This is a genomic window from Dactylosporangium sp. NPDC050688 (assembly GCF_040654515.1).
Classification (GTDB): Bacteria; Actinomycetota; Actinomycetes; order Mycobacteriales; family Micromonosporaceae; genus Dactylosporangium.
In genome coordinates, this window is the sequence record NZ_JBFAIC010000017.1 from 115344 (window position 1) to 160745 (window position 45402).

General features: G+C 71.7%; 40 protein-coding genes (1 of these 40 cut by a window edge). 17 read left to right on the forward strand and 23 right to left on the reverse strand.

Annotated elements, in window-relative coordinates; translation table 11 throughout:
• Positions 1-972 carry the 5' portion of an aminofutalosine synthase MqnE gene (mqnE, locus tag AB0H83_RS18950; RefSeq protein ID WP_360095045.1) on the reverse strand. The gene continues 198 nt to the left of window position 1, outside the view, so 972 of the gene's 1170 nt are visible here — the first part of the coding sequence; its start codon is at positions 970-972; its stop codon lies off the left edge, out of view.
• A gap of 304 nt (positions 973-1276) precedes the next feature.
• On the opposite strand from mqnE, the gene AB0H83_RS18955 reads away from it, so the two are divergent.
• From AB0H83_RS18955 to AB0H83_RS18970, 4 genes are all read left to right on the forward strand, one after another.
• Complete coding sequence (locus AB0H83_RS18955) at positions 1277-2776, forward strand: C40 family peptidase (RefSeq protein WP_360095048.1); 1500 nt, start codon at positions 1277-1279, stop codon at positions 2774-2776.
• 281 nt (positions 2777-3057) lie between these two features.
• Positions 3058-7338, forward strand: coding sequence for a hypothetical protein (locus tag AB0H83_RS18960; RefSeq protein ID WP_360095051.1), 4281 nt, complete (start codon positions 3058-3060; stop codon positions 7336-7338).
• A gap of 152 nt (positions 7339-7490) precedes the next feature.
• Positions 7491-8768 (forward strand): DEAD/DEAH box helicase, encoded by a 1278-nt coding sequence (locus AB0H83_RS18965; protein ID WP_360095183.1) that lies wholly within the window; start codon positions 7491-7493, stop codon positions 8766-8768.
• An 85-nt stretch (positions 8769-8853) separates the two neighbouring features.
• Positions 8854-9459: a putative glycolipid-binding domain-containing protein gene (locus tag AB0H83_RS18970; RefSeq protein ID WP_360095054.1), complete on the forward strand. Its 606-nt coding sequence runs from the start codon at positions 8854-8856 to the stop codon at positions 9457-9459.
• Here the strand turns inward: AB0H83_RS18970 and AB0H83_RS18975 are convergent.
• Positions 9456-9902, reverse strand: a complete 447-nt coding sequence (locus tag AB0H83_RS18975) for an Lrp/AsnC family transcriptional regulator (protein ID WP_360095057.1) — start codon at positions 9900-9902, stop codon at positions 9456-9458. The two genes, AB0H83_RS18970 and AB0H83_RS18975, sit on opposite strands and share 4 nt — an antisense overlap.
• Before the next feature lie 187 nt (positions 9903-10089).
• On the opposite strand from AB0H83_RS18975, the gene AB0H83_RS18980 reads away from it, so the two are divergent.
• Positions 10090-10317, forward strand: coding sequence for a BldC family transcriptional regulator (locus tag AB0H83_RS18980; protein WP_360095060.1), 228 nt, complete (start codon positions 10090-10092; stop codon positions 10315-10317).
• On the opposite strand, the gene AB0H83_RS18985 is transcribed toward AB0H83_RS18980, so the two are convergent.
• A complete protein-coding gene (locus AB0H83_RS18985; protein ID WP_360095186.1) occupies positions 10280-10906 on the reverse strand; it encodes a UbiX family flavin prenyltransferase in 627 nt (208 codons plus the stop codon). The genes AB0H83_RS18980 and AB0H83_RS18985 overlap by 38 nt on opposite strands.
• A gap of 71 nt (positions 10907-10977) precedes the next feature.
• On the opposite strand from AB0H83_RS18985, the gene AB0H83_RS18990 reads away from it, so the two are divergent.
• Entirely contained in the window at positions 10978-12438 is a 1461-nt protein-coding gene (locus tag AB0H83_RS18990) for a menaquinone biosynthesis decarboxylase (protein ID WP_360095063.1), read from the forward strand.
• The gene (gene mqnP, locus AB0H83_RS18995) at positions 12435-13337 is read left to right on the forward strand and encodes a menaquinone biosynthesis prenyltransferase MqnP (protein WP_360095066.1); all 903 of its coding nucleotides are present in this window, start codon (positions 12435-12437) and stop codon (positions 13335-13337) included. Before AB0H83_RS18990 ends, mqnP begins: the two co-directional genes overlap by 4 nt.
• Before the next feature lie 809 nt (positions 13338-14146).
• Here the strand turns inward: mqnP and AB0H83_RS19000 are convergent.
• The 7 genes from AB0H83_RS19000 to hemL form a co-directional block, all read right to left on the reverse strand.
• Positions 14147-14272, reverse strand: a complete 126-nt coding sequence (locus AB0H83_RS19000) for a hypothetical protein (protein ID WP_360095069.1) — start codon at positions 14270-14272, stop codon at positions 14147-14149.
• 278 nt (positions 14273-14550) lie between these two features.
• Positions 14551-15564, reverse strand: a complete 1014-nt coding sequence (gene ccsB, locus AB0H83_RS19005) for a c-type cytochrome biogenesis protein CcsB (protein ID WP_360095072.1) — start codon at positions 15562-15564, stop codon at positions 14551-14553.
• On the reverse strand, positions 15564-17117 hold the full coding sequence (locus tag AB0H83_RS19010; protein ID WP_360095075.1) for a cytochrome c biogenesis protein ResB: 1554 nt from the start codon (positions 17115-17117) through the stop codon (positions 15564-15566). The genes ccsB and AB0H83_RS19010 overlap by 1 nt, the downstream gene beginning before the upstream one ends.
• Positions 17117-17869 carry a cytochrome c biogenesis protein CcdA gene (locus tag AB0H83_RS19015; RefSeq protein ID WP_360095078.1) on the reverse strand — a complete coding sequence of 251 codons (753 nt, stop codon included), beginning with the start codon at positions 17867-17869 and terminating at the stop codon, positions 17117-17119. The genes AB0H83_RS19010 and AB0H83_RS19015 overlap by 1 nt, the downstream gene beginning before the upstream one ends.
• 3 nt (positions 17870-17872) lie before the next feature.
• Positions 17873-18406 (reverse strand): TlpA disulfide reductase family protein, encoded by a 534-nt coding sequence (locus AB0H83_RS19020; protein ID WP_360095081.1) that lies wholly within the window; start codon positions 18404-18406, stop codon positions 17873-17875.
• Positions 18407-18408: 2 nt separating this feature from the next.
• Positions 18409-19056: a histidine phosphatase family protein gene (locus AB0H83_RS19025; RefSeq protein WP_360095084.1), complete on the reverse strand. Its 648-nt coding sequence runs from the start codon at positions 19054-19056 to the stop codon at positions 18409-18411.
• A complete protein-coding gene (gene hemL / locus AB0H83_RS19030) occupies positions 19053-20393 on the reverse strand; it encodes a glutamate-1-semialdehyde 2,1-aminomutase (protein ID WP_360095087.1) in 1341 nt (446 codons plus the stop codon). The genes AB0H83_RS19025 and hemL overlap by 4 nt, the downstream gene beginning before the upstream one ends.
• A 101-nt stretch (positions 20394-20494) precedes the next feature.
• On the opposite strand from hemL, the gene AB0H83_RS19035 reads away from it, so the two are divergent.
• Positions 20495-20827 carry an STAS domain-containing protein gene (locus tag AB0H83_RS19035; RefSeq protein WP_360095090.1) on the forward strand — a complete coding sequence of 111 codons (333 nt, stop codon included), beginning with the start codon at positions 20495-20497 and terminating at the stop codon, positions 20825-20827.
• 195 nt (positions 20828-21022) lie between these two features.
• On the opposite strand, the gene AB0H83_RS19040 is transcribed toward AB0H83_RS19035, so the two are convergent.
• Together AB0H83_RS19040 and AB0H83_RS19045 are read right to left on the reverse strand one after the other, a co-directional pair.
• A complete protein-coding gene (locus tag AB0H83_RS19040; RefSeq protein ID WP_360095093.1) occupies positions 21023-21601 on the reverse strand; it encodes a response regulator in 579 nt (192 codons plus the stop codon).
• 34 nt (positions 21602-21635) lie between these two features.
• Complete coding sequence (locus tag AB0H83_RS19045; protein WP_360095096.1) at positions 21636-26003, reverse strand: HAMP domain-containing protein; 4368 nt, start codon at positions 26001-26003, stop codon at positions 21636-21638.
• Positions 26004-26094: 91 nt separating this feature from the next.
• On the opposite strand from AB0H83_RS19045, the gene AB0H83_RS19050 reads away from it, so the two are divergent.
• Entirely contained in the window at positions 26095-28056 is a 1962-nt protein-coding gene (locus AB0H83_RS19050) for an ATP-binding SpoIIE family protein phosphatase (protein ID WP_360095099.1), read from the forward strand.
• 8 nt (positions 28057-28064) lie between these two features.
• Here AB0H83_RS19050 and AB0H83_RS19055 read toward each other — a convergent pair whose 3' ends face one another.
• From AB0H83_RS19055 to AB0H83_RS19090, 8 genes are all read right to left on the reverse strand, one after another.
• Positions 28065-28541, reverse strand: coding sequence for a PH domain-containing protein (locus tag AB0H83_RS19055; protein WP_360095102.1), 477 nt, complete (start codon positions 28539-28541; stop codon positions 28065-28067).
• A gap of 14 nt (positions 28542-28555) precedes the next feature.
• Positions 28556-29194 carry a hypothetical protein gene (locus AB0H83_RS19060; RefSeq protein ID WP_360095105.1) on the reverse strand — a complete coding sequence of 213 codons (639 nt, stop codon included), beginning with the start codon at positions 29192-29194 and terminating at the stop codon, positions 28556-28558.
• Positions 29195-29290: 96 nt separating this feature from the next.
• Positions 29291-30505: an ABC transporter permease gene (locus AB0H83_RS19065; RefSeq protein ID WP_360095108.1), complete on the reverse strand. Its 1215-nt coding sequence runs from the start codon at positions 30503-30505 to the stop codon at positions 29291-29293.
• The gene (locus tag AB0H83_RS19070; protein WP_360095111.1) at positions 30502-31233 is read right to left on the reverse strand and encodes an ABC transporter ATP-binding protein; all 732 of its coding nucleotides are present in this window, start codon (positions 31231-31233) and stop codon (positions 30502-30504) included. The genes AB0H83_RS19065 and AB0H83_RS19070 overlap by 4 nt, the downstream gene beginning before the upstream one ends.
• A complete protein-coding gene (locus AB0H83_RS19075; RefSeq protein WP_360095114.1) occupies positions 31233-32459 on the reverse strand; it encodes an HlyD family efflux transporter periplasmic adaptor subunit in 1227 nt (408 codons plus the stop codon). Before AB0H83_RS19075 ends, AB0H83_RS19070 begins: the two co-directional genes overlap by 1 nt.
• Before the next feature lie 36 nt (positions 32460-32495).
• Positions 32496-34130: a HAMP domain-containing sensor histidine kinase gene (locus tag AB0H83_RS19080; RefSeq protein WP_360095117.1), complete on the reverse strand. Its 1635-nt coding sequence runs from the start codon at positions 34128-34130 to the stop codon at positions 32496-32498.
• The gene (locus AB0H83_RS19085; RefSeq protein ID WP_360095120.1) at positions 34120-34848 is read right to left on the reverse strand and encodes a response regulator transcription factor; all 729 of its coding nucleotides are present in this window, start codon (positions 34846-34848) and stop codon (positions 34120-34122) included. The genes AB0H83_RS19080 and AB0H83_RS19085 overlap by 11 nt, the downstream gene beginning before the upstream one ends.
• Positions 34849-34859: 11 nt before the next feature.
• Entirely contained in the window at positions 34860-35951 is a 1092-nt protein-coding gene (locus AB0H83_RS19090) for an HlyD family efflux transporter periplasmic adaptor subunit (protein WP_360095123.1), read from the reverse strand.
• A 133-nt stretch (positions 35952-36084) separates the two neighbouring features.
• Between AB0H83_RS19090 and AB0H83_RS19095 the strand changes: the two genes are divergently transcribed.
• From AB0H83_RS19095 to AB0H83_RS19115, 5 genes are all read left to right on the forward strand, one after another.
• On the forward strand, positions 36085-36672 hold the full coding sequence (locus AB0H83_RS19095) for a hypothetical protein (RefSeq protein WP_360095126.1): 588 nt from the start codon (positions 36085-36087) through the stop codon (positions 36670-36672).
• 146 nt (positions 36673-36818) lie between these two features.
• Positions 36819-37328, forward strand: a complete 510-nt coding sequence (locus tag AB0H83_RS19100) for a hypothetical protein (RefSeq protein ID WP_360095129.1) — start codon at positions 36819-36821, stop codon at positions 37326-37328.
• Between the two features lie 270 nt (positions 37329-37598).
• Positions 37599-38282 carry a response regulator transcription factor gene (locus AB0H83_RS19105; protein WP_360095132.1) on the forward strand — a complete coding sequence of 228 codons (684 nt, stop codon included), beginning with the start codon at positions 37599-37601 and terminating at the stop codon, positions 38280-38282.
• Complete coding sequence (locus tag AB0H83_RS19110; RefSeq protein WP_360095135.1) at positions 38275-39618, forward strand: ATP-binding protein; 1344 nt, start codon at positions 38275-38277, stop codon at positions 39616-39618. Before AB0H83_RS19105 ends, AB0H83_RS19110 begins: the two co-directional genes overlap by 8 nt.
• 66 nt (positions 39619-39684) lie before the next feature.
• Positions 39685-40167: a hypothetical protein gene (locus AB0H83_RS19115; RefSeq protein ID WP_360095138.1), complete on the forward strand. Its 483-nt coding sequence runs from the start codon at positions 39685-39687 to the stop codon at positions 40165-40167.
• Between the two features lies 1 nt (position 40168).
• On the opposite strand, the gene ddaH is transcribed toward AB0H83_RS19115, so the two are convergent.
• Complete coding sequence (ddaH, locus tag AB0H83_RS19120) at positions 40169-41002, reverse strand: dimethylargininase (RefSeq protein ID WP_360095141.1); 834 nt, start codon at positions 41000-41002, stop codon at positions 40169-40171.
• Between the two features lie 68 nt (positions 41003-41070).
• Between ddaH and AB0H83_RS19125 the strand changes: the two genes are divergently transcribed.
• Together AB0H83_RS19125 and AB0H83_RS19130 are read left to right on the forward strand one after the other, a co-directional pair.
• Positions 41071-41559, forward strand: a complete 489-nt coding sequence (locus AB0H83_RS19125) for an Lrp/AsnC family transcriptional regulator (RefSeq protein WP_360095144.1) — start codon at positions 41071-41073, stop codon at positions 41557-41559.
• Positions 41560-41564: 5 nt separating this feature from the next.
• A complete protein-coding gene (locus tag AB0H83_RS19130; protein ID WP_360095147.1) occupies positions 41565-43466 on the forward strand; it encodes a beta-propeller domain-containing protein in 1902 nt (633 codons plus the stop codon).
• Positions 43467-43496: 30 nt separating this feature from the next.
• Here AB0H83_RS19130 and AB0H83_RS19135 read toward each other — a convergent pair whose 3' ends face one another.
• Positions 43497-43664, reverse strand: a complete 168-nt coding sequence (locus tag AB0H83_RS19135; RefSeq protein ID WP_360095150.1) for a DUF397 domain-containing protein — start codon at positions 43662-43664, stop codon at positions 43497-43499.
• A gap of 42 nt (positions 43665-43706) precedes the next feature.
• Positions 43707-44564 (reverse strand): helix-turn-helix transcriptional regulator, encoded by an 858-nt coding sequence (locus tag AB0H83_RS19140; RefSeq protein WP_360095153.1) that lies wholly within the window; start codon positions 44562-44564, stop codon positions 43707-43709.
• A 277-nt stretch (positions 44565-44841) separates the two neighbouring features.
• Between AB0H83_RS19140 and AB0H83_RS19145 the strand changes: the two genes are divergently transcribed.
• Positions 44842-45282, forward strand: a complete 441-nt coding sequence (locus AB0H83_RS19145) for a DUF6232 family protein (RefSeq protein WP_360095156.1) — start codon at positions 44842-44844, stop codon at positions 45280-45282.
• Positions 45283-45402 lie beyond the last annotated feature (120 nt).

Genomic DNA, 45402 nt, shown 5'->3' on the forward strand with positions numbered 1-45402 from the left:
CACCGAGCCGTCGAGGTCGTCGACGCCGAAGTTGAGGGAGAGCTGGGCGACCGAGAGGCCGTGCATGACCCAGAAGCACTTCACGTGCGGCACGTTGTCGAACATCAGCCGGGACACGGCGAACGTCTTGAGCGACTCCGCGGGCGAGGCCATCTTCGTGCGGGCCTGCAGCCGGTTGCGGACCTTGCCGTCGGCCGAGTCGACGAAGTCGTGCTGGTAGCGCAGCGGGATGAAGACGGTGAAGCCGCCCGTCTCGTCCTGCAGCTCACGCAGCCGCATGACGTGGTCGACGCGGTGCCGGGGCTCCTCGATGTGGCCATACAGCATCGTCGAGGGCGTCCGCAGGCCCTTGCTGTGCGCGAGGCGGTGGATGCGGGACCAATCCTCCCAGTGGGTGGCGTGGTCGACGATGTGCTGGCGGACCTCCCAGTCGAAGATCTCCGCGCCGCCGCCGGTGAGCGACTCGAGGCCGGCGTCGATGAGCTCGTCGAAGATCTCGGCGGCGGGCAGGCCGCTGATCTTCTCGAACCACTGGATCTCGGTCGCGGTGAACGCCTTGAGCTTGACGCCGGGCAGGGCGCTCTTCAGCTCGCGCAGAACCTTCGGGTAGTACTTCCACGGCAGGGTCGGGTGCAGGCCGTTGACGATGTGCAGCTCGGTGAGCTGCTCGTCCTCCATCTCCTTGGCCTTGGCGACCGCCTCGTGGATGCGCATCGTGTACGCGTCCTTCTCGCCCGGCTTGCGCTGGAACGAGCAGTACGCGCAGCTCGCGGAGCAGACATTGGTCAGGTTGAGGTGCCGGTTGACGTTGAACATGACCCGGTCGCCGTTGAGCTCGGTGCGCTTGAGGTGGGCCAGCCGGCCGAGCCAGACCAGGTCGTCGCTCTCATAGAGCGCGACGCCGTCTTCCCTGCTCAGCCGCTCGCCGGCGACGACCTTGGCCTCGAGTTCACGCTTCACACCTGCATCCACGTCGCCAGCGTACGTCGGCTCCGGCCGGACCTCACCCGCCCCCGGGTTAGTGCGGCATTCATCTCTCCGGACGCAAGCTGACATTGATCAGCCCTCGACGCTGATTGCTTCCGTGAGGTAAACAAAAGTGGGCAGAAATACGGTCGGGCGGCAGACCGACTGATCGATCGAGCATGATCGACCATTGGCGGGGCTTACCGACTGGGACGGTGGCATGGACGGGCTGGTGTTGAGGGCGGCGAGTTATCCCGGCGACAGTTGGGTACCGCCTGCCGAGGCAGAGACATCCGCGCAGGTCGCAGCGATGATCCCGAAGCAGCGGGGCAGGCACCGGCGAGGGCCTGTGTTCGTCGCGGCCGTCGTGTGTACGTTGCTGTGCTCGCTGGTCCCGCGCCCGGCATACGCCGACCCGGGCGGCGCGATCCCCGACACCGGCTCGCGGCCGATCGCATCCGGCACCCTCGTCATGCCCGGGCAGGGCGGCACCGCCGCGCCGGCGGCCGTCGGCGGCAGCAGCGCCACGCTGCGGGGGCCGCTCGCGACGCAGCTCGCCACGCTCGAGATCGCCGTCAACACGCTGGGGCAGAAGCGGCTCCAGGCACAGATCAACCTCGAGACGGCGCAGGCCGCGGCCACCGACGCCCAGGACAAGCTGCGGCTGGCCACCGCCCGGGTCGCCGACCTGCGCAGCCGGGCCGACTCGGCCGCCGCGGAGGCGTACAAGCGCGCGACCGGCCTGGGCCCGCTCGACGGGTATGCGCACGACCTGCACCAGTTCGGGCTGCTCGCGCCGGGCCTCGGTCAGCAGCCCGGCAGCCAGCAGGACGCCCGCGAACTGCTGCTCGCCGAGCAGGAGGAGGCGGCCGCCAAGCAGCAGTACCAGCTGGCGCAGTCCACCTACCTCAGCGCACAGACCGCGTATGCCCCGATCGACGCCCAGTTCCAGGCGCAGAACGCGGCGTACGTGCAGCTCAAGGCCCAGAATGAGCAGGCCGTCCTGCAGATCGCGGCGCAGGAGGACGCGGCCGAGCAGAGCCGCGGCACGGTGTCCACCATCCCCGTCGACGGCATGGTCGCCAACCCGAAAGCCCTCCAGGCGCTCAACTTCGCCATGAGCAAGATCGGCAGCTGGTACGTCTGGGGCGACGAAGGCCCGAGCACCTTCGACTGCTCGGGCCTGGCGTACTGGTCCTACGGGCAGGTCGGGGTCCGCGTGCCGCGCGTCGCCAACGACATGTACCACGGCACCCCCGCCATCCGGGCGACCAAGACCAACCTCGGCGACCTGCTGCTCCCCGGCGACCTGGTCTTCTTCGGCAGCGACACCAGCGACTGGCGCTCGATCTACCACATGGGCATCTACATCGGCGGCGGCAAGATGGTGCACGCCCCGACCACCGGCGAGAGGGTGAAGATCGGGCAGGTGAAGTGGTCGCGCTTCTTCGGCGCGACGCGGATCTTCCCGGCCGTCCAGGCGCCGGGCGCCACCCCGTCTGCCACCTCGACGTCACCCTCGTCGACCACCACGGCGTCCCCGTCGTCGACCGCCTCGCCGACGACCTCGACCACCGCGTCGCCCTCACCGACGGCCACCAACTCGCCGTCCGAGTCGCACTCGCCGTCGCCGACGTCGACCACTACGTCGGCGCCGCCGTCGCCCGAGCCGACGGACGAGCAGCCCTCGCGCGCGCCGACCACCCCGGCGAAGTCCACCGCGGCGTCGCCGACGAAGTCGGCCGTCGAGCCCACGTCGGCGGGGGCCAGCACCGCCGCCCAGACCACGGCGTCCGCGGCGGGCAACTGACGGCTCGTACCCCGGACCGGCCCACGGAGGATCCGTGGGCCGGTCCCGTTTGCCGGGCTCACCCTTAGACCGGGTCGTTCGGTATCGGATGATCCCGGTCGGCGGGTGATTCTGGTCTACGGATGACCCTGTTCACGGGTGATCCAAAACCCGACGCAGTCCGGTCCAGCGTTTGGTGACTTGATGTGGCACCGTGGAGCCGTGACTGGCGGAAGGGGCACGCCGGGAGCGCGGTGACGCCCAGGCAGCAGTCGCACAGGGCATGGTCATGGAGGGCAGCAATGGACGAGCGGGAGACACGGGACGGCACGCGCGGCGAGGGGGTGCGGCCCGACTCCCCGTTCGGGTTCCCGCCCGGCGCGCAGCCGCAGGCGACCAGTCCGGAGCCCGAGCCAGACGCACTCGACGGCGACCTGCCGCCGCTGCCGCCGCCGCCACCGGTCGGCGCCGAGCTCCCTCCGGACACCCCCGAAGAGGTGGTGCCGGACGCGCCGTTCGAGCTCCCGCCCACCCCTGTCGACGGCGCGCTGTGGCCGGGCGGTGACCCGTTCGCCGGCGCCGACGAGGACGACGAGGACGACCCCGAGGTCGCGGCCATGGTCGCGGCGTTCAACTCGACCGACGCCGCAGTCGCACCGAGCGGTGTCTCCTCCGGCTTGAGCGAGGCGTCGGCTGGGTCGGGTTCGGCTTCGGCGGGGCTCAGCTCGGCTTCGGCGGGGCTCGGTTCGGTGTCGGCCGGGCTGGGCGAGGCGCCCGCCGGCGTGGACGCCGGTGTCGGCAGCGCCTCTGCCTCCTCCTCTTCTTCACCTTCTTCCCCCTCTTCGCCTTCTTCCTCCTCGGACCTCGGACTCGGCGCGCTCGCGGGCCTCAGCGGGGTGCGTGAGGCGCCCGCGCAGCGGACGGACGGCCCTGACGAGCCGCGGCGGCAGGCCGAGCCCGAGGCGGACGTCATCGCGGCCTCACTCGCCGCCGAGCCGCCGGCGTACCAGCTGCCGAGCTTCGACTCCGTCGCCGGGACGTACGGCCCGCCGCCCGGCGAGTCCACGCCGTACTCGGGGATGCACCCGGCGGAGCCGCTGTCCTCGGACGCCGCGGCGCCGCCGTTCGCGCCGGTGCCGGTCTCCGGATTCGGCGCGCCGGCCGCGTCGATCGAGGAGCCGGCTGCCGCGGGTGACTCGCCCGCGCCGGTGGCCGATCCTCCCGCGCCGCCCGCTGAAGAGGCGCTGCCTCCGCTGCCGAGCCGGGCCCGGGCGCCCCGGCAGCTGCCGGAGTCGTCATGGGACGCGTTCGCGCTGCCGTGGAGCGCCCCGGGATCGTCGTCTGCCGCGGCGTCTGCTCCGCCGGAGCCGCAGTCCCCGCCGCCGTTCGCGGTGCCGGCCTCAGCCGAGTCCCAGGCCCCGCCGCCGCCGTTCGCGGTGCCCGCCGAGTCCCAGGCCGCGCCGCCGCCGTTCGCGGTGCCCGCCCCGCCTGCGTCGCAGGCCCCGCCGCCGTTCGCGGTGCCGGCCGCGGCGGAGTCCTCGCCGGAGCCGGCGCCTGTGGTGTCGGAGCCGCAGGTGGTGCACCCGTTCGCGGTGCAGAGCCGGCCGGCCGCCGTCCCCGCCGCCGAGGCCGCCCCGGCCGAGCCCGTGCTCGCACCCATCGACCGGCCCGTCGTCGACGTGCCGGCGCAGCCCCTGATGGCGCCCGCCTCGTCGGCGCCGCCGGCCGTGCTGCCGGCCGCCGGGGCGTTCGCCGCCGCCGTGGTCGCCGCCCGGGCCAGCGCTTCCGTGCCCGGCACCCACTCGGTCACCGCCGAGGAGGCCGCCCAGGCCGCCCGCGCCGCCGCCACCCCGACGGTCTACCGCACCTCCATGGCCCTGCCGCACTCGATGGGCTTCCCTGCCGCGACCGCGGGCTCCTCCAGCGACGCCGGCATCGCGGGTACGCCCAGCGCCACCGACGACCCGTCCCCCGCCGCTCCGTCGGCTCCGTCGGCGCCCTTTGCGCCCGCTGCGCCCGTCGGGCCTGGCGGGTCGAGCGAGCCGACCGAGCCCAGTGAGCCGAACGAGCCGGGGCGGCCGGTCGAGCCGGGGCGGCCGGTCGAGCCGTTCCCGAGCCCGGAGCCGTCGCCGTTCCCCAGCCCGGAGCCGATGCCGTCGCCCGAGCCGAGCCCGTTCCCGCCGGCGCCGGAGCCGGAGCCCATCCCGACGCCGTACCCACCGGCGCCCCCCGCCCCGACGCCGCCCCCTCCCGTGCCCGACCCTGAGCCGTCGCCGCCGCCGTTCCCCGGGCCCGGCCCTCAGCCGCAGCCGCCGTCACCGTTCCAGGCGCCGGCGCCGTACACGACGCCGTCATCGCAACACCCGTGGGGCACCGGCGACACCGGCCAGCCCGCCGCGGCTGCCGGGCAGGGGCCCAGCTGGGCCCAGCCGCCCGCGCAGGGATGGGCCCAGCCGCCAGCGGCGCAGCAGCCACCGCAGCAGTGGTCGGCTCCCCCCGCGCAGCCTGGCGTGTACGGCACCCCCACCCACCAGCCACCTGCCGCCCCCGGCCAGCCGGCCCCGGGCCAGTACGGCACACCCGGCCAATACGGCACCGCCCAGCCCCCGGCGCCCCAGCCGGGCCAGTACGGCACCCCGGGCCAACCAGCCCCGGGCCAGTACGGCGTCCCCGGGCAGCCCGTTCCCGGCCAGTACGGCACGCCGCAAGGCCAGCAGCCTGGGCAGTACGGCGCGCCGCAGGGCCAGCAGCCGGGCCAGTACGGCACGCCGCAAGGCCAGCAGCCTGGGCAGTACGGCACGCCGCAGGGCCAGCAGCCGGGCCAGTACGGCGTCCCCGGGCAGCCCGTTCCCGGCCAGTACGGCACCCCGCCGGGGCAGCAGCCCGGCCACTACGGCGCGCCGCAAGGCCAGCAGCCGGGCCAGTACGGCACGCCGCCGGGGCAGTACGGGACGCCCGCTCAGCCGGGCACGTACGGGACTCCCGGGCAGCCGCAGCAGTACTCAGCGCCGGGTCAGCCGGGTTGGGCGGCGCCGCCGGCGCCCGGTACACCTGCCGCACCGGGTCAGCCGAGCTGGGCCACGCCGCCAGGGCAGCCGGCATCGGCGCCGCCTTCGCCGCAGGGCTGGGCCGCGCCGCCGAGTCCGCCGGTGTCCACGCCGCCGGCGCCGCAGCAGCAGGGGTGGGCCGCGCCGCCCGGGCAGGGATGGACGCCGCCGCCCGCGTTCGCGCCGCCGATCTCCGGTGGTCCGGCGTCGGCCCCGCCGTCGTCGGGCGGCCCTGCGTACGCGCCGCCGGTCTCGGGTGGCCCGGCCTCGGCCCAGCCGTCGTCGGGCGGACCCGCGTTCGCACCGCCCACGGGTGGTCCCGCGTTCGCCCCGCCCGTCAGCGGGCCGTCGTCCTCGACCCCGCCCCCGTTCGCGCCGCCGACCTCGGGGGCGCCGTCGCCCTCGGCAGCGCCGTCCTCGGCAGCGCCGTCGTCCTCGACCCCGCCCCCGTTCGCGCCGCCGACCTCGGGGGCGCCGTCGTCGTTCTCCCCGCCGTTCGCGCCGCCGGCATCGGGAGGGGCTCCGGGGGCGGGGCAGCCGGCGTACACGATGCCGTCGACGACACCGTCCGACTCCATGCCACCGGTGTCGGCGCCGCCGGCGTTCTCCATCCCCTCGGCGAACCCTTCCGCGTCGACGCCGCCGGTTTCGGCGCCGCCGAGCTGGGCTCCGTCCGGTCAGCAGCCTTCCTGGGCGCCGCCGGCCGAGCAGCAGGTTTCCGCTCCCGCGGCCCCGAGCTGGGCACCGCCGCCGGCCGGCGGTGACGCGGTGTCGGTACCGTTCACGCCGAGCTGGGCCGCCCCGTCGCCCGCCGAGCCTGCCGCTGGTGAGGCGGTGTCGCCACCGTTCGCGCCGAGCTGGGCGGCCGAGCCTGCCGCGCCCGCCGAGGCGCCCCCCGCGGCGCCGGGCTGGGCACCGCCGCCCGCTGAGGGGCAGCAGCCGTCGTACTCGGTGCCGAGCGCCCAACCCGACCTGCCGCCCGTGCAGCAGACGGGGTGGGGCGCGCCGGCCTGGGCACCGCCGCCGTCTTCAACGGGGCCGCAGCGCGACGACCGGGCGGCCAGTGACAGCGCGCCGGGGGCGGTCTACCCGTCGAGCGGCGCGCCGGCCAACCCGGCCCCGCCGGCGCATCAGCAGCCGCCCGCGAACCCCCCGCCCGAAGAGGAGGAAGAAGTCCAAGTGGTCAGCGACGCGGGTCCTCCGCCCGCATCGGAAAGCTACGGGAACTGGGCACGGAACCAGCGCAGCTCTGCAGGCACAGTCTATGGCGGACAACGCGTCACCCCGGTGGCGGCGGTCCCGGCCGACGGCGGCAGCAGCCCTCTGGAGAACTCCGGCTCGCTCACCGGGCACATCTTGAGCCAAGGTACGCAGGAAGCGGACGATGGCGACGACCAGCCGGAGAAGTCCAGCAACCTGAAGGTCATGATCATCATCGGGATCATCGTGGTGGTGCTCCTGGCCGGCGGTTACCTGGCCGTCACGTTCTCCAAGTCGTTCATCGAGGACATGTTCAGCGGCGTACCGCAGAAATAGTGAACCGCGACACCTCGGCGCGGGGTCAGTGAGCGAGATCGGATAAGCTGAAGGGTCTCCAATCGGAAGGTCCCAGCTCCTTGCTGCTCGCTGACCCCAGTTCGTACCCCTCCATCTTCGACGCAAAAGACGCGGTCGAAGCCGCAGAGGAAATCCAAGGGCCCGGTTTCGCCGGGCTCGGCCTGCCCAACAAGTTGGTGCGCACGCTTGCCAACCAGGGCATCACCGATCCGTTCCCGATCCAGTCCGCGACCATTCCCGATGTGCTCGCGGGCCGTGACGTCCTGGGCAGGGGGCGCACCGGCTCGGGCAAGACGCTCGCCTTCGGCCTGCCGATGCTGGCCCGGCTGGCGGCGAGCGGGCGCTCCCGTCCGCACGCGCCCAAGGCCCTGGTCCTCGTGCCGACGCGCGAACTCGCCATGCAGGTCAACGACGCGTTGACCCCGCTGGCCAAGGCCCTCGGCCTGTTCTGCAAGACCGCCGTCGGCGGTGTGCCGTATGACCGGCAGATCTGGTCGCTGGAGCGGGGGGTCGACGTGCTCGTCGCGACGCCCGGCCGCCTCGGTGACCTGATCAAGCGCGGCGTCTGCCGGCTCGACTCGGTGGAGATCACCGTGCTCGACGAGGCCGACCAGATGGCCGACATGGGCTTCCTGCCCGAGGTCACCGAGATCCTGACGCAGACGCCGGCCACCGGCCAGCGCCTGCTCTTCTCCGCGACCCTCGACAAGGACGTCGACACGCTGGTCAAGCGCTTCCTGGTCGACCCGGTGACGCACTCGATCGAGCCGGCGACGGCGTCGGTCGGGTCGATGGACCATCACGTGCTGCTGGTCCCGCCGAACGACAAGTTCGCCATCGCGGCGTCGATCGCCGCCCGCAAGGGCCGCACGATCCTCTTCGTGAAGACCCAGCAGGCCGTCGACGAGCTCGTCGAGCAGTTCGCGGCCGTCGGCGTGCGGGCCGGCGCCCTGCACGGCGGCAAGACGCAGCGGGTGCGCACGCGCACGCTCGCCGAGTTCAAAGAGGGCACGTGTGACGTGCTGGTGGCCACCGACGTCGCGGCGCGTGGCATTCACATCGATGACGTGTCGCTGGTCGTACACGTCGATCTGCCGCGGGATCAGAAGGACTACCTGCACCGGGCAGGCCGCACCGCGCGGGCCGGTGCGGCGGGCACGGTCGTGACGCTGGTGCTGCCGCGGCAGCGTCGGCGGGCGGCGGCACTGCTGGCGAAGGCCGGGGTCACCCCGACCGAGCTGCGGGTGCGGGCCGGCGACCCGGCGTTGGCCGAGGTCACGGGCGCGCGGCAGCCGAGTGGCGTGCCGGTGCGGATCCAGCGCAGCACCCCGCAGCACGGCGCGTCGCACTTCAGCGGCAGGCCCGGGCGGCGGCCGCAGCACGATCATGATCGTCGTCCACGGCGTTAGGTGACGACAGGGCGGTCCGCAGAATTGATGCGGACCGCCTTTCTGTCGCCCGGGTTTTGTCGTACCCGTCGGATAGCGTCTACGTATGACGGTGCTTCCACGGGCGTTCGCCTGGCAGCGGACCGACACGACAGGCGGCGAGTTCGTCACGCTCGACGACCGCCGGGGCCTCTATGCCAAAGGCACGGCGTTCGCCGCCGACAATGCGTTGTATTGCTGCAGATATGAGCTGCACACCGATGAAGGCTGGGCGAGCACGCGGCTGGAGGTCACGGCCGAGGGCGCGGGCTGGCGCCGGACCTTAAGGATGGAGCGGGCCGCGGGCCGCTGGCGGGTCACCACGGGTGAGCAGGGTGACCTGGAGCGGGTGCTGCCGACGGCGCCCTTCGCCGGCATCGAGGAGCCCGAACGGCTCCACCGGGTGCTCGACGTGGATCTCTACAACTCCCCGCTGACCAGCACGTTACCCGTGCGCCGGCTGGGCCTGCACCGCGCGGCGCCCGGCACGGTGTCGACGATCGAGGCGGCCTGGGTGCTGCTGCCAAGCTTGGCCGTGTTGCCCCTCCAGCAGGTGTACGAGGTGCTGCCCGGCCAACGGGTCCGCTACACCTCGGAGACCTTCACGGCCGAGCTGCAGCTGGATGCCGAGGGCTATGTCGTGGGGTATCCGGGGCTGGCGGAGCTGGCTTAGCAGGCCGACTGGGGGCGGCCCTCCCATTTCGTCGACAGCGCGATCGCGGTGCGGGTGCGTGCCACGCCTTTGACCCGGTTCAGCTCGATGATGAGGCGTTCAAGATCGCCAATGGTCTTCACGCGCGCCTTGCACAGGAACGATTCCTCACCCGCCATGAAGTAGCACGATTCGATCTCCGGATGCTCGCGCAGGGCTTCCAGGATGCCGTCGGTGTCGCCGCTGCTGTCCTGCACGATGCCGATGACCGCGGTCAGCGGCAGCCCGACGGCCTCGGGGTGGATCTCGGCCCGGTAGCCCTGGATGACGCCGGAGGATTCAAGCTTGCCGACGCGTTCGTGCACGGCCGGCGCCGACAGGCCGACCTTCCGGGCCAGCTCGGCGTATGGAAGGCGGGCGTTGTCTCGAAGCAGGTCGATGAGTTGTCGATCGATCGCATCCATCGCGTCCAGCCTAATGGTCGGCGTTTTAGCACAGCTAATTACCCAACACGTGCGATTTCCTCGTTTCCCGGACACGGCACGCTAGCGGTGCTGTAATGGGCGTACATCCCAGGATGACTCGTGCTTTCAGCTTGCCGCATGGGGGTGCGCGGGCCCGATCGAGCCACCCATGGGTTAAGGAGGGGCCGTGGAGACGGGAGATCGTCTGCTGACGCCCGGCGAGGTCGCTGCCTTGTTTCGTGTGGATCCGAAAACGGTGACACGCTGGGCGGCGGCCGGTCGGATCAGCAGCATCCGAACCCCGGGGGGACACCGGCGGTTCCGGGAATCCGAGGTGCGGGCGCTGCTCGAAGGAGACGAAGCGCTCGACGACACCTCTAACGGGAATGGCCGAGTTCACCCGACCAACGAGTGAACAAGGTATGCGACACGCCGGCAGCGTCGAGGACTTTGCCGGCGACGAAGTCGACGAGTTGGGCGGCCGTGGCCGCCGCTCCGGCCGAGTAGAAGCCGGGGCTGGCGGGGAGGACCACGGCGCCAGCATCGTGCAGGGCAATGAGATGCTCCAGGTGGCTGCGGGTCACCGGGGTCTCCCGCGGGACGACGACGACCGGTCGGCGCTCCTTGAGGTTGACCTCGGCCGCCCGCTGCAGCAGGTCCTTGGAGAGCCCGATCGCGATGCCGGCGCAGGCCGCCGTGCTCGCCGGCACGATGAGCATGCCTTTGACCTGGTACGACCCACTGCTCGGACCGGCGGCGAGATCACCGGCGGGCCAGTAGACCACGTCGTCCAGTGCTCGGCCGAGCCACGTGGCCAGGTCGTCCTTCCAGTGCGCGTCGCGGAAGCCGATGCCGGTCTCGTCGAGGATCGTGAGCCGGGCGGCGCGCGACACGATGAGGTCGACGGCCTCGCCCGCGTCGAACAGCGCCCGGATCACCGCGGCCGCATACGGCGTGCCGGACGCCCCGGACACCCCGACGACCCACGGCCTGCGCTGATCAATCACGCGGTCAACTCTGCCACAACTGGCCAGCCCGCTCGGAAAGTGTCGTACCGGGTTGGCAGGATGGGGGCATGGCACGCGGCTTTCCATACGCAGACCTCAACGAGTTCCTTGCCGCCCTGCAGCGGGCCGGCGAGTTGCATCGCGTGTCCGCGCCGGTGGATCCACATCTGGAGATCAGCGAGATCGTCACCCGCACCGTCCGGGCCGGCGGTCCGGCGCTGCTGTTCGACCGCCCGACCCGTGGCGACATGCCGGTCGCGATCAACCTGTTCGGCACCGAGCGCCGCATGGCGATGGCGCTCGGCGTCTCGCGCCTCGACGAGGTCGGCGAGCGCATCGGCGCCCTCGCGAAGCCCGAGCTGCCGGTCGGCTGGGCGGGCATCCGCGACGGCATCGGCAAGCTGCTCCAGCTCAAGTCCGTGCCGCCGAAGCACGTGAAGACCGCGCCGTGCCAGGAGGTGGTCTACAAGGGCGACCAGGTCGACCTCAACCGGCTGCCCGGCCTGCAGGTCTGGCCCGGCGACGGCGGGATCTACCACAACTTCGGCCTGACCCACACCAAGCACCCCGAGACCGGCAAGCGCAATCTCGGGCTCTATCGCCTGCAGCAGCACAGCCACAACACGCTCGGCATGCACTGGCAGATCCACAAGGACTCGACCGCGCACCACGCCGTGGCCGAGCGGCTCGGGCAGCGCCTGCCGGTGGCGATCGCCATCGGCGCCGACCCGGTCGTCTCCTATTCGGCGAGCGCCCCGCTGCCGTCCGACATCGATGAATACCTGTTCGCGGGCTTCCTGCGCGGCGAGCGGGTCGAGATGGTCGACTGCCTGACCGTGCCGCTGCAGGTGCCGGCCAGCGCCCAGATCGTGCTCGAGGGTTATCTGGAGCCCGGAGAGCGCCTGCCCGAGGGCCCGTTCGGTGACCACACCGGCTTCTACACGCCCGTCGAGGACTTCCCGGTGCTGCACGTGGAGTGCATGACCACCCGCAAGCAGCCGATCTACCACTCGATCATCACGTCGAAGCCGCCGCAGGAGGACCTCGGCCTCGGCAAGGCGACCGAGCGGATCTTCCTGCCCTTGCTGAAGATCATGATCCCCGACATCGTGGACTACGACCTGCCCGCCGCCGGCGTGTTCCACAACTGCGTGATCGTGTCGATCCGCAAACGCTACCCGAAGCACGCGCAGAAGGTCATGAGCGCCATCTGGGGCGCCCACCTGCTCTCACTGTCCAAGCTCATCGTGGTCGTCGACGACGACTGTGACGTCCACGACTACGCGGAGGTCGCCTTCCGCGCCTTCGGCAACGTCGACTACAAGCACGACCTGCTGCTCACCGAAGGTCCGGTCGACCACCTCGACCACTCCTCCTATCAACAGTTCTGGGGCGGCAAGGCCGGCCTCGACGCGACCCGCAAGGGTCCGGCGGAGGGCTACCATCGCGGCTGGCCGGAAGAGATGGTCATGTCGCCCGAGGTCGTGGCGCGGGTCGACAAACGCTGGAGAGAGTATGGGTTCAAGTGACGCTCGTTGAGGCACCCCCGAGCCGGGTCAAGGCATTCCTGCGGCTCGTCGCGATCGAGCACTCGGTGTTCGCGCTGCCGTTCGCCTACCTGTCAGCCCTGACCGCGATGACCATCAACGGCGGGCGCGTCAACTGGGCTGACCTGCTCCTGGTGACGGTCGCCATGGTCGGCGCCCGCACGTTCGCTATGGCCGCCAACCGGATCATCGACCGCCACATCGACGCCCGCAACCCGCGCACCTCCCAGCGCGAGCTCGTCACCGGCGCCGTGACCGTCCGCACCGCGTGGACCGGCGCGGCGGTCGCCCTGGTCGTGTTCCTGGGCGCGGCCGCCCTGCTCAACCCGCTGTGCCTGGCCCTCGCCCCGCTGGCCGTGGTGCCGCTGGTGCTCTATCCGTATGGCAAGCGCTTCACCAACTGGCCGCACGCGCTGCTCGGCCTGGCGCAGATGGTCGGCCCGGTCGGCGCGTGGCTCGCCGTGACCGGCGACCTGCGGGGCTCGGGCGCCGCCTGGGTCCTCGGCGCCGCCGTCGGCCTGTGGATCGGCGGCTTCGACCTCATCTACGCCTGCCAGGACGCCACCGTCGACCGCGAGATCGGCGTCCACTCCGTCCCGTCCCGCTACGGCATCCCCTTCGCCCTGCACCTGTCGACCGCCGCGCACGTCGTGACGTTCGCCCTGTTCGTCTGGTACGGCCAACTCGTCGACCTCGGCTGGCTGTGGTGGATCGGCCTGGCGGTCGCGGCGGTCGCCTTCGTGTACGAACACGCCATCGTCCGCCCCGACGACCTGTCCCGCGTGAACCGCGCCTTCTTCACGGCCAACGGGTTCGTGGGGATCGCACTGTTCGTGTTCGCCCTGCTCGACCTCATCATCCGGTCCGACCTGCGCCCCTGACGCCCGCGAGCCCCGGCGGGGCTGAGGGCTCGGCGGGGCTGAGGCTCGGCCGGGGCTGAGGGCTCGGCCGGGGCTGAGGGCTCGCTCGGCAACGGCGCACACGCATCGGGCGGACGCCGGCCGGGCGAGCACGCACCGGGCGAGCATCCGCCTGCGAATACGAGCCGCGCGGGCGGACGCCAACCGGGCACGGGCACGGCCGGGCCGAGGGCTCGGGCCAGGGCTGAGGGATGCTTCGGCAACGGCGCACACGCATCAGGCGGACACCGACCGGCCGAGCACGCACCGGCGAACACAGGCCGTGCGGGCAGAAACCAACCACGCGCAGGGGCAGGCGAACACGAGCCGCACGGGCAGACGCCAACCGGGCACGGGCACGGCCGGGCCGAGGGCTCGGGCCAGGGCTGAGGGATGCTTCGGCAACGGCGCACACGCATCAGGCGGACACCGACCGGCCGAGCACGCACCGGCGAACACAGGCCGTGCGGGCAGAAACCAACCACGCGCAGGGGCAGGCGAACACGAGCCGCACGGGCAGACGCCAACCAGGCACGGGCACGGCCGGGCCGAGGGCTAGGGCCAGGGCTGACGGATGCTTCGGCAACGGCACGCACGCATCGGGCAGACGCCGGCCGAGCGAACACAGGCCGGCGAACACAGGCCAGACAACCACGGCGCCGCACGAGCACAGGCCAGGCGAAACACGAGCCAGCGAACACGAGCCGCGCGGACAGACACCAACCAGGCACCCGACACGCGAACTCAGGCCAGGCGAACACAGCGCCGCACGAGCGCAGGCCAGGTGGGGATCAGCTTGGCCGGGTGAGCAAGCGGTCGGCGGCGGCGTTGACGCCGCGCATGAGGACGCCCTGGTTGCGCACGGCGCGGACGCCGCGAGCCAGGGCGGAACGGCCCTGCACGACCAGCGTCGCCATGCGCATCTCCGCGTCGGGCTGGGCGGAGATGCGCTCCCCGGCAACGGCGCGTGTCGCCGCCGACCAGGCAGGTAAGCCGGGGGCGAGGCAGTGACCTGTCCCGGCCAGAACGGCATGCCCCTTCGTCGGCAACCCAGTGGATCGCTGCAACCCGGTGGATCCCTGGTCGCCGGGGAACAGCCAGCCACCGGGAAATCAGCGCGCAGGGCCCACGCGGAGGACTGGCATCCTTACACCGCAAACGGGCCGGTGGGCCACCGGGTTGGCGAGGGGAGGCGTCAGACGCCGGCGTACGAGTGCAGGCCGCTGGCCACCAGGTTCACGCCGAACAGGTTGATCAGCATGGTGATCCAGCCGACGATGGCGATCCAGGACGTGATGCGGCGGCTGACGCTCGGGGTGGAGCGGGCGTGCAGGTAGCAGGCGTAGACGACCCAGGCCACGAAGGACCAGACCTCTTTGGGGTCCCAGTTCCAGTACCGGCTCCAGGCCGCCTCGGCCCAGATGGCGCCGGCGATGATGCCGAAGGTCCAGATGGGGAAGGCGAAGGCGTGGACGCGGAAGCTGACGCGCTCCAGGACGTCTGCCTCTGGCAGGCGCTCGCCGAGGCTGTACGGGAAGTTGCGCTTGCCCTGGTCGTGGCCGAGGCGGATCAGGTGCATGGCGGCGGCGATGAAGCCGACGAGGAAGATGCCCGAGGCGATCGAGGCGGCGCCGACGTGGATGACCAGCCAGTAGGACTGCAGGGCCGGGACGAGGGGGCCGACCGGGACGTACAGGGTCATGCCGGCGATCGCGAGCAGGAGGGACGCGACCAGCGTGACGAAGAGGCCGAGGTGCCGCAGGTTGTGCCACTTGGCAAGCACGACCAGCCAGGCGGAGACGCCGACGAGGGTGGCGGTCATGACGAACTCGTACATGTTGCCCCACGGCGCCCGGTCGGCGGCGAGGCCGCGGGTGACCAGGGCGGCAAAGTGGGCCAGGTAGCCGAGGACGGTCAGGGCGACCGCGGCGATGCCCGCCCAGCGCGCAGCGGAGGTGTCCGGCACATCCGACGAAACGGATTCATCGGAGATGTCCGAAAGGGAAGGAGCAGCAGGGCCGGCCGAGGGAACCGCGGCAGCAGGCGCGCCGACCGAGGCCAGAGCCTCCGACGGAGCCGCCACGCCGGCCGAGACCCGCTGGCCCACCAGGCTCCTCGCCCCGAACGCGTACTCGACCGCGTACGCCAGCATCGCCAGCACGTAGCTGAAGATCGTGACGACCAGCAGCTGGTTCGACAACCCACCCATCAAACGACCTCCTTGACATCAGTCTGCGCCATCTGGCTCGGCACCGGTGCCGCAGGGGTCGCCGCCGCGACGATGGCGGCGAACTCCTCGGCGAAGCCCGGGTAGTCGCCACGCGGCAGGCCGCCGGCCGACATTCCGGTCGGGGTGATGCGGAAGAACACCCGCCGGCGCTTGCCGGTGAGCGAGCCGAGCAGCCCGACCAGCAGCGCGCTCGCGCCGACCAGGACGATCGGCTGGCCGGGGTCGTGCCGGATGGAGATGCTGATCCACTGCTCGGTGCGGACGAACTCGACGGTCGTGCCGTCGGGCAGGGTGCCCTTGTCGCCGGGCTTCAGCATGACGGGCTCGCCGAACTTGCTGAGCCGCTTGGCGTCGATCTGGCGCTGGTCGAGGGTGTACACCGACAACGGCGCGCCGGCGTCGAAGCCCAGGACGCCGCGGTACGGCTGGAGCATCAGGCGCGGGTCCTTCTCGGCGGGGAAGGCCGACGAGTTCACCGAGGGGTCCGACGGGAGGGTCGGCAGGTAGACGCCCAAAAAGCCGATCTGCGACTTCTCGTCGCGGGTGCCGGTCTCGGGGTTGAGGTTGACGTCCGGGAAGGTGGCGACGCCGTCGCTGGTGAGCATCCCGTCCTTCGGCAGGAATGCCGACACGTTTTCGTGGGTTTTGCCGTATTTGTCGGTGTACCGCAGCACCGGGGCGTACCCGTGGCCGAGCAGCGACACGTTGGCGCCGTCGAGGCGCAGCGGGTCGTTGACCTGCAGCACGTGGGCGGACGAGCGGCCGTGCTGGGTGACGGTGATGTCGGCCTTATAGGTGACCGGCTGGCCGTTGTCGAGGTACGTGGCGGCGAACTTGTCCATCCGCAGGCAGAACCGGGGCAGGTCGCCCTCGCCGACCTGGGCGCCGAGCGCGTGCTCGTCGTAGTTGAGCAGCGTGTTGCAGAAGGCGAAGTCCTGCCCCTTGATGAGCAGCCGGTTGCCGTGCCAGCCGAACCAGGAGCCGTACGCGACGCCGATCAGCAGCGACAGCAGCGCGAGGTGGAAGACCAGGTTGCCGGTCTCCTTGAGGTACCCCTTCTCGGCGCTGATCTCGGTGACCCCGTCGGACGGGGTGCGCACGACGGTGCGGAACCGGCGGCGGCGTAGCACCGCGACCACGTCGCCAGCGGACGCGGCGGGCAGGTCTTCGGCCGAGGCGGGCAGGCGGGAGAACCGGGCGGGCGCCGCGGGCGGCTTGCGCAGCATCGCCACGAAGTGGGAGCGGAAGCGCGGCACGAGGCAGCCGACAAGGGACGTGAAGAGCAGCAAGTAGATCGCCGAGAACCAGGGCGAGGCGTACACGTCGAAGAAGGAGAACCGGTCGAGCGTGGGGCCCCAGTCGGGGTTGTCCTGCAGGTACTGGCGGACCTTCTCGGGCGAGACGTTGCGCTGCGGCAGCACGGAGCCGGGGACGGCGGCGACGGCGAGCAGGAACAGCAGCACCAGTGCGGTGCGCATCGAGGTCAGCTGCCGCCAGGCCCGCCGGGCGATGGAGACGATCCAGCGGCTCATCAGATCGGCACCGATCCGGGTCCGACGTTGGTCGTGAGGGCGATCATGAGGTCACTCCAGACGCCGGTGACGAGCGCGAGCCCGACGAGGACGAGCAGCGCGCCGCCGATGCGGGTCACCCACCGGCTGTTGCGCCGGATGAACTTGATGACGCCGATGAGCCGCTGGAAGCCCAGCCCGACGGCGATGAACGGCAGCCCCATGCCGAGGGAGTACGCGCCCGCGAGGGTCACCGCCCTGGCCTGCGACCCGGTGGTCGAGCCGAGCGCGATGACCGCCCCGAGCGTCGGTCCGGTGCACGGCGCCCACGACAGCGCGAAGACCATCCCGAAGACGGGGGCGCCGATGAGGCCCGCGGCGGGCAGGCGCTGGATCCGCCACTGCCGCTCCAGCCCCGGTACGAACCCCATGAACGCCAGACCGAGCACGATGACGGCGACGCCCGCGACGGTCTCGATGAGCCGGCGGTGCACCATGAGCTGCATCGCGGCGCTGGTGGCGAGCACGATGAGGGCGATGAAGACGGCCGCGAACCCGGCGATGAACAGCGAGATCCCGGCGATGACCCGGCCGCGGCGGTGCCCGGAGTCGAGGTCGGCGCCGGCCAGGCCGGTGACATAGGACAGGTAGCCGGGCACGAGCGGCAGGATGCACGGCGACAGGAAGCTGGCCAGGCCGGCGAGGACGGCGACCGCGACCGCGCCGAGCAGCGGTCCGCTGAGGGCGAGGTCTCCGGTGCCGGCGAGCAGCATGGCTCAGGCCTGCTCGGCGAGCAGGTCGCGCACGATCGGCTCGAGCAGCTTCTGGTCGACCTGCATGCGCAGCACGGCGGCGATACGGCCGCTGCGGTCGATGACGAGGGTCGCCGGGATCGAGTTGGGCGGCACGGCGAAGTCCTGCGCCAGCGACGCGGACGGGTCGAAGATGCTGCCGTAGGTCGGTTTGATGTCGGCGAGGTACGCCTTGGCCTGGTCGCGCTGGTCGTGCACGTTGACGCCGACGAACGCGACACCCTCGGCCTTCGTGGCGGCGTACACCTTCTCCAGCTCCGGCGCCTCGGTGCGGCACGGCGGGCAGTAGGACGCCCAGAAGTTGACCACGACGACCTGGCCCTTGTGCTGCGCGAGGTCGAACGAGCCGGCGATGTCCATGTAGTCGCCGCGCATGGCCGGCGCGGCCACCCGGTCCGAGACAGAGATCTTGCGGCTGCCGAGAGCGCTCTTCGGTGCGCTGCTCTCACAGCCGGTCAGGAGTACCACCAGGGCGACCAGCGCGATCGCGAAGCGCATGCTCAGGCACCCTTCGCTTGGCGAGCGGTCGGCGACATGGCGACCAGGTGTGCGGCGGGTTCGGTGTACGCCACGCCGACGATCTTCGTGTCCTCGAAGTGGAAGCTGGTGTAGCTGGCGAGGTTGCACTCCCGCTTGCGGGGGTCGTGCCACAGCCGCTTGCGCTCGACACGCCGGCGCAGCGTCCAGATCGGCAGCTGGTGCGACACGCAGACGGCCTCGTGGCCCTCCGCGGCCTCCCGGGCGGCGAGCAGCGCGGCGAACATGCGCGACGCGATCGCCGTGTAGGGCTCGCCCCAGGACGGGGTCACCGGGTCGCGCAGCACCCACCAGTTGCGCGGGTCGCGCAGCGCGCCGTCGCCGGCGCCGACCCGCTTGCCCTCGAAGAAGTTCCCGCTCTCGATGAGCCGCTCGTCGACGGCGATCGGCAGGCCGAACTGCTCGGCGATCGGCGACGCGGTCTGCTGCGCGCGCTCCAGCGGGCTGGCCACGACGTAGGTGATGTCCCTCTCGGCGACGGCCTGCGCGGCCGCCTTGGCCATCTGCACGCCGAGCTCGGAGAGGCGGTACCCGGGAAGGCGCCCGTAGAGCACCTTCTCCGGATTGTGTACCTCGCCGTGCCGCAGCACGTGCACGATGGTCTTCGTCATGACAGCCCAGCCGATGCGGCGGCCGCGGCGCGGGCGGCGTGCGGCAGCGCCGCGGAGATGACGTCGAGGGCCTCGGCGCCGATCGCGGTCGAGACGAACCACGACTCGTAGGCGCTCGGCGGCAGGTACACCCCACGGGCGAGCATGGTGTGGAAGAACGCCTTGAACGCCGCCACGTCCTGGGTCCGCGCGTCGTCGTAGTTGTGGACCGGCTCGTGGGTGAAGAAGATCGAGAACATGCTGCCGGCCGTCGCGAGGGTGTGCGGTACACCCGCGGCGGCCAGCGCGTCGGAGCACAGCTTGCCGATCGTCGCGGCGGTCGCGTCGAGCTGCGCATAGACCTCGGGGGTCGCCAGGCGCAGGGTCGCCAGGCCCGCCGCGCAGGCCAGCGGATTGCCCGACAGGGTGCCGGCCTGGTAGACCGGGCCGGCCGGGGCGAGCTGCGCCATGATCGAGGCCCGGCCACCGAACGCGGCGGCGGGCAGGCCACCGCCCATGACCTTGCCGAAGGTCCACAGGTCGGCGTCGACGGGCTCAAGGCCGACCCAGCCGGCGCCGCTGACCCGGAAGCCGGTCATGACCTCGTCGAGGATGAGCAGCGCGCCGTGCCGGTGGGCGATCTCGGCGAGCTTGGTGTTGAACCCGTCGCGGGGCGCGACGACACCCATGTTGCCGCAGGCGGCCTCGGTGATCACCGCCGCGATCTGCGGGCCCTCAGCGGCGAAGGCCGCCTCGACCGCGGCGACGTCGTTGTACGGCAGGACGATCGTGTCGCCCGCCGCGGCACCGGTGACGCCGGGCGAGTCGGGCAGCGCCAGCGTCGCGACCCCGGACCCGGCGGCGGCGAGCAGCGCGTCGACGTGGCCGTGGTAGCAGCCGGCGAACTTGACCACCTTGGGCCGGCCGGTGAAGCCGCGGGCGAGCCGCAGCGCGCTCATCGTGGCCTCGGTGCCGGAGTTGACCAGGCGGACCTGCTCGACGGGGGTGCGCGCGACGATCTCCTCGGCGAGTGCCACCTCGCCCGGGGTCGGGGTGCCGAAGCTCGTGCCGTGCGCGGCCGCGGCGGTGATCGCGCCGATGACCTCGGGATGTGCGTGGCCGAGGATCAGCGGGCCCCACGAGCAGACCAGGTCGACATAGCGCCGCCCGTCGGCGTCGGTGAGCCAGCAGCCCTCGCCACCGACCATGAACCGAGGGGTGCCACCGACCGCACGGAACGCACGGACAGGTGAATTCACCCCACCGGGCACGATGGCCTGGGCGCGGTCGAACAGTGCCTGCGAAGCCGGAGCGTCACCCGCGTAGGGGCCGAGGCCGGCGGAGTCAATAGCTGTCACAGCCTGCCCATTCTGACAGCCCGCCGGAGACGACGCCGACCGGCCCCGGGCGGCCTGTGCCCGACGCCACTGCGGGCGCCCTTCCACGTTAGGCTGTTCGGGTGGATCGACCGGATCTTTCCGTCACCGTGCGGCGCGCCCCGACCGAGACCGTCGTGGCGCTCGCCGGCGAGATCGACATGTCCACGGTCCAGCGGCTGGCGACGGCCGTCGATGAGATCCTCGCCGGCGACACCCCGACCCGGGTCGTGCTCGACATGGCCGGCGTGACGTTCTGCGACTCCCAGGGGCTCGGCACGCTGGTCGTGCTCAGTCGCAGGGCGACCATGGCACAGAGCTACCTGGTGCTGGTCAACGTCGGCGCGTTCCTGATCCGCGTCCTGGACATCACCGGCCTGCGCGGCGCGCTGATGATCCAGGAAACCGCGACCTGACAGGACCCACGAAGCACAGCACCGGCCCGCTAAGCGCAGCACCGGCCCGCGAAGCGCAGCACCGTGCCGCGCAGCGCAGAGCCGTGCCGCCGGCCGGACCATCGCGCTGATCGAAGTCGCCTCCTGGCCATCCGGACGACCACGGCGCGACTTCGATCAACCAGGCAAGATCACATGTAAGCCGGGCGCGACGGGCTACATCGACCCCCGCGCCCTCGTCAGCGCCGCAATCGCCTTCTCCACCTGGGAGCGGCCGACCTCGCCGCCCGCGGCCAGCGCCGCCTTCAGCAGCGCGCTGGCCTCGTCGACGGCGACCCCAGCCGCCCGCAGCTCGCCCTCCCGCGCGCGGACCAGCTCGGACTGCACCGCGAGCTGCTGGGTCTTCGTCCACAGCTCCACGAACACGGAGACCTTCGCCCGCAGTACCCACGGATCGAACGGCTTCGTGAGGTAGTCGACGGCACCCGCGGCGTAGCCCCGCAGCATCAGGTGCGAGTCGCGGTCCGCGGCGGTCAGGAAGATGATCGGCACGTGCCGGGTCCGCTCGCGGCGCTTGATGTGCCGGGCGGTCTCGAAGCCGTCCATCGTCGGCATCTGCGCATCGAGCAGGATGAGGGCGAAGTCGTCGACCAGCAGGTGCTTGAGCGCGTCCTCGCCGCTGTCGGCGCCGACCGTCTGGACCGGTAGCCCCTGCAGGATCGCCTCCAGGGCGAGGAGGTTGTCCCTGCGGTCGTCGACGAGCAGCACCTTCGCCGGCCGGTCCGGTCCAGTCAAGGATGCGGCCCCTTTCTGACGGTATGGGAGCAACCTACACCGCGCGCCCCTCCCCGTTTACCCACGCGGCCATGACGTCAAGCAGTTCGTCGAGATCGACCGGCTTGGTGATGTAGTCGCTCGCGCCCGCGGCCAGGGACGATTCGCGGTCGCCGGGCATCGCCTTGGCGGTCAGGAACACCACCGGCAGGTTGGCGAAGCGCCGGTTGCGCCGGATCGCCCGGGTCGTCTCGTTGCCGTCCTGGTCGGGCATCATCGCGTCCATCAGCACGATGTCAACGCCCGGGTGCTCCGACAGCACGCGGACCCCGTCGGCGCCGTTGTCGGCGTACAGGACCGTCATGCCGTGCAGCTCGAGCGCGCTGGTGAGAGCGAAGACGTTGCGCACGTCGTCGTCGACGATGAGCACGGTCGCACCGTCGAGCTGGTGCGCGGCCGCGGTCGGGCGGCGCTCCGGGGCCGGCAGCGACCGCAGCATGGCCGGGCCGGGCGGCATGCTGCGCACCGGCGGCAGCGGCTGTGCCGGCGCCGCGTGCACCGTCTGCGTGACCTCGGTCGCGATGACGTCCGGCAGGTACAGGGTGAAGATGGCACCCCGGCCGACCTCCGAGGTGACCCCGATCGCGCCGCCAAGGAGCCGGGCGAGCTCGCGGCTGATCGACAGGCCCAGGCCGGTGCCACCGTACTTGCGGCTGGTCGTGCCGTCGGCCTGCTGGAACGCCTCGAAGATCAGCGCGACCTTGTCGTCGGAGATGCCGATACCGGTGTCGCGCACCGCGAACGCGATCACCCGCCGGGCGCCGGCCAGGGTCGGCGAGGTGAACTGCAGGTCGGGCGTGGCGACGCTCATGGAGAGCGTGACCGAGCCTTTCTCGGTGAACTTCACCGCGTTGGAGATCAGGTTGCGCAGGATCTGCTGGAGCCGCTGCGGGTCGGTGACGATCGCGGGCGGCAGGTCGGGGTCCGGGACGACGGTGAAGTCCAGCCCCTTGTCCTCGGCCTGCGGCGCGAAGGCCTGCTCGACGTAGGAGCGGATCTCGTCGAAGGAGACCTCGCCGGGCTCGACGTCCATGCGGCCGGCCTCGATCTTCGACAGGTCGAGGATGTCGTCGATGAGGGCGAGCAGGTCGGAGCCCGCGTTGTGGATCGTCGCGGCGAACTCGATCTGCTTCGCGGTGAGGTTGGTGTCGGGGTTGTCGGCCAGCAGCCGCGAGAGCAGGAGCATCGAGTTGAGCGGCGTGCGCAGCTCGTGGCTCATGTTGGCGAGGAACTCCGACTTGTACTGCGACGCCTGCGCCAGCTGCTGCGCCTTCTCCTCCAGGCCGAGGCGGGCCATCTCGATCTCGCGGTTCTGCTTCTCGATGTTGCCCTTCTGCTCCGACAGCAGCGTCGCCTTCTCCTCCAGCTCCGCGTTGGTGCGCTGCAGCTCGGCCGACTGGTCCTGCAGCTCCAGGGCGAGGCGCTGCGACTGCGACAGCAGCTCCTCGGTGCGCCGGTTGGCGAGGATCGTCTTGAGGGCGACGCCGATGGTGACCACGAGCCGGTCGAGGAACGCCAGGTGCAGCTCGGAGAACGTGGACACGCCGGCGAACTCGATGACGCCGAGCGGCTCGCCCTCGAACAGCACCGGCAGGACGACGAGGTCGGCCGGGGGTGTCGCGGCGAGCCCGGAGCGGACCAGCAGCCGGCTGTCCTGCGGGGCGGTGACCCGGATCGCGCGTCGCGACAGCGACGCCTGCCCGATCAGGCCCTCGCCCGGGGCGAAGCTGACCTCGGTGCCGGGCGACACGTACCCGTACGACGCCTCCAGTCGCAGCCGCAGCCCGGAGCCGGGTTCGGTCCCGGCGAGGAAGAACGCGCCGATCTGCGCGTCGACCAGCGGCGTCACCTCGGCCATGATCATGCGGCAGACCTCGCCGAGGTCGCGCTGGCCCTGCAGGAGGCCGCCGACGCGGGCCAGGTTCGAGTCGAGCCAGCCCTGCTCGGCGTTCTTCTTCGTCGTCTCGCGCAGCGTGACGATCATCTGGTTGATGTTGTCCTTGAGCTCGGCGACCTCGCCGAGCGCCTCGACCGCGATGCGCTGGGTCAGGTCGCCGCGGGTCACGGCGGTGGACACCTGCGAGATGGCGCGCAGCTGCGTGGTCAGCGTCGAGGCGAGCTGGTTGACGTTCTCCGTCAGGTCCCGCCAGGTGCCGGAGACGCCGCGCACCTGCGCCTGACCGCCTAGCTTGCCCTCGGAGCCGACCTCGCGGGCCACCCGCGTGACCTCGTCGGCGAACGACGACAGCTGGTCCACCATCGTGTTGACCGTCGACTTCAGCTCCAGGATCTCGCCGTGCGCGTCGACCGTGATCTTCTGCGACAGGTCACCCCGCGCCACGGCCGTGGTGACCTGGGCGATGTTGCGCACCTGGGACGTCAGGTTGGAGGCCATCGAGTTGACGTTGTCGGTGAGGTCGCGCCAGGTGCCGGAGATGCCCTTCACCTGCGCCTGGCCGCCGAGCTTGCCCTCGGTGCCCACCTCGCGGGCCACCCGCGTGACCTCGTCGGCGAACGACGACAGCTGGTCCACCATCGTGTTGACCGTCGACTTGAGGGCCAGGATCTCGCCCTGCGCATCAACGGTGATCTTCTGCGACAGGTCGCCGCGCGCCACGGCGGTGGCGACCTGGGCGATGTTGCGGACCTGGGCGGTGAGGTTGGACGCCATGAAGTTCACGTTGTCGGTGAGGTCGCGCCAGGTGCCGGCCACGCCGCGCACCTGCGCCTGACCGCCCAGCTTGCCTTCCGTGCCGACCTCGCGGGCCACCCGCGTGACCTCGTCGGCGAACGACGACAGCTGATCCACCATCGTGTTGACCGTCGACTTCAGCTCCAGGATCTCGCCCCGCGCATCAACGGTGATCTTCTGCGACAGGTCACCCCGGGCCACCGCCGTCGCCACCTGGGCGATGTTGCGCACCTGCGACGTCAGGTTCGACGCCATGAAGTTCACGTTGTCCGTCAGGTCCCGCCACGTACCGGCAACCCCGGTCACCTGCGCCTGACCGCCCAGCTTGCCCTCGGTGCCCACCTCGCGGGCCACCCGCGTGACCTCGTCGGCGAACGACGACAGCTGATCCACCATCGTGTTGACCGTCGACTTCAGCTCCAGGATCTCGCCCCGCGCATCAACGGTGATCTTCTGCGACAGGTCACCCCGGGCCACCGCCGTCGCCACCTGGGCGATGTTGCGCACCTGCGACGTCAGGTTCGACGCCATGAAGTTCACGTTGTCCGTCAGGTCCCGCCACGTACCGGCAACCCCGGTCACCTGCGCCTGACCGCCCAGCTTGCCCTCGGTACCGACCTCGCGGGCCACCCGCGTGACCTCGTCGGCGAACGACGACAGCTGATCCACCATCGTGTTGACGGTGTCCTTGAGCTCGAGGATCTCGCCCTGCGCGACCACGGTGATCTTCTGCGACAGGTCGCCGCGGGCCACGGCGGTCGCGACCTGCGCGATGTTGCGGACCTGGCCGGTGAGGTTGGACGCCATCGAGTTGACGTTGTCGGTGAGGTCCTTCCAGGTGCCGGCGACGCCGGGCACGTCGGCCTGGCCGCCGAGCTTGCCCTCGGTGCCGACCTCGCGCGCCACGCGGGTCACCTGCTCGGCGAAGATCCGCAGCGTGTCGACGAGCGAGTTGATCGTCTCGGCGAGCTCGGCGACCTCGCCCTTCGCCGCGACCGTGATCTTCTGCGACAGGTCGCCGCGGGCGACGGCGGTGGCCGCGGTGGAGATCGACCGGACCTGACCGGTGAGGTTCGCGGCCATCGAGTTGACCGAGTCGGTCAGGTCGCGCCACGTCCCGGCGACACCCGTGACCTGTGCCTGGCCGCCCAGCTTGCCCTCGGTGCCCACCTCGCGGGCCACCCGCGTGACCTCGTCGGCGAACGACGACAGCTGGTCCACCATCGTGTTGACCGTGCGGCCGATGGTGAGAAACTCCCCACGCAGCGGGCGGCCGTCGATCTCCAGCGCCAGCTGCTGCGAGAGGTCGCCCTCGGCGACGGCGACGATCACGCGGGCGATCTCCGTCGTGGGCCGGCCCAGGTCGTCGATCAGGGAGTTGACCGCGCGGATGCGGTCGAGCCACGCCCCCTCGAATGCCTCCTCGTCGAGCCGCTCGGTCATGCGGCCCTCGCGCCCGACGACGCGGCTGATGCGCAGCAGGTCACGCGTGTGCCGCTGCTTGAGATCGGCGAGCCGGTTGAACCGCTCGACCACCTCGCCCGGCAGGCCGTCGCGGCGGCTCAACCGGTGCTTCAGGTCACCCGCAGCCAGCCGGTCCAACCCGGCGGACAGCTCCTCCAACAACAGCGTCTCGGGACTCTTCTGGGTGACTTCTTCGACTGTGGTCATGAGGTCTCCACCGGTCTCGGGGGCAGGCGGTGTCCACCCATCCTCGTCTCCAGGTTGGATTGTTACCACCGTTCGGTAGAGACTGCGAGGTGTGAACGCCCCGACCGTCCGGAGGATCCGGCTCCCGGCCGACCATAGCTCTCCGGGCCTGGCGCGCGAAGCGATCCGGACGATCGCGCACGAACGGGATCTTGGCGACATCCTCGACGAGGCATTGCTCCTGGTGACCGAGCTGACGACGAACAGTGTCGTGCACGCCGGCACCGAGGTCGACGTGGAGATCACCGCCGCCGACACCTCGCTCACCGTCACCGTGCTGGACTTCCAGCCCGGCACCGTCGTGCCCAACATCCCCACCGCCGGCGGCGCGAACCTTGACGAACGCGGCCGCGGCCTCCTGCTCGTCGACCAGCTTGCCTCGGCGTGGGGCACCCTGCACTTCGACGGCGGCAAGGGCGTCTGGTTCCGGCTCGACACGCCGGGCGCCGCCAGCTCGTCCAGCCCGGCGCCGCCCGGCTTCGAGATCCCGCTGGCCCCGGCCCCCGAGGCGTTGGGCGCGCTGGGTTGGTCCGGCACCGGCACCTCACTGACCGAGGTCGCGGAGGAGCTGTTGCAGCGGCTCGTCGGCGTGATCGGCGCGGCCGGTGCCGCGCTGACCCTCGACGAGGGCGACGGCCCGCACACGATCGCCGCCGTGGGACGGCTCACCGGCTCGGTCGGCAGCGGCCGGCGGGTGCCGCTGCGGGTCACCAAGCCGTGGCGGGCCGAGCTGCTCGTCGCCGGCGGTGGCGGCAACCCGTACGCGCGACCGCTGACCTCGCTGGCCGCCGACCGGCTGATGCTGCTGGTCGAGAACCACCGGCTGCGGCGGGCCGACTCCGAGCGGCGCACCTGGCTCACGTTCCTCGCCGACGCCAGCGAGCTGCTCGCCCAGTCCCTCGACGTCGAGCTGACCCTGGCGCTCATCCCCCGGCTGGTCGTGCCGCGGCTGGGCACCTGGTGCGCGATCCACGCCGCCGACACCGGCGGGGAGCTGCGGCTGGCCGCGGCCGCGCACGCCGACGAGTCGATGCTCACGGGCCTGCTGGACGTGCTCGGGCAGGCGGCGCCGCAGCTGAAGGAGGCGATGAGCACCGACGCCGTGGTGCCGCTCGGCCCGCCGCTGGAGGGGTACGTGGTCGCCCTGATCGCCCGCGGCCAGCACCTCGGCACGCTCACCGTCGGCGGCGGCGGCGACACCTGGCAGCGCAGCGAGGAGGTCGCCGTCGTCGAGGACGTGGCCCGGCGCGCCGCACTCGCGATCGACAACGCCAACATCCACGCCGAGCGGCGCAGCATCGCCCAGGCCCTGCAGCGCTCGCTGCTGCCGCCGCAACTGCCGAAGGCCGAGGGCGTGGAGTTCGGCGCCGAGTACGTGCCGACCGGCGAGGGGGTCGACGTCGGCGGCGACTTCTACGACGTGGTGCCGCTGTCCGGGCGCCGGTGGCTGGTCGTCGTGGGCGACGTGTCCGGCAAGGGCGTGCAGGCCGCCACAGTCACCGGTCTGGTACGCGACGTCACCCGCGTCCTCGTGCGCGACGGCCGGCCGCTGCCGGAGACCCTGAAGCGGATCAACGAGACGCTGTTGGAGCGGGGCGCCGGCCGGTTCTGCACGCTGTGCCTGGCCGAAATCATGCGCCGCCCCGACGGCACTCTGGACGTGGCGCTGCACCTGGCCGGCCACGACCAGCCGGTCCTGCTGCGCGCCGACGGCCGCACCGAGCTGGCCGGCCAGTGCGGCACCGCCCTCGGCCTGCTCGACACGATCAACACCCCGCGCACCCAGATCACGCTCGCGCCGGGCGACACGCTGATCTTCTACACCGACGGCGTCACCGAACGCCGCCGCGGCGCCGAGCTGTTCGGCGTCGACCGCCTGCGCCGGGAGGCGGGCCTGCTGGCCGGTTTCCCCGCCGACGTCGTGGTGACCCGCCTGCGCGCGACGACCCTGAACTTCTCCCAGGAGCCGCCCCGCGACGACATCGCCATCTTCGCCGTGCGCAACGACGCCTGAGACCGCCTTCAGAACCCTCGCAGCCGGAGCAGGTCGTCGTAGACGTCGGCCGGGTGGGTGTTGAGGTCGTAGCGGCTGAGCAGGAACAGGTGCTCGCCGGCGTCGATCTCGAGCAGCTCGCTGCGCATGCCGCCGCGGGAGCGGGCGTCCACGCGCATCCGCTCGACCTGGGACCATTCGATGCGGCGGTGGCCGGCGTACCCGCTGACGACGGTGACCCCGTCGAGGTCGGCGGCGAGGCGGATCGGCACGATCACGTCGCGCAGCGCGTAGACGGCCAGGATGGCGGTGGCCACCAGCGCGGCGGTGAGCATCCGGCTGTCCTCGGCGGCGAACACCCCGGCCAGCAGCAGGCCGATCGCCGCACAGCACTTCAGGGCCGTGAAGCCGGGCGACACCCGCCACCGCAGGCTGGTCGGCGCCGGGGCCAGGTCGGTCCCGGACGGCTCCGGCGAGTCGGAGAAGGCGCCGCTGCGGATGTCCATCCCACCAGCATGCGCTATTTCGTCTTCGTGATCGAGGTGGCGGTGACCGTACCGTCGGCGTTCTGGCCGACGATCGTGACGCTCGACCCGGCGGTCAGGTCCTTGAGCGCGCCGGGCACGGAGACGGTGGTCGTGCCGCTGGTCTTCACGATCAGGGTCTGGCCGTCGGCGGTCTCCACGTAGACGGTGGTGCCGTCGACGAGCTTGACGGTGCCGGTGATCCCGCCGCGCGTGCCCGTCTGGCCCCCCGTGCCGGCGTTGCCGCCCTGTGCGCCGGGGGCACCTTGGCCCCCCTGGGCGCCGCGGCCGGCGAACTGGCTGGGGAACGCGGCCGGGTTGGCGCCGCCGGGGGCGCCCGTAGCGGCCGGCGCGGTGCCGTAGCTCTTCTGCACCTGGGCCCCGCCGACGAAGCCGGCGACGAGCAGGGCGAGCCCGGCCAGGACGTACGTGGCGCGGTTGGCCAGGCGGCGCGGTGCCGCCTTCGCGATCCGCTCGTTCAGGTCGTCGTCGAGCGGCTGGGCCAGCAGGTCGTCGGGCTCCTCCGCGAAGGCGAGGTCGGCCGGCACCGGTGGCAGGAGCTCGGTGTCGGCGTCGTCGACCTTGTCGAGATCCACCGAGGTGGACGCGGACGGCCGGCGAAAGGCGTGGCTCACTGGACTCTCCTCGTCGACTGCCGCGCGGGCGGGACCTGGTTGCGGCGCCTGCGGGGGACAGCCGCCGCAACCAGGACCCGGCCCGCACGGAAGGGCTCACTCATAACGCAGGGCCTCGATGGGCCGCAGGCCGGCCGCCCGGCTGGCCGGGTAGCTGCCGAAGAACAGCCCGATGGCGACCGAGAACCCGAGCGCCAGGACGACCGAGCTGGGCACGATCACGGGCTTGATGCTGACGATGGTGAAGCGGCTGCCGATGACCGCCGCGGCCACCCCGAGCAGCCCGCCGATCAGGCTCAGCACCGTCGCCTCGACCAGGAACTGGGTGAGGATCGTGCGCTTCGGCGCGCCGAGAGCCTTGCGGATGCCGATCTCCCGGGTCCGTTCGGTGACGGTGACCATCATGATGTTCGTGATGCCGATCCCGCCGACCAGCAGGCTGATCCCGGCGACCGCGCCGAGCAGCAGGGTGAAGGTCTCGGCCGTGTTGGCGCGGGTCTCCAGCAGCTGCGAGGCGTTCTGGATGCGGTACGCGGTGGTGCTCGACCCGGTGATGTTGAGCTTGGCGTTGAGGATCGCGGTGACCTCGCCCTGCGCGTCGCTGACGTCCCCGGGCGCGGTGGCCTCGACGAGGATCTGGTTGAGCGAGCCGTAACCGGTCAGCGACTCCTGCACCGCGGTGACGGGCGCGACGGCGACGTCGTTGGGGTCGCTGAAGCCGGTGCCGCCCTTGTCGGCGAGCACGCCGACGACCGTGAAGAGCTTGCCGGCGACGGTGATCTGCTTGGACAGCGGGTCGACGGTGCCGAACAGCTCCTCGGCGACGGTCTTGCCGATGACGACGACCTTGCGCGAGCCGGCGACGTCCTCGTCGGTGAAGAGCGCGCCCTTGTCGACCTTGAAGTTCGAGGCGGCGACCCAGCCGGGGTACGTACCGACGAACTGCGCGATCGTGTGGTCGGTGCCCTCGTAGGTGGCCGACTGCGAGCCGGTGACGACCGGCGAGACGCTGCGCACGTGCGGCGCCTCGGCCTTGTCCTCCAGCGCCGGCACCAGGTCCATGGTGAGCGCGGTGCTCGTGGTCGCCGCCGCGCTGCGGGCGCCGCCGCCACCGCCGGCGGTCACCGTCAGCGTGTTGGTGCCCAGGGACTCGATCTGCTGCTGGACCTGCTGCGCGGAGCCGTTGCCGACCGCGACGAGGAGGATGACGGCGGCGACGCCGATGAGGATGCCCAGCACCGTCAGGCTGGAGCGCAGCTTGTTGGCGGTGATCGCGCGCAGCGCGAAGCGGATGGTCTCGAAGATGTTCACTTGAGCCGCTCATCCTGGACGATGCGTCCGTCGACGAGCCGGATCAGTCGCTTCGCCCGCTCGGCGACGTCCGGCTCGTGGGTGATCAGCACGATCGTCCGGCCGGACGCGCTCAGCCGGTCGAAGACGGCGAGGACGTCGTTGGTGGACTGCGTGTCGAGGTTGCCGGTCGGCTCGTCGGCGAGCACCAGCGCCGGCGCGGTGACCAGCGCCCGGGCCACCGCGACCCGCTGCTGCTGGCCGCCGGAGAGCTGGTTGGGCTCGTGGTCGGCGCGTTCGGCGAGGCCGACCATCGCCAGCGCCAGGTTGGCCCGGCGGCGGCGCTCGGCGCTCTTCACCCCGGCGTAGGCGAGCGGCAGCTCGACGTTGGCCAGGGCGCTGGTCCGCGCGATGAGGTTGAACGCCTGGAACACGAACCCGATCCGCCGGTTGCGGACCAGGGCCAGCTGCCGGTCGTTGAGCCGGCTCACGTCGACCCCGTCGAGCAGGTACCTGCCGGTCGTCGGGATGTCGAGGCAGCCGAGGATGTTCATCAGCGTCGACTTGCCAGAGCCCGACGAACCCATGATGGCCACGTAGTCGCCGCGCTCGACGGTGAGCGACACGCCGCGCAGCGCTTGGACCTCGGTTTCGCCCTGCCCGTAGATCTTCTTGATCCGCTGCACGTCCAGGACCGGGCCGGCGCTCCTGGACAGCGACGCCGGTGCACTCAGGTCGGCGGCGCGCATCAGTTGCCGCCCTGGCGGCCGCCGCCACCGGTGAAGCCGCCACCGCCGGTGAACCCGCCACCGCCGCCGGGGAACCCGGCCCCGCCGCCCGGGACCTGGTTGGTGGTGCCGGGCGTCGAGCTCGTCGTCGTGATGATCACGACCTGCTCGCCGGCGGTGAGGCCGGACTTGATCTCGACGAACGAGCCGCCGGTGATGCCGACCTCGACGCTGCGGGTCTTCACCTGGCCGTTGACCTGCACCTCGACCGTGCGCTGGCCGCCGGCCGTGCGCAGCGCCGTGCTCGGGATCCGCACCGCGTTCTGCACCTCGGCGATCGTCACGACCGCGGTGGTGCTCTGCCCGAGCCGTACGCCTTCCGGCAGCGTGCCCAGCCCGATGACCACCGCGTAGGAGTTGACGTTGTTGCTGGTCGTCGCGGTCGGCGAGATCGTGCTGACCGTGCCCGTGGCTCGGGTGCCGCTCAACGCGCTCCAGGTGATCTGGGCGGCCTGACCGGCCTTGAGCTTCGTCGCGTCGGCCTCGGCGAAGCTCGCGTTGATCTGCAGCTTGGTGAGGTCGGCGAGCTGGATGAAGCCCGACGAGGACGACGAGCCGGTGGCGCCCGCCGCGCCCCCGCCGGTGGCGCCGGCGGACCCGGACGAGCCGGAGGACCCGGACGACGAGCCGACCGCGCCGTTCACGGCGGTGACCGTGCCGGCGATCGGTGCGGTCAGAACCGTGCCGTTGACCGTCGTCTGCGCCGAGGTGACGCTGGCCTGCGCGGTGGCGACCTGTGCCTCGGCGGAGGCGATCGTGGCCGCGTCGGCGCTGTTGTTCTGCGCCCGGGTCAGGGCCGCCTTCGCCGCGGTCAGGTTGGCCTTCGCCGTGTTCAGCGACGCCTGCGCGGCGGTCGGGTCGACCTTGGCCAGGACCTGGCCCTTGGTGACCACGTCGCCGACCTTCACGTCGACCTGGGTGACGGTGCCGGCGGTGGCGAAGCTGGCGTTGGCCGTCGCCGAGCTGGCCACCGAGCCCGACGCGGACACCGTCTGCGACACCGTGCCCTGCGTGGCCGCGACGAGCCGGGTCCGGGTGGTGGCCTGCGAGGCCTGCGCCTCGGCCGGCCCGGAGACGATCTGGTACGCCCACAGCCCGCCGCCCACCACGGCGACCGCGAGCGCGACGTTGACCAGGCCCACGGAGTTCATCCGTGGCCGGCGGGGAGACGGCAGCGACAAACGCATGAGGGGAATCGTGGTGCGCGCCGCTCGGAGCGACCCTCAGCTTCCCTCGGAGTTACCTCGGAATCCGGGCGCACTGGTTTGTGCGGATTCGTCCTCGGACTCGTCCTCGTATTCAGGCTCGTTCATCGCCGGCAGCACCAACCGGAACCTGGCGCCCTCGCCGGGCGCGGTCCACAGCTCGACCCGGCCGCCGTGCGCCTGCACGATCGCGGCGACGATGGCCAGGCCGAGCCCGGCGCCGCCGTGGCGGCGCGAGCGGGATCCCTCGGCGCGGTACAGCCGCTCGAACACGCGGGCGGCGTCGCCGGGGTTCATGCCCGGCCCGGTGTCGCTGACCTCGATCGCGGCGAGCGGCACCCCGCTGGGCAGCGGCGCGCCGACGGCCGCGGTCGGCGGCGGCCCGCCCTCGGTGGCCCGGCCGACCCGCACCACGACCCGGGTGTCCTCCGGGGTGTGCTGCAGCGCGTTGCTCACCAGGTTCGCCACGACCTGCCGGATGCGGGCCTCGTCGCCCTCGACGGTCACCGGCTCGAACGTCACCGAGTGCTCGTCCAGCGCCGACAGCTGCACGAACCGGGTCGGCACCCGCACGTGGGCGTCGCGCACCGAGTCGGCGGCGACGGCGAGCAGGTCCACCGGGGACAGCTGCAGCGGCCGCTCCTCGTCCATCCGGGCGAGGGTCAGCAGGTCGTTGACGAGCAGCCGCATCCGGCTGACCTCGGCCTCGATGCACTCCATCGCCTCGTCCAGCGCCGGTCCGGGTGGCGCGCCGCCGCGCCGGTACAGCTCGGCGAAGCCCTGCACGGAGGTCAGCGGGGTGCGCAGCTCGTGCGCGGCGTCGGCGAGGAACTGCCGCAGCCGCCGCTCCGACTCGGCGCTGTCGTCGACGGCCTCCTCGATGCGGGTGAGCATGGTGTTCAAGGCGATGCCGAGGCGCCCGGACTCGGTGTGCGGGTCGGCGTCGACGATCCGGCGGGACAGGTTGCCGCCGGCGATCTCGACCGCGGTCTCCTCCATGCGGGTCAGCGGGCTCAGCCCGACCCGCACCAGCGACGCGGTCGCGATCCCCACGAAGCCCAGCAGGACGAGGCTGACCATCAGCGAGTACCGCAGCATGCTGTCGCGGGTGTCCTGGACGTCGACCAGGGCGACCGCGTTGGCGGCGAAGCCGCCGTTGCCCTGGAAGCCGGCCGGGAACACGATCACCCGCCAGTCCTCGCCGCTGGGCGTGGTGACGGTGAACGGCTTCGCCGTGCCGGCCCGCTGCCTGATGTCGCCGAACAGCGCGGGGTCCAGCACCACCGGCTCCAGGTTCAGCAGCTTGCCCGTGCTGTCGAAGCGGTAGATCTGGTACAGCGGCCCGGGGAAGAACTCGCCGCGCTCGCGCGGCAACCCGTCGCGCCGCGCGCTCGAGCTGACGCCCGGATTCGGGCTGCCGGCAGGGCTGGGGGTGGGTCCGACGGTCGGGTTCGGGTTCCGGTTGGGGTTGGCGAACGCGCCCGGCGGGCGGGCCGAATGCTCCAGCTGGTCGTCGATGCGCTGCATCAGGTACCAGTTGAGCAGCCCCACCCCGATCGCGTTCGCGGCGATGAGCGCGACCCCGGCGAGGGTCACCACGGCGACGACGATCCTGACCTGGACCGTCCACTGGCGCCAGGGCCTAAGTTTCACTTCGCGGCAGCCTCAGCGCGTAGCCGACTCCCCTGACGGTGTGGATCAGCGGCGGGTCCCACTTGTCGACCTTGCGGCGCAGGTAGTAGACGTACGACTCGACGATCCGCCCGTCGCCGCCGAAGTCGTAGTTCCACACCCGGTCGAGGATCTGCGCCTTGCTCACCACCCGGCCGGCGTTGGTCAGCAGGTAGCGCAGCAGGTTGAACTCCGTCGGCGACAGGTCGACCCGGTGGCCGCCGCGGCGCACCTCGTGCGCGTCCTCGTCCATCTCCAGGTCCGCGTAGCGCAGCACCCCGCCGTCGACCAGCTGCTGCTGCTCGCCGAGGCTGCGGCGCAGGATCGCCCGGATCCGCAGCACGACCTCCTCGAGGCTGAACGGCTTGGCCACGTAGTCGTCGGCGCCCACGGTCAGCCCGGAGATACGGTCCTCGACCGAGTCGCGGGCGGTCAGGAACAGCACCGGCACCGGCCGGCCGCTGGTCCGCAGCCGCTGCGCGACCTCGAACCCGTCCAGGTCGGGCATCATCACGTCGAGCACGACCAGGTCCGGCGCGTAGTCGGCGGCGGCCGCGAGGGCCTCCCGCCCGCCCGTGGCGACCTTGACGTCGAACCCGGTGAGGCGCAGCGTCGCGGACAGCAGCGCGCGGATGCTCGCCTCGTCGTCCACGACGAGCACCTTCGGCTGCGGCTGGCCTGCGTTTGCCTGTCCGGTCATCGGCTCCATCGTCACCGACCCGCCGTCAGGATCTCGTCGCCTTCGGCAAGTCCACTCTTGATCTCGGTGTTGACGTCGCCGCGCAGACCCGTCTCGACGGCGCGCTCCTCGTCCCGGCCGTTGACCCGCACCACGACTCTGCCGTTGTGCACGGCGGTGGAGGGCACCGACAGGACACCGTCCGCGGACGCGGTCACTACTGCGACAGTAGCGCTCTGGCCGTACAGCAGCGTGTCGGGCACCTTGTCGAAGGCGATCAGCGCGGCGTAGCGCACCAGGCGGTTCGACACCGTGCCGGCCGGGTCGATCTGGATGACCTTGCCGTCGTACCTGGCGGCCGGATTGTCCGGCAGCGTGATCCGGGCGACCTGGTCGAGCTTGAGGTGCGCCACCTCGGCCTCGGTGAACTGCGCCTTCACCACCACGTCGCCGGTACCGGCGAGCGTGATGACGCTCGATCCGGCAGTGGACCCGACGGTGCCGTTGACGGCGAGCACCTTGCCACCGACCGGCGCGGTGATCACGGTGCCGGCCAGCTTGGCGTTGGCCTGCACGAGGGCGAGCTTGGCGTTGTTGAGCCGCTGCTGCGCCGACAGCAGGTTGTCACTGGCGCTCTGGACGCTGTTGGCGCCCGTGCCGCTCTGGCCGCCGGCCTGCCCACCGTTCTGCCCACCGTTCTGGCCACCGATCTGCGTGCCTGCTGCCCGGCTGGTGGTCGCCGCCGGCGTGCGGGCCGCGGTGGCCTGGGCGGTCTCGGCGCGGTCCAAGGCGTCCTGCGCGCTGTCGACGCTCTGCTCGGCGGCGTCCACCGACTCCTGCGCCGCGGTCGCGTCGACCCTCGCCAGGACCATGCCCTCGGCGACCTCGTCGCCGGGTTTCACGTTGAGCTCGGTGAGCGTGCCGCTGCTGGTGAACCCGAGCGTGCGGCTCTGCTGCGCCTGCACCGTCCCCGATGCCGAGACGGTCGTCGTGACGGACCCGCGGGTCACCTTCGTCGTGACCGCCTTAGCCGTCGCGACCGGGTCGCCACCGGTCAGCATGACACCCACGACGATCGCGGCCGTGAGCACGGCAGCCCCTCCGGCCAGCCACCAGACCTTCATGCCAGCAAGTTGACCGGCCCCGGCTCCCCGTCAGCTCGACCGGACCTCAAAGTTGGCTGGGAAGGCGTTATTACCGAACTTTGAGGTCCGGCCCACGGGGCATCGAGGTTCGCACCGTTGCATGGCGCGGGTGATGAACAAGCGGATCGGTGGCGCCGCGCTCGCGTTCGCCGCGGCGGCGTTCTTCGCCACAGCCTGCGGATCGTCGGACGCCGGGGCGCCGGCCACGGCCGCCTCGGGCGGCTCCGACTACGCGTCGTGCCTGCGCGACAACGGGGTCAACCTCCCGCAGATGAACGCCTCGAACCGGCCCACGGCCCGGCCGGACGGCTCGGGCCGCCCGACCGCGTTCCCCTCCGGGATGCCCCGCCCGTCAGGCAGCGGCTTCCCCGGCGGCGGTCCCGGCGGCGGGTTCCCGGGCGGTGGCGGCGGGTTCTTCGGCACCGCCGCACCCGACGGCGTCGACCAGCAGACCTGGGAGAAGGCGCAGAAGGCGTGCGAGTCCCTGCGCCCGACCGCGTTCCCCAGCGGCCGTGGCAACGGCGGGGGCGGGGGCAACGGCGGGGGCGGCCGCGACGCCGCGTACCGCAACTGCCTGACCGAGCATGGGGTCACCGTCAGCGGCCCGGTCGACCAGCTCGACACCAACGACGCGAAGGTCGCCGCCGCCGTGACCGCCTGCGCGCCCCTCAAGCCCAGCCCTCGCCCTTCCGCGTCCTGACGACGCACTGGGTGTGCGCCGGTCTTGCGGGCGCGGTGGTGGCAAAATGGACACAGTGGGAGTGTCCTGGCACTACGCCCGCAAGATCGGCGCACAAAATCGTCAGCAGTGCGTGTCGCTGAGCATGACGCGTCGTTGCCTTCGGTATGGAGACGCTGGACACCTTCTCGTACACCTTCCTGCCGGCCACGGCGTTGGCGAAGCTGTCCCCCACGACCGTCCGGCGCCACGTCCAGGTGCTGCGCGGCTGCGCCGGCGACCGGGACGCGGTGGCCGTCGTCGCCCGCTGCACGACCCGCGCCGCCCGCAACAGCGTCCTGATGCTGACCCGCAACCGCCTGGTCATCACCACCGAGTCGCCCCTGCTGCGCCGCGTCTCCCTGCATCTCAACGCCGACCTGCACCAGCTCGCCGACGTCACCTGGACCCCTGAGCCGGGCCGCACCGGCCTCCAGCTCGGCGTGACCGCCATCGACGGCGTCCGCGAGAACATGTGGGTCCGCCTGACGGACAAGTCCGAGATGTGGCGCCTCGACGAGGCCCTCAAGCAGGCCTTCCGCACCCCGTGGGGGCAGATCGCCGCCGCGGTGAGCCCGACGGTGCCGGCGCTCACCAGGGCCGTCCTGCGCTTCGCCGTCTCCTCCGCGGCCGCCTGAAACCCGCGGCCGTCTGAGGACCGCGGCCGTCTGAGGACCGCGGCCGTCTGAGGACCGCGGCCGTCTGAGGACCGCGGCCGTCTGAGGACCGCGGCCGTCTGAAACCCGCGGCCGTCTGAGGACCGCGGCCGGAGCAAGAGATCGATCCACCCGCGCGGGCGCTGGCGTGCCACAGCAGGGTGGATCGATCGATGGTCTTGTATCCGGAGCGGCGATCCTCCAAACAACGCTCGAACATCCGCGTCCCCGCGGTGGCGGCAGAATGGGGCCGTGGATCAGGGCAAAGGGCTGGTGCTGGTCGTCGAGGACGAGCGGCCGATCGCCGACCTGCTGCGCATGTACCTGGCGCGCGAGGGGTTCGGGGTGCACGTCGAGCACGACGGCACGGCCGGGCTGGCGGCGGCGCGCAAGCTGCGGCCGGTCGCGTGCGTGCTGGACATCGCGCTGCCCGGGCTCGACGGCACCGAGATCTGCCGGCGGCTGCGCGAGTCGGGCGACTGGACGCCGGTGCTGTTCCTGACCGCGCGCGACGACGAGGTCGACCGGATCCTCGGGCTGGAGCTGGGCGGCGACGACTACGTCACCAAGCCGTTCAGCCCCCGCGAGCTGGTCTCCCGGGTCAAGGCGGTGCTGCGGCGCACGCAGGGGCCGCCGGACGCCGAGCAGGTCCGCATCGTCGGCCCGGTCACGCTCGACCCGGCCCGGCGGGAGTGCCGGGTGCACGGCGTACCGGTGAGCCTGACGTCCACCGAGTTCGCGCTGCTGGCGCACCTGATGAACCGGCCGGGGCGGGTCTTCACCCGGGAGGAGCTGCTGGGCTCGGTGTGGGGGTACGCGGCGCACTCCGGCACCCGGACGGTCGACGTGCACGTGGCGCAGGTGCGCGGCAAGCTCGGCGACGCGGCGGGGGTGCTGCGGACCGTGCGTGGTGTCGGGTACACCGCCGATGCTTAGGTCGATCGTCGGACGCAGCACGCTGGTGACGTGCGCCGTCGCCGTGATCGCGGTGATGGTGACCGCGCTGGTCGGCGCGCCGCTGGCGATCCAGGAGGCGAACCGGACGGCGAGGGACCGGCTCGCGGACGACGCGACGCTGACCGCGGAGCTGCTGCGGCCGCGGTTCAACACGAGGCAGAGCGAAGACGAGCAGGTGATCGTCAGGCGGCTGCGGGCCCGCGGGATCGAGGTGTACCTGATCCGGGCCGGCCAGGCCGACCGGGAAGGGCTGCCGGACGGGGTGGTCAAGGCGATCGGCGCCGGCCGCCAGGTGCCGGTGCGCCGGGCGCTGGTCGGCAACGAGGTACAGCTGCTGGTCGGCCGCCCGATCGGCAACGCCGGCAACGGGGTGGTGCTGACCGAGGAGCCGCCGAACGGGACCCTGGTGCGGCTGTGGGGGCAGCTGTGGATCGCGCTGCTGGCCGGGCTCGCCGCCGGGCTGTTGGCCGGCGCGCTGCTGGCGAGGAGGATCGCGCGTCCCATCCGTACCGTGGCCGCCGCGGCGAACCGGCTCAGCGCCGGCGACCGGTCGGTCACGCTCGATCCCGGCGGGCCGACGGAGGTGGCGGACCTGGCCCGGGCGGTCAACGCGCTGACGGCGGCGCTCGCCACGAGCGAAGGGCGGGAGCGGGACTTCCTGCTGTCGGTGTCGCACGAGCTGCGCACGCCGCTGACCACGATCCGCGGCTACGCGGAGGCGCTCGCCGACGGGGTGGTCGGGCCGGACGGGGCGCAACGGGCGGGGCAGACGGTGCTCGCGGAGGCCGAGCGGCTGGACCGGTTGATCGCCGACCTGCTGGTGCTGGCCCGGCTGGAGGCGGCGGACCTGCCGATCGAGGTCGTCGACGTGGACCTGACGCAGCTGGTCGCGGCGACGGCCGAGGCCTGGGGAGGGCGGCTGGTGGCGGCCGGCCTGGTGCCGCGCACCGAACTGCCGCCGATGCCGGTGCCGGCGCGCACCGATCCCGGCCGGATCCGGCAGATCATCGACGGGCTGCTGGAAAACGCGCTGCGGGTGGTGCCGTCCGGCGCGCCGGTGGTGCTGGCGCTGGTGTGGCAGGCATCGTCGGCGTCGATCGAGATCCGCGACGGCGGGCCCGGGTTCACCGACGACGACCTGGCGGTGGCGTTCGAGCGGGGCGCGCTGTCGCGGCGGTACCAGGGCGCCCGCAAGGTCGGCAGCGGGCTGGGGCTGGCGCTCGCCGCGCGGCTGGCCCGCCGGCTGGGTGGGAGCATCGAGGCCGGTCACGCGCCGGAGGGCGGGGCCAGATTCACCGTGACGATCCCGCTATGAGCGCCGGGTTTGGCTCGGACGGGCCGGGTAGTGCACCCGTCAGCCGCGTTCCGAGGAGGTACCCCCATGCGACGCTCACGGATAGGCCTATTGCTCAGCGCCATCATCCTGGTGATCATCGGCTCCCTGCCGGGAATCGCCCTGGCGCAGCCGACACCATCGGCACCGTCGGGTAACGGCGGTCCGCACGAGATGCTCAACGGCGTCCTGCACGGCGAGGGCATCGTGCAGACGAAGAAGGGCCCGATCCGGGTCGCGATGCAGAACGGCACCGCGACGGCGGCCTCGAGCTCATCACTGACGATCCGGTCGGCGGACGGCTACACGAAGACGTGGACCCTGGCCCAGAACGCCAAGGTGTTCGACAGCAACCACAAGGCGGTGCAGCCCAGCACGCTGCAGGCAGGCTCCATGGTGGTGGTCGGTGGCCCGATCACGGTCAACAGCGGCACCGCTTCGCCAGCGGCGTCGCCCACCACGACCTACACGGCGCAGATCGTGATGGTGCAGTCGACGCCGTCGGGCATGCCGTCCGGCGAGGCCTCGTAAGCTACCGCGGCCGCAGCTCCGCGATGCAGCACTTCACACTGCCACCGCCCTTCTTGAGCTCGGTCAGCTCCACCGGGACCGGCGCGTAGCCGGCCTGGCGGAGCTTGGCCGCGAGGGCGGTGGCCTCGCTGTTGAGGACCACGTGGCGGCCGTCGGAGACCAGGTTGAGCCCGAAGGACAGCGCGTCCTCCTCGTCGGCGACGACCGCGTCCGGGAACAGCTGGGCGAGCACCGCCTGCGACGCGGCGGAGAACGCGCCCGGGTAGTAGACGATCGTGCGGTCGTCCAGCGACGCCAGCGCCACGTCGAGGTGGTAGAAGCGGGGGTCGACCAGGCGCAGCGAGATCACCGGCCGGCCGAGCACCTCCTGGGCCTCGGCGTGCGCGGCGACCTCGGTCCGGAAGCCGTGCCCGGCGAGGACCACGCCGCCGCCGAGCGCGTCGGGCAGGTAGGCGAAGTCGCCCTCACCCTCGTTGGTCTCCGTCGGCGCGGCGAAGGTCCACGCCTGCTGCTCGTAGAACCGCCGGTGTGCGGCCGCCTCGGCGATGCGCTGCGCGTACTTGAACCGTGCGCCGTAGACGACGCCGTCGACACTGAACGCGCCGTTGGCCGCATAGACCATGTCCGGCAGGCCGGGCTCCGGCGCCAGCACGTGCACCTGGTGGCCGAGCCGCACGAGCGTCTCGCGCAGCCCCTCCCACTGCTTGACGGCGAGCTCGGTGTCGACCGGCGTTGACACGTCCATCCACGGGTTGATCGCGTACTCCACCACGAAATGCTCGGGTGGCGACATCAGGTAGGTGCGCGCTCGTGGCTGCCGCTCGACGTGGGTCACGAGATCAAACGGTAGATTTGCGAGGTCACACAAAACAGCGAGAACACTTGCTTTCGAGGGGGGAATCGTTGCGCCTAGACCCGATCGACCAGCAGATCATTGCGTTGCTGCAGGAGGACGCCCGCTCGTCGTATGCGGACATCGGTGCCGAGGTGGCGCTGTCCGCGCCGGCCGTCAAGCGCCGCGTGGACCGCCTTCGATCGCAGGGAGTGATCCGCGGCTACACGGCGCTCATCGACCCTGGCGCGCTGGGCTGGACGACCGAGGCGTTCGTCGAGCTGTTCTGCACCGGGCGCACGTCGCCGCAGCAGTTGCGGGCGGCCGCGAAGCGGCATCCGGCGGTCGTCGGTGCGTACACGATCTCGGGCGAAGCCGACGCGCTGGTCCATCTGCGGGCGATGGACATGGCAGGGCTGGAGGAGGCGCTGGAGAAGCTGCGCGCCGAGCCGTTCGTGACCTCGACCCGCAGCATGATCGTGCTGTCCAGGCTGGTCGAGCGGCTGGCGCCGAAAGTCGTCACGGAGCCGGGAACCGGATCGACACCTGCCGCGTCCTAGCCTGCATGAGACGCTCGCTGGTCGCGTTGAGTGCTTTGTGTGTCGCGCTTTCCGGGTGTACCGGTGGCACGACGCCCACGACGGGGTCCTCCTCGGCGCAGGGGGCGGTCCCCGGTCCGGCGCCGGCGTTCAAGCTGGTCGCCTTCGACTCGTGCGAGCAGCTGCTGTCGTCACTGCGCGACGCGGCGGCGGAAGCCGTCGGCCCCTGGGGGTTCGGCGGCGTGATGTGGCGCGGCGGCGGGATCGCCGACGGCCGGGCGGCCGACTTCAACAGTGCCACCGGCAAGGCCGCGGCGCCGCCCGGGCAGGAGTTCTCGGGCACCAACACGCACGAGGCCGGCGTCGACGAGCCGGACCTGGTGAAGACCGACGGCAAGCGGATCGTCACGCTCGCGCACGGGTCGCTGAAGGTGATCGACGCCGCGAGCCGCACCGTGACCGGCTCACTCACGCTCGACGGCGGTGGCGATGTCGAGGGCAAGCGGGCCGCCAACGTCACCGAGCTGCTGCTGTCCGGCGACCGGGCGCTGGTGCTCGGGTCCTACTTCAGGGTCTCCCCTTCGGTCGACGACGCCTCCGGCAAGGTCGGCGTCTCCGGCGCCCAGGTGACCTTGGTCGACCTGGCCGGCGCGCCGAAGGTGATCGGCCGGTTCACGATCGACGGCGGCCTCGTCGACGCCCGCCAGGTCGGCGGCACCGCCCGGGTCGTCGTGGTCTCCCGGCCGCAGATCGCCTTCCCCGACACGTCGAGGCTCGACACCGACGAGGCCCGGACCGCCGCGAACCGTTCCGCGATCAAGGCGGCGCCGGTCGACTCGTGGCTGCCCAGGTGGACGGCGGAGGACGGCGCCGGCAAGCGCACCGACGGCCGCGTCGACTGCGGCGCGGTGAGCCGGCCGAGCAGCTACTCGGCCACCGCCATGCTGACCGTGCTGACGTTCGACCTGGGCGGGGCGGCGCTCGGCGGCGGCGACCCGGTGTCGGTGGTGGCCGACGGCGACACCGTCTATGCCAACGGGCCCAGCCTGTACATCGCCAACGACCAGCGCTGGCGGGTGATGGCCGGCGCGACCGGCAAGCGGGTCGCGTCGCCGGGCCGCCCGTCGACGCAGATCTTCAAGTTCGACATCAGCGGCGCCGGCAGGCCCCGGTTCACGGCCTCCGGCGAGGTACCGGGCTGGCTGCTCAACCAGTACTCGATGTCGGAGTGGGACGGTCACCTGCGCATCGCCACCACCGACTCGCTGGACAACACGACGTCCTCGGCGGTGTACGTGCTGCGGCTGAACGGCGGCCAGCTGACGCAGGCCGGGCACGTCGGCGGCCTGGGCAGGAACGAGCGCATCTACTCGGTGCGCTTCATCGGCACCACCGGCTACGTGGTGACGTTCCGCCAGACCGACCCGCTCTACACGCTCGACCTGCGCGACCCGGCGGCGCCGAAGGTCGTCGGCGAGCTGAAGATCCCGGGGTATTCGGCGTACCTGCATCCGGCCGGCGACGGGCGGCTGCTGGGGCTCGGGCAGGACGCCACCGCGCAGGGCCGCGTGCAGGGCATGCAGGTCTCGCTGTTCGACGTGCGCGACCCGGCGCGGCCGGCGCGCGTGGCGCAGCACCAGCAGAAGGGCGGCAGCTCGGAGGCCGAGTACGACCCGCACGCGTTCCTCTACTGGGCGCCGCTCGGCCTGCTCGCGGTGCCGGTGTGGAACGACCGGCAGCCGAGCGTGCTGGTGTTGAAGGTCGGCGACGCGGCGATCACCGAGGCGGGCACGATCACCCACCCCGGTCGCTTCACGACGATTCGCCGCTCGCTGATCGTCGGCGGGATCCTGTGGACCGTGTCCGATCAGGGGCTGAAGGCCACCGACGCGGCAACCCTGGCGGATCAGGCATGGATCGCGCTTTAGCTGGATTTTTCGGTTTTGGCTTTTGTACGGTCAGCGCTGGGTCGTGGTGACGTGCTGGACGAAGGCGCGCCAGGCGGCGGCGTCGACGTAGATCTCGGGGCTGTTGGCGTCCTTGGAGTCGCGGATGCCGACGGCCCTGGGGTCGAGCAGGACCTCGACGCAGCCGCTGGCGCCGCTGCGCGTGCTTTTACGCCACATGATGCTCACAATCGTGTTTCCCTTCGCGGAAAGTGCCCCGGGCTACTCGTATTCGCGAATGGCCCGCTGAATGTAATCGAGTGTTGCTGCATGGCTGAGCGCCGCGGTCCGCAAAGATTCGAACGCCATCAGGTAGCGGCGGACCTCCTCGGGCCGGGTGCGAAACACCCCGCCGGTCATCCCGTCGCAATACACGAGTGGCTGCTCGGTCTCACCGGTGAACTCGAGAATGGAGAACGCCCCGTCGATCCCGCGGTGGGCACCCCTGTCGAACGGCATCATCTGCAGGGTCACCGTCGACCGGTCAGCGATCTCCAGCAGCCTCATGAGCTGCCGTTTCATAACGCTCGCGCCACCGACGGGCCGCTTGAGGACCGCCTCGTCGAGAATCGCCCAGATCTTCGGCGGTGGGTCGCGGGTCAGGACCGCCTGCCGCGCCATCCGGACCGACACCCGCTGATTCACCACGTCGGGCCGCTCGCCCGCGGACACCGAATTGATGATCGCCCCGGCGTATTCGACGGTCTGCAGCAGACCGTTGAGAATGACCGCGTCGTAGATGAAGATGTCGGATGCCTCGGACTCGAATCCGATATACGTCTCATAGGCGCCGAGCAGCGCCTCGCCATACGCTTCCCACCAGGCCCGCTGGCGCGATTGCGCGGCGAGTGCGGTGAGCCGGTTGCGCTCGACCTCGGAAACCTTGTAGAGGTCGAAGAGTTTCGTCAGGTCCGGGTTGCGGACGCTGCTGTTGGCGGTCTCGATCCGGCTGACCTTGGATTCGGACCAGTTGAGCGCGGTGGCGACCTCGGCCGCCGTCTTCCGGGCAGCCTCCCGCAACCGTCGCAGCTCGGCTCCGAGCTGGCGGCGGAGCAGAGTCGGGCTCGGCTTCGACGACATCGTGGACACCGTACCGCATCGACGCAGAGGTACTGAGAACTTTCGTCCCTGAGGTGCACTTGCATCTCAGAGCATCTTGATGCGCAATAGAGATAGAAGTTTAACGGTGAGCTGCATGATCCACCTCACCCGGCGACGGCGACGCTTTGGGCTTCGGGTGCCTCTTCCCCCAGAGGGCGCTGGACGGCGGCCGTCACCGTGGCCGGTTGCCACCTCCTTCTCTCGTCGCGTCAGCGCCCGCGATCCGGGCGCCGACCAGCATCAGAGGAGCGCGACCATGAGTTCCTTCGCACCCCAGTCGTTCGAGTCACGGCCAGTCGTCCACTACGACCAGCACGGCATCCTGGTGACCGACCGGATCTTCGCAACCGACGCCGGCCGTTACGAGATCGCCGAGCTGACACGCCCGACGCGCGGCACCGGCGCCCTGCACCCCGGGGTGCGGGCGTGCGTGGCGGTCGGGATCGCCAACGCCGTGGTGCTCGGCGCGGCCGCCGCGACCACCGGCTCGGTCGCCGTGGTGCTCGTGGCGCTGTCGGCGCTGCTGATCAGCTGGGCCGTCGGGCTCTTCTACGCCCGCCGCTGGCCCCGGCAGCACACGCTGCTCGCCCACTACCGCGGCAAGCAGGTGACCCTCCTGCGCACCCGGGACGCGGACCTGTTCGGCAGGGTGTCCCGGGCGTTACAGCGGTCGGTCGAGACCGCCCGCGGCCTCTAAAGATCTTGCCTGCTTCGGGTGACGAGGCAGACGGCCACCGAGAACGGCCTCGACGCCCACATCCGCTACCACCACCGGGTCGTGTCCGCGTCGTGGTCCAGCGCCCAGGCCCGCTGGAGC

Excerpts from the sequence above, each read along its gene's own strand:
- AB0H83_RS18955 (WP_360095048.1), top strand. The coding sequence starts at position 1,277 with ATGATCCCGAAGCAGCGGGGCAGGCACCGGCGAGGGCCTGTGTTCGTC.
- AB0H83_RS18960 (WP_360095051.1), top strand. The coding sequence starts at position 3,058 with ATGGACGAGCGGGAGACACGGGACGGCACGCGCGGCGAGGGGGTGCGG.
- AB0H83_RS18970 (WP_360095054.1), top strand. The coding sequence starts at position 8,854 with ATGACGGTGCTTCCACGGGCGTTCGCCTGGCAGCGGACCGACACGACA.
- AB0H83_RS18975 (WP_360095057.1), bottom strand. The coding sequence starts at position 9,902 with ATGGATGCGATCGATCGACAACTCATCGACCTGCTTCGAGACAACGCC.
- AB0H83_RS18990 (WP_360095063.1), top strand. The coding sequence starts at position 10,978 with ATGGCACGCGGCTTTCCATACGCAGACCTCAACGAGTTCCTTGCCGCC.
- AB0H83_RS19000 (WP_360095069.1), bottom strand. The coding sequence starts at position 14,272 with ATGGCGACGCTGGTCGTGCAGGGCCGTTCCGCCCTGGCTCGCGGCGTC.
- ccsB (WP_360095072.1), bottom strand. The coding sequence starts at position 15,564 with ATGGGTGGGTTGTCGAACCAGCTGCTGGTCGTCACGATCTTCAGCTAC.
- AB0H83_RS19010 (WP_360095075.1), bottom strand. The coding sequence starts at position 17,117 with ATGAGCCGCTGGATCGTCTCCATCGCCCGGCGGGCCTGGCGGCAGCTG.
- AB0H83_RS19015 (WP_360095078.1), bottom strand. The coding sequence starts at position 17,869 with ATGCTGCTCGCCGGCACCGGAGACCTCGCCCTCAGCGGACCGCTGCTC.
- AB0H83_RS19020 (WP_360095081.1), bottom strand. The coding sequence starts at position 18,406 with ATGCGCTTCGCGATCGCGCTGGTCGCCCTGGTGGTACTCCTGACCGGC.
- AB0H83_RS19025 (WP_360095084.1), bottom strand. The coding sequence starts at position 19,056 with ATGACGAAGACCATCGTGCACGTGCTGCGGCACGGCGAGGTACACAAT.
- AB0H83_RS19045 (WP_360095096.1), bottom strand. The coding sequence starts at position 26,003 with ATGACCACAGTCGAAGAAGTCACCCAGAAGAGTCCCGAGACGCTGTTG.
- AB0H83_RS19055 (WP_360095102.1), bottom strand. The coding sequence starts at position 28,541 with ATGGACATCCGCAGCGGCGCCTTCTCCGACTCGCCGGAGCCGTCCGGG.
- AB0H83_RS19070 (WP_360095111.1), bottom strand. The coding sequence starts at position 31,233 with ATGCGCGCCGCCGACCTGAGTGCACCGGCGTCGCTGTCCAGGAGCGCC.
- AB0H83_RS19075 (WP_360095114.1), bottom strand. The coding sequence starts at position 32,459 with ATGCGTTTGTCGCTGCCGTCTCCCCGCCGGCCACGGATGAACTCCGTG.
- AB0H83_RS19085 (WP_360095120.1), bottom strand. The coding sequence starts at position 34,848 with ATGACCGGACAGGCAAACGCAGGCCAGCCGCAGCCGAAGGTGCTCGTC.
- AB0H83_RS19090 (WP_360095123.1), bottom strand. The coding sequence starts at position 35,951 with ATGAAGGTCTGGTGGCTGGCCGGAGGGGCTGCCGTGCTCACGGCCGCG.
- AB0H83_RS19095 (WP_360095126.1), top strand. The coding sequence starts at position 36,085 with ATGAACAAGCGGATCGGTGGCGCCGCGCTCGCGTTCGCCGCGGCGGCG.
- AB0H83_RS19100 (WP_360095129.1), top strand. The coding sequence starts at position 36,819 with ATGGAGACGCTGGACACCTTCTCGTACACCTTCCTGCCGGCCACGGCG.
- AB0H83_RS19110 (WP_360095135.1), top strand. The coding sequence starts at position 38,275 with ATGCTTAGGTCGATCGTCGGACGCAGCACGCTGGTGACGTGCGCCGTC.
- AB0H83_RS19115 (WP_360095138.1), top strand. The coding sequence starts at position 39,685 with ATGCGACGCTCACGGATAGGCCTATTGCTCAGCGCCATCATCCTGGTG.
- AB0H83_RS19130 (WP_360095147.1), top strand. The coding sequence starts at position 41,565 with ATGAGACGCTCGCTGGTCGCGTTGAGTGCTTTGTGTGTCGCGCTTTCC.
- AB0H83_RS19135 (WP_360095150.1), bottom strand. The coding sequence starts at position 43,664 with ATGTGGCGTAAAAGCACGCGCAGCGGCGCCAGCGGCTGCGTCGAGGTC.
- AB0H83_RS19140 (WP_360095153.1), bottom strand. The coding sequence starts at position 44,564 with ATGTCGTCGAAGCCGAGCCCGACTCTGCTCCGCCGCCAGCTCGGAGCC.
- AB0H83_RS19145 (WP_360095156.1), top strand. The coding sequence starts at position 44,842 with ATGAGTTCCTTCGCACCCCAGTCGTTCGAGTCACGGCCAGTCGTCCAC.